Here is a 56,706-nt window from a genome sequence, read left to right on the forward strand (position 1 = left end):
CCGTATGCCTATCTCAAGGACGTGCTGACACGCCTGCCGACGCAACGGGCGAGTGAGGTCGGCCAACTGCTGCCGCATCAGTGGGCGCCTGCCTGAGTCGCGCAAGGTGAGTTCGGCGTACGCTTACTTTCAAGGGTGGTGTAGCTGTCCCTGAAAAAGAGTGCAAGCATAACGAAGCGAGACTCTTCGCTAAGGTGCGATCGGTAAGGGGTTTCCCATAGCGCGGATGGGTTGTCAAGAACATTTAGCACAACGTCCTGAATGGGGATGTTTTGCAGTGTCAAATAGTCTGCCGAAGTAAGTAAATCGATTAGTCGCGGGCTAAAATTTGGGTGGTCTATCATTTTTAGATAGAAACTCTCTCTCAGTAATGCTTTTTTTTCATCGGTGCTTAGCGTGGAAAAATATATGTGGTTGAAGACAATTTGGGCTTTGATCGTTCGGGTGTATGCGCCGACATTTAATACTAATTCGCTGGCGGAAACCTTTTCTGAGGCTAGGCGTTCGGATTGGAGTTGAGCCTGCGTCAGCAGGTAGCTACGTGTTGTTAGGATAAAACGTAGGTCTTTATTGGTGCGGATACGATCCAGAAAAATTGGTAGTCGCTGATCGATATTTCGAATTGCATCGTTGGTTAAGCTGATCTGCCCTAGGAAATCGTCGAGAAAAATAAGGCGTTTTTCGCCGGGAGTACATACCTCCATTGCTTCTTTGAGGTCATCAACCACAAAGACACGCCAATCTTGTGCAAGGTGCATCCATGTTAAAACTCGCGCAAGGGTTGTTTTACCTACGCCCGGCTCACCAGCAATTATTAATGTGCCGCGTCGTTCGAGTATCGCCTCCGCCGCTGCGATGCTTTCATTTTGAACTATGCGGGGTACTAAGCCCTTTATTAGCTCTAGCTCGGCATCTGTTCTATTGTAGATGCCGCTATGAATGATTCGCTCCAAAGTGTCGACGTGAGTTAACCAAAGCTTAAAGTGCTGTCTAAGAACTTTTGGTTGGCGCTCCAGCAAATTATTTATATCTTCTCTGCCTAGGACGTCCTCGCGTGAAAGGGCGGCGTCAGGCATAGCATCGATGATTTTATCCTTCAAGGCCGGGTTTAGTCGGGCTGATGTCGCCAGAATATAACGATCGGGTTTGAGTTTGGCGACTTTCGCATTCTCTATGGCGACGGCACGCAACAGTCCTCTCGTTGGAGTGTCAAGATAGTGTTTCACCTGAATGACAGTAGTCTTGCCAGCTTTTGCAAAACGAAAATCTATTCCTCCGTCACTCCCAGGTCCAAAGCTTTCGATCCGAAGTTTAATTTCTTCCTGTAGCAAGTCGCGAACCAGGTTTTCGAAGTCAAGGGGCGATAGCTGTCTAAAGTCGTGCATGAATTTGGAGACCCCCGGCTGCTTGCGTGAGACATTAGAGTAAGCCTCATCGAACAAACCACGCACTACATATCTTAGGTCTCCGACGATGTTTTTTCACTTACCTTGGTGGGCTCCGGAAAAATACCCCGTCAACTGTCAATCCTGAATCTTACATGCGATGGTCAGCCTGGTTGGATCTGTCGTACTCATTCAACGGATCGCTTATGTCGTCAATTTTTCTGAATCATTAGCTGTCAACCGAATTAAGCTACTGATCCGTACTGAAGGTCGGCCGTGAACGTATCAATCTTCCCTGAACCTCGGTGATAAAAAGCTACTGGCCGGATGGTCCGTTGGTGGTCGAAGCAACCGAACGTTTCAACGCTTAATGTTGATCGTTTCGATCGCAAATAGGTACAGGGCGAACATCCGAATAAATTCGACACTACCGAGTATTTTCAGGTTAATAGGGTCGGAAAAACTCGACACGTACCAAAAGATAACGCACAGGCAGAACGCCAATATCACTCCCCCCAAATAAGGTCCCCAACTGAAGTGATCGTGGTCAGCAAGATGGCTGTTCAGGTAGTTAACGCAGAGCACCCAGGATAGTACCAACACAGATGCGATCATTAAAAAAAAAGGAAGCAGTAGGCTAGTAACGGAAAAAGGATCCTTGAGTGGCCCGCCGCCTTCCATGAATGTCGAAAAGGCCAAAGCGGAGAACACGTTCAACAATGGTCGAGATTTGATCTTGCCGAGGGCATCCAGAAGTTCTTTAAACACTGTTTTCTATCCTATTTCGTGCGAATTGACGCAGAGGCCCGTTTGCAAATCTTCAACCGATCATCAACGTTTTCGCGAACGGTTCTTATGCTGTCGACGAAGAGCGGCAGCATGCTGCGATTTGCGTTGTGCCATCTGCTGATTGAAAGGCTCCAGGACTTTGTCTAGATCTCGATACAGGTTCGACTTCGATTTCACAACCTCAGTGAAAAAGTAACGCTTGAAAGCAGAACTCTCGAAACGCCCCTGCTTCCACCCGTGCAGCATAAAGTTGCTGGTCAAAAAGAAGCAGAAGCCGCAGAACAAAATGGTCAACTGCAGGAACAATGCTTGATCAGTAGCCAATTCACCCGAAGCATTTTTTACTAGCAACCAATATGCGGTCGCAATCCCTCCTAGGACCACACAGAACATGAGCAACGGAGCTCGCTTGCGGATGGGTTTCCCAGCGAAACTCACTTGCGTGCCTTGGATTAGGGTGTACAGAGCGTTAACCAGGAAGGGGAAGCCAACGAATGCAATGTCTATTCCCGAAAAAACATAACTCACGGAGTCCAGCCAATAAATGCTGGTCAACGCCACTGCAGTGAGCCCGGCGACGATAAGGTCCTTTTGCAACGATCTGGAGTAATCAAGATACTGCCGGCCATTTTTGCCAAAGCGCGAATGCACATAGTCAACCAGCTCTATATACGCCAATGGCCAGAAAGATGCTGTGAAACCAACGATGTAAAGGGCCTTGAGCAACGCAAGAAATTCAAAATCGTAAAGCAGCGTGAAAGGGTTGACTCTCAAGGCGAGGAACCCCCAAAAGAAAGCCACCAATGAAAGCGGGTAGAAGACGAGGCGGTGCAAGTAGCGCATGAATTTGCCCAGATGTTGGATAGAACTCCAGCCTAATCAGCGAGGATAGGGGCTGCAACTATGACATCAGGCAGACCTAGGTTAAGCCACTCTGAATCTGAGCCTTTGGGATGGGGCAAATAGAGGCGTGATTAGCGATTGACGTGTCAATGTTTTTCCATCTGAACTCGTGTTGCTATTTGCAATGGTGTCAATCCTCTCGACAATGCCCTCTCAAAATGTCAATCCGTCATAGCGAGATTGACAGTCAACGGTGTTGCTAACGAAAACGCCAGAAGCCCACTAAGTCATGGGCTACAACGCTGTCAATGTCGAAGGTGCTAGCTGATATGCATCATTACTGGCCGGATGACCCGCTGGTGGCAGAGGCGACTGCGCGGATCAAGCCGCGCAAATAATCATGCTTAATATCCAAATGTAGGAGCTGGCTTGCCTGCGATAGCGGTGGGTCAGCTGGTCAGGTTCTGGCTGACAGACCGCTATCGCAGGCAAGCCAGCTCCTACACAAACCCTATTCCACATCCGGTTGTGTGCTGTGGGCTATTGCGCAGCGGGCAGCAGGAACCGCGCAATCACCGGCAGGTGATTGGAAATACGCAACGTATCGTCCTGCCTCACCCGCGCTTCAACCTTCTTCAGCCTAGGGCTATAGAACAGATAATCCACCGTGCGATCCGGCCCATCGAGGCCCGGGTCGTTGGGGAAGTGGGTCAGCCACTGCGCCCGGTCAATCCCGCTGGATTGGCTGTTGCTGGGGACCATCGGATATTTGTCCCACAGCAGATGCAGTTCACTGTCCGGCGAATACTGCCCGCGTCTGCCGGCGTCCAGGCGTAGGAATTGCCCCAGCGGCAGCAGGTTGAAATCCCCGCCAATCAGCCACGGCGTGCCCCGGCTTTCGAATTTATCCAGCAGCTTGATGGTCGCCTGCACCTGCTCGCGCACTGCGCTGTGGCCGGGTGCGGCGTTGTCCAGGCGAGTGTTGAGCACCGCCAGTTGGCCGCCGTCGCTCAACGGCAGGTAGCTGAGCAGCAACGCAGGCTTGGGCTGGAACTGACGGCTGATCAGGTTGGCCGGGGCCACCGGCAGTTGCAGGCGCTCGGCATGTTCGATCTGGTAGCGGCTCAGGGTCACCAGCTTGCGGCCAACACTGCCGAAGATATGCCAGTCGGGCACAAAGTCGGCTTTCCAGTCGAAGGCCTGGACGCTGCACGGATAGAGGTCCACCAGGCGCTCCTGGAGCAGCGCCAGTTGATCCTGGTAATGGGACGGCTTGGCGCCTTCGTCCAGTTCCTGCAGCAACAGCACGTCTGGCTGTTCGTCACGGATCACCCGCGCCACTTCGTCCAGGCTGGAGGCCATGTCTTCGATAGTGGGGCGCTCGTCCGGGCCGCTGCCGTCGGGGGTGTCGTACCAGAACACGTAGTTTTTGCCGGCCAGGTATTGCACGTTCCAGGTCATCACCTTGAGCGCCTGGCCGGGCAGCAGCGTCGGCGCACGCGGGGCGACACAGCTTACGGGCAAGGTCTCTTTTTCGGCGGGGCGCCAGGTCAGGCTGTAGACCAGGGCGGTCAGCAAGCCTGCGAGGATCAGCAGGCCTACCAGGGTGGTACGCAGTAAACGGGTCATCGGCTCGCCTTATGGCGCTGCTGGACAGGCCCCGAGCATACCCGACCGGTGGCCGGGAGCCCAAGGACCATGTTAGCGGGCGTCGGCATCACCGGCGATCAGCATGAACAGGCGGAACAGCACCACGCTGGTAAACAGCTGCAGGAAGCTGTGGGCACTGTCGATCAGCACCGCCAGCAACGGGTTCTGCGGGTCGGGCCAGGCCGCGACGCTGGCGCCCTTGAGCAGCCACAGCGGGGTCATCACGCACAACAGGCAGACCAGGATGCGCAGGAAATGCCCTCGGGTCAGGCGAAAACTTTCCTTCATCGCCGCCAGCGCCGTCATACCACGCAGTACCAGCAGGTATTCGGCGAAGGCCAGGGTGACCATCAGCCACAGCCCCGGCAGGAAATACAGCGACAGCCCGAGCAGGATCAGCAGGGTGCTCATGGCGGTCAGCAGCGCATAGCGGGGCCACAGGGTCAGCGCCATGGCCAGCACGTCGGCGGTGCGCGGCGACTCGCCACGGCTGCGGGCGTCGAGGAACAGGATCAGGGCGGCGGTGTACAGCGGGTACACCAGCAGGCCGACGATCATGCTGTAGCCGGTAAACGCGTGCGGGCCCAGGGTGCGATCGAGCACTTGTTGCAACACGGCTTCCAGGATCACCAAAGGCAGGCACAACTGTACGATGGCGCCCAGGTTGCGCTGGAAAAAGTAGAAAGAGTCGCGCAGAACGGTCAACGGATTCATCAAAGTCATCACAGGCCAAAAAAGCAGCGGACACTTTAACCGATCACCGACAAACGTAAACCTTGGGTAAAGATCATTGAAACGCCGCAGGCCAGCCCCATTACTGGTGGCGTACCTTGCCCAATGCGGGCGGGACGCAGATTTTTACCGGCAATCTAACGAGGTCGCCATGAACAGCGAAGAGCAAACCCTGATCGATGGACTGTTTTCACGGTTGCAGCAAGCCGAAACGGACTCAGCCCCCCGCGACGCCCAGGCAGAAGCGCGGATCAAGGAGCACATCACTCGCCAACCGGCCGCCGGGTATTTCATGACCCAGGCGATTCTGGTGCAGGAAGCCGCGATCAAGAGCCTGGATGCGCAGAACAAGCAGCAGGCGCAGCAGATCCAGCAATTGCAGGATGAACTACAACGGGCCAGGACAACGCCGCCGGCCACCAGCGGTGGTGGGTTCCTGTCGAGCATCTTTGGCACCAGCTCCCGCGAGCCGCAACCTGCGACCAGCGCGCCGGCATCGAACGCGGGTGGTTGGCGCGAGCCGACCCGGCCGGGTTTCAACAGCGCGCCTGCGCCGCAACAGAACTATCAGCAACCCCAGCAGGCGGCCCCCGCAGGTGGTGGCTTTCTTGGCGGCGCCCTGAAAACCGCAGCCGGCGTGGCCGGTGGTGTGATGCTGGCCCAAGGCATCAGCAGCCTGTTCAGCCACAACCAGCAACCGCAGGTAGTGGAAGAGATCATCCGCGAAGAGCCGGCGCCTGCCAGTGACAACAGCGGCTGGGGCAATGACAGCGCGGACACCTACGCCGACAGTGGTTATGCCGACGATTCCTCTTTCCTTGGCGACGACGACTCCTTCGTCTGACACAGACTGAACCGGGGCGCGCGGTCGCCCCGGTCTGATTTTTCTCGGAAACCTCCTCTTGACTGGCATACTGACGGCCTTTGCGGGCCATCACGTCCCCGTGCCATGAGGATATGCGGTGAAAAAAATAGCAGTGTTCGCCGATGTCCAGAACCTCTACTACACCGTGCGCCAGGCCTACGGCTGCCACTTCAACTACGCCGCCCTGTGGGCTGATATCAGCCAGCGCGGGCAGATCGTCGAGGCGTATGCCTATGCCATCGACCGTGGCGACAGCAAGCAGCAGCAATTCCAGCAGATCCTGCGCAACCTGGGCTTTACCGTGAAGCTCAAGCCGTACATCCAGCGCAGCGACGGCTCGGCCAAGGGCGACTGGGACGTGGGCATCACCATCGACATCATGGACGCCGCCGCCCATGTCGACGAAGTGGTGCTGGCCTCGGGGGATGGCGACTTCGACATGTTGCTCGATCGCATCATCCACAAGCATGGCGTCGAAGCCGTGGCCTACGGCGTGCCTGGGCTGACGGCCAACTCGTTGATTCGCGCGGCCAGCCGCTACGTGCCTATCGAAGGCGCGTTGTTGCTCAAATAGATTTTCAGATGGGGTTGGAACAGGTTTGGAACGTATAGCGGTCATCGACTTTGAAACCACCGGCATCTCGCCGAGCAGCAGTTGCCGGGCCACGGAAATCGCCGTGGTCATCCTGGAGCAGGGCCAGATCGTGGACCGCTACCAAAGCCTGATGAACGCCGGTGTACGCGTGCCGGGGTTTATCGAGCAACTGACCGGCATCAGCAACGCCATGCTGCGCAGCGCACCGCCGGCCGAGCGGGTGATGAACGAGGTCAATGAATTCGTCGGCACTACACCGCTGCTGGCGCACAACGCCGCGTTCGACCAGAAGTTCTGGGACTTCGAACTGGGCCTGATCCGCCGCACCCGCCTGCAAAAATTCGCCTGCTCGTTGCTCCTGGCCCGCCGGCTGATGCCCACGGCGCCCAACCACAAACTCGGCACCCTGACGTCCTACGCGCAACTGCCCCACACCGGCAAGGCTCACCGGGCGATGGCGGATGCGGAAATGGCGGCCAACCTCACCGCCCACCTGGCCCAGGAACTACGCCGCACCCACGGCTTGCGCGAGCTGTCCCATGATCTGCTGTGCAGCTTGCAGAAAGTACCGGCGGCGAAGATCACTGATCATCTGAAGAAACATCGCGGGTTCTGATCCCAATCCTGAGAACAACCAAGACCAAACTGTGGGAGCCGGGCTTGCCCGCGATGGCGCCCGCTCAGGCACCGCCATTCTTCCCCTCCAAATGCCCCAGCGGCACCCGCCGCGCTATGGCGCTCGACAAGATGATCGAGGTCTTGCTGAAGCCGAACTTCGCCACCCGGTTGATCAGGTTTTCCAGTTCCGGCATCGAGCCCACCGCCGCCTGCATGATCACGCATGGGTCCCCGGTGACTCGGTGGCATTCGGTCAGCTCGGGGATTTCTGCCAGTGCGTCGTACACCTTCTGGCTGCCGTTGTTGGTCAAGCGCAGTTCGATCGTGCACTGGATCGGCAAGCCGATCTTGGACAGGTCCACTTTGGCCTGGTAGCCGGTGATCACGCCGCTGGCTTCCAGCTTGGCCACGCGCTCGGCCACGGCGGGGGCGGAGAGGTTTACGGTGCGGGCCAATTGCGCGTAGGTAGCGCGGCCATCCTCCAGCAGGGCGCTGAGGAGCATGCGGTCGTATTTGTCCATGATAAGGCTCTGTCAATAGGGGGCTTTCGAATACAAGGCTTATAGCCCTGATAACCATGATTTGAAAAGTGTATGGGCGCTTTAAACAGGTTTTGTAACTTATGTTTACGGGCGTGGATTCCTAAAATAGCGATCCCTTGTCCTGCCGCAGAGCTGCCCATGCCTGGCCCACGTCGTTTTCCCTTACCGTTGATCGCCGCTTTTTTTGCGTTGTACGTGATCTGGGGTTCCACCTACCTGGTGATCCGCATTGGCGTGGAGTACTGGCCGCCGCTGATGCTGGCGGGGATTCGCTTTTGTACGGCGGGGGCGCTGATGTATGGCTACTTGCGCTGGCGCGGGGTGCCGGCGCCGACCTGGGCGCAGTGGAAAGCCGCGGGCATGATCGGCATCTTGCTGCTGACCTTCGGTAACGGCGCGGTGAGTGTGGCTGAACACACTGGCGTGACCTCCGGTGTCGCCGCGCTGGCGGTGGCGACGGTGCCGTTGTTTACCTTGCTCTGTGGATATTTCTGGGGCGCGCGTAATACCCGTCTGGAGTGGGCCGGGGTGATTCTGGGGATGATCGGCATCGCCATGCTCAATATGGGCTCCAACCTGCAATCGAGCCCGCTGGGCGCTGGTTTGCTGTTGTTCGCCGCCGCTTCCTGGGCTTTTGGTTCGGTATGGAGCCGGCACTTGCCGTTGCCGCAGGGCGCCATGGCCAGCGCCGCAGAAATGCTGATCGCGGGCGTGGTGCTGTTGATCGGCAGCGCGCTCAAGGGTGAGCACCTTGACGCGATGCCCCCGGTGGAAGGCTGGCTGGCCCTGGCTTACCTGACCGTATTTGGCTCGATCATCGCCTTCAACGCTTATATGTACTTGCTCAAGCACGTGCGTCCGGCAGCGGCCACCAGCTATGCCTACGTCAACCCGGCAGTGGCGGTGTTGCTGGGGATTGTGTTCGTGGGCGAGACCATCGGCCTGGAAGAAGCCCTGGCGATGCTGGTGATTATCAGCGCCGTGTTGCTGATCAGCCTACCCCAGTGGCGCAAGCCGAAGCCGGAAATAAGGTAAACTGCCGCGCATTACGCCCTTGCGCTGAATTTTTCCTACGGTAAACACATGACTTTCGCCACACTTGGCCTGATCGAACCCTTGCTGCGCGCCCTCGAGGCGCTTGGCTACCAGACCCCGACGCCGGTGCAGGCGCAAGCCATTCCGGCGGTGCTGGCCGGTCGCGACCTGATGGCTGCGGCCCAGACCGGCACCGGCAAGACCGCCGGTTTCGCCGTGCCGCTCCTGCAACTGCTGACCCTGGAAGGGCCAAAAGTCACCGCCAACTCGGTGCGCGCGCTGATCCTGTGCCCAACCCGCGAGCTGGCCGAGCAGGTTCACGCCAGTGTTGCCCAGTACGCTGAACACCTGCCCCTGACCACTTACGCGGTGTATGGCGGTGTCAGCATCAACCCGCAGATGATGAAGCTGCGCAAGGGGGTCGACGTGCTGGTGGCCACCCCTGGCCGGCTGATCGACCTGTTCCGCCAGAACGCGCTGAAACTCAATCAGCTGCAAACCCTGGTGCTGGATGAAGCCGACCGCATGCTCGACCTGGGCTTCTCCGAAGAGCTGGCGAATATTTATCGCATGCTGCCGAAAAAGCGTCAGACCCTGCTGTTTTCCGCGACCTTTTCCGATGATATCCGCCTGCTGGCCGGGCAGATGCTCAATGACCCGTTGAGCATCGAAGTCAGCCCGCGCAACGTCGCCGCCAACACTGTCAAGCAGTGGGTGGTGCCGGTGGACAAGAAGCGCAAGGCCGAGTTGTTTGTGCACCTGATGCGCAAAGGCAAGTGGAAGCAGGTGCTGGTGTTTGCCAAGACCCGTAATGGGGTGGATGCGCTGGTAGATAAGCTACAAGGCTTGGGGATCAATGCCGACGGCATTCACGGCGACAAGCCACAAGCCACGCGCCAACGTGCGCTGGATCGCTTCAAGGCCAGCGATGTGCAGATCCTGGTGGCCACCGATGTGGCAGCCCGTGGCCTGGATATCGAAGATTTGCCGATGGTGGTCAACTTTGACCTGCCGATCGTTGCCGAGGATTACATCCACCGTATCGGCCGCACTGGCCGGGCCGGCAACACCGGCGAGGCGATTTCCCTGGTATGTGCCGATGAAGTGAACATGCTCTCGGCCATCGAGATGCTGACCCGCCAGACCCTGACCCGCAAAATGGAGCAGGACTTCGAACCGGAACACCGAGTGCCGGACACCGACGCCAGCGGCCAGGTGGTGAAGAAGCCGAAAAAACCGAAGAAGCCCAAGACCTCCGGTGGTGGCGGCAAGCGCAACCTGGGCAAGTGGGTGGAGAGCGGTGACGTTGCGGCAGAGCCATCGATCAAGCCGGTGCGCAAGGTGCCTGTGTTTAATACCGGGCCGCGTAAGAAGAAGTAACTTCTTTGGCGCCTGTCAGGGCCTCATCGCAGGCAAGCCAGCTCCTACATTTTGATCTGTGAATACGTTCAAATATGGGCGCTGGCTTGCCTGCGATGGCGGACTGGGACTCACCGCAACTATCGGCGCTGGAGCCACTCCAGCATGCCCCGCCCCGCCGCCCGCCCGCTGGCAAAACACCCCGTCAGCAGATACCCGCCTGTCGGCGCCTCCCAGTCCAGCATCTCGCCGGCACAAAACACCCCCGGCAATTGCTTGAGCATCAAACGCTCATCCAAAGCTTCAAACGGCACGCCGCCTGCGGTGCTGATGGCTTCGTCCATTGGCCGGGTTTTCACCAGGGTCAACGGCAGAGCCTTGATATCGACGGCCAATTGCTGCGGGTCGTTGAAGTGTTCGGCGGGCGCCAACTCGCGCAACAGCGCGGCCTTTACCCCATCCAGGCCCAACTGGCTGTGCAAATGCTTGCTCATCGAACGTGAGCCGCGGGGCTTGGCCAGTGCCGCCTGCACCTTATCCAGCGGCTTGCCCGGCAGCAGGTCGATATGCACGGTGGCTGAGCCTTCGCGGTTGATCCCTTCGCGAATCGGTGCCGACAGGGCGTAGATCAAACTGCCTTCGATACCCGTGGCGGTGATCACGCATTCACCCAACCGAGGTTTGTCATCCGCAAGGCCAATGGCGACGTTTTTCAACGGCGCGCCGGCGAATTTGCTCACCATCAATTCGCTCCAGGCTGACACCTCGAAGCCGCAATTACTCGGCTGCAGCGGGGCGTAGGGCACGCCTTGGTCTTCCAGCAACTTGAGCCAGGCCCCGTCCGAACCCAGGCGCGACCAGCTGCCGCCGCCGAGGGCCAGTAGCACGGCATCGCTGTGGACAGTTTTTTCGCCCTCCGGGCTGTGGATAATTAAGCCGCCGTCGGCACTCCAGCCCAGCCAGCGATGGCGGGTGTGGATAACTACCCCCTGGTCGCGCAGGCGCTTGAGCCAGGCCCGTAGCAGCGGTGCGGCTTTCATATCGGTAGGGAATACCCGGCCAGAGCTGCCGACAAAGGTTTCAATGCCCAAGCCATGGATCCATTCGCACAACGCCTCGGCACCGAATTGGCGCAGCAAGGGGGCAATGTCCGACGCACGTTCAGCGTAGCGTGAGAGAAATGCCGGGTAGGCTTCAGAGTGGGTGATGTTCATGCCACCCACGCCTGCCAGCAGGAACTTGCGCCCCACTGATGGCATGCCGTCATACAGCTGCACCCCAACCCCGGCCTGGCTCAGGACTTCGGCGGCCATCAGCCCGGCGGGGCCGCCGCCGATGATCGTGACGTGAAAAGGCTGGGCTGGGATCTGGGGCATGGGGGTGACTGCGGTTCGGCGAAGTAGGGCGAGCATTCTACCCGAGGACCGTCAAACTGCCTGATCAAAAAACGTACACCTTCCTACAAGCTATGCGACGCCTGGCTTACAGGCGGTTACGCTCAAGTTATCCACAGGCCGTTCCACAGGCATTGTGGGTAACGCCCACGTTTCAATGACAACCTGATGACGTCCACACCCGCTGGGCACTGTGGTGCAGGATGCCGTGGCGGCGGGCCAGGGCGTGGCGGTCCTTGCTGTAGCCGCCACCGATCACGCCCACCACTGGGATGTCGCGGCCCAGGCAATGGCGCATCACGCTTTCGTCACGGGCGGCGACGCCGGCGTCTGTCAGCTTGAGGTAGCCGAGGGCGTCGTCCTTGTGCACATCCACGCCCGCGTCATACAGCACCAGGTCGGGCTGATACAAAGGCAGCAGGTAGTTGAGGGCATCGTCCACCACCGTGAGGTAGTCGGCGTCGCCCATGCCCATGGGCAGTGGGATGTCCCAGTCGCTGGTGGCCTTGCGCGCCGGGAAGTTCTTTTCGCAGTGCAGGGACACGGTAATGGCATCCGGCGTGTCGTGGAGGATGCGCGCGGTGCCATCACCCTGATGCACGTCGCAGTCGAAGATCAGTACCCGGTTGACTCGGCCGCTGGCCAGTAGGAAATGGCTGATCACGGCCAGGTCATTGAAGATACAAAAGCCCGCCGGGTAATCGTAATGGGCGTGGTGGGTGCCCCCTGCCAAGTGGCAGGCCAAGCCGTGTTCCAGGGCCTGTTCGGCCGCCAGTAGCGAACCGCCGACCGCGCGCACGGTGCGCCGGGCCAGGGCTTCGCTCCAGGGCAGGCCCAGGCGCCGTTGGTCTTCGCGGGACAACTCACCGCTCATATAGCGTTCGATATAGCCGGGGTCATGGGCCAGGGCGAGCACTTCGGCCGGGCACAACTGGGGGCGCAGCAGTTGGCTGTCCTGGGTCAGGCCGCTGTCGACCAGGTGATCGCGCAGCAGTCGGAATTTGTCCATGGGGAAGCGATGATCCGCCGGGAACTCGGGGCTGTAGTCGTCGTGGTAGATCAGTGGCAAAGGCATGGCAATTTCTGACAGGAACCAGCGAAGGATCTTAACAGCGCTGTACACTCACGCACATGGCAAGGGAGGGGAACGATGGAGCCGATACTGGAGTTGGAAAGCGCGCGCCTGGTGCTGCGCCAATGGCGCGACAGCGATTTGCCGGCGTTTGCCCGGATGTGCGCCGACCCGCAGGTGATGCGCTATTTCCCGGCCCCCCTGGACCGCCTGGAAAGCGCGGCATTGATCGGGCGAATACGTGGTCATTTTGCCGAGTATGGGTTTGGCCTGTGGGCCCTGGAGCGCAAGGACAGCGGCGAGTTTATCGGCCTGACGGGCTTGATGAATGTCGGCTTTGAAGCCGGTTTTACCCCGGCGGTCGAGATTGGCTGGCGCCTGGCCCGTGAGCACTGGGGCCTGGGTTTTGCCAGTGAGGCGGCCTGGACTGCACTGCGTTGTGGGTTTGACCGTTTGCAGTTGGAGGAGATCGTGGCGTTCACCACCGAGGCCAACCTGGCGTCGCAGAAAGTCATGCAGGCCATCGGCATGCATTACGATCCGGCGGCAGATTTTCAGCACCCAAGGCTCGCGGCGGATGATCCGCTGCGCCATCATGTGCTGTACCGCATCACCCGCGCCCAATGGTTGGATACGCTGCACGGATAGGCAGGCCGCCCGATGTTATTACCCGCCGCAGCCAAGACTGCGCGGTTTTGCCCTGTGTGAGGAGAATTTGAATGAGCCAAGTGTTGGAAGATCTGGTCGACTTGCTGACCCTGGAACCGATTGAAGAAAACCTCTTTCGCGGCCGCAGCCAGGACTTGGGCTTTCGCCAACTGTTCGGCGGCCAGGTATTGGGCCAGTCGCTGTCGGCAGCCAGCCAGACCGTCGAAGAAGCGCGGCATGTGCATTCGTTGCACGGCTATTTCCTGCGCCCTGGGGATGCCGGGCTGCCGGTGGTCTATCAAGTGGACCGGGTACGCGACGGTGGCAGCTTCAGCACGCGCCGGGTGACGGCGATCCAGAAGGGCAACCCGATCTTCACCTGTAGCGCCTCGTTCCAGTACGACGAAGAAGGCTTTGAGCACCAGACCACCATGCCGGTGGTGGTGGGCCCCGAGAACCTGCCATCGGAGCTGGAGCTGACCCAGCAGCGGGCGCACCTGATCCCCGAGGCCATGCGCGAAAAACTGCTGTGCCCCAAGCCGATCGAAGTGCGCCCGGTGACCGAAAAAGACCCGTACAACCCGCAGCCGTCCGATCCGGTCAAGTATGTGTGGTTCCGCGCCGATGGCGCCCTGGCCGATGCGCCCGCGCTGCATAAATACCTGCTGGCCTACGCCTCGGACTTCGGCCTGCTGACCACCTCGCTGCTGCCCCATGGCAAGACCGTGTGGCAGAAGGACATGCAAGTGGCCAGCCTTGACCACGCCTTGTGGTTCCACGCCGACCTGCGGGCCGATGACTGGTTGCTGTACGCCATGGACAGCCCGTGGGCCGGCAATTCCCGTGGGTTCTCCCGTGGCAGCGTGTACAACCGCGCCGGCCAACTGGTGGCCTCGGTGACCCAGGAGGGCTTGATCCGCCATCGCAAGGATTGGGCATGAGCCTGGCGCACGTTAAGCACTGGGTGTTTGATATGGACGGCACCCTGACCGTGGCCGTGCATGACTTTGCGGCGATCCGCGTGGCCCTGGATATTGCGCCTGCCGATGACATCCTCACCCACCTGGCCGCGTTGCCAGCGGCTGAGGCGGCGGCCAAACATGCCTGGTTGCTGGAACATGAACGCGAGCTGGCGCTGGGCTCGGTAGCGGCCACAGGCGCGGTGGAGTTGGTGCGCGACCTGGCGGCACGGGGCTGTCGCCTGGGGATCCTGACGCGCAACGCCCAGGAACTGGCGCACATCACCTTGAAAGCCATCGGCCTGGCGGACTGTTTTGCCGTGGAAGATGTGTTGGGCCGCGACGACGCACCGCCCAAGCCGGATCCCGGTGGCCTTTTGAAGCTGGCCCAGGCCTGGGAGGTGGCGCCCGCCGAGATGGTGATGGTGGGGGACTATCGCTTTGACCTGGATTGCGGGCGGGCGGCGGGGGCGCAGACGGTGTTGGTCAACGTTCCCGAAAACCCATGGCCGGAATTGGCCGATTGGCATGCCAAGGACTGCGCGGCATTGCGCCAGATGATCTAGCCAAACCCCCACAAATCACCGGTAGGAGCTGGCTTGCCAGCGATAACGGTGGGTCAGCCAATACAGATGTTGACTGATCCGTCGCTATCGCAGGTAAGCCAGCTCTTACATTTTTGATTAGGGGGATCAGTGGAACACGGCCTTCTGCCCCTCGGGCGAGGTGAACATCTTGTCGCCGTCATGCCCAACCCCTGGCACTTCAACCAACCTCTGGCTCAATTGCGGATGCCGCAGCTTGAGGTAGTCAAAATAGTTGTGCCCACGAATCAGCCGATAAGCCCCCTGGGTCTCTGCTGCGCAGCTCTTGTCCAGGGCCGGGTGGTTGGGGTCGGTATCCTGCTGGCCCAGCAGGTAAGTGATATCGCGCGCGACGTAGGCTTTTTCCAGTTGCTGGGGGCTTTGGCCATTGGCGTAGGCCGGCAGCTTTTGCATGCCGTACTTCCAGTCATTGAAGTCCGGGCAACTGGCCGGGGCAAACTGCACCGGGCGTTGTGGGCTGAAGTAGGCGTAGGACGACGGGTTGGCGATCACATAGCGCAGGCTGATCCCCGCCGCTTGCAGCGCCGGGTGGTCATGGCCGGTCAGGGCAAAGCGCTGCACCACCTGGCCGCCACCGGAATGCCCGGCGATCACTATTTCCTTGAGGGCCGGGAACAGCTTGCGGTTGCCCAAGTGCTTGATGATCTGGTCCAGGGCGCCGTAGGAACTGATCTGGCCATGGCCGATTGACGCCTCGCCAGCCATCCACCCATTGCCATGCCAGCGCAGCACACTATCGCCCAGGTGATGGCGCTGGATATCGGCCGCGTTGAGAAACTGTGGCGCGATTACCAGGGTATTGGCACTTTGCCCGGCATGGGCCGCTGCGTCTTCGGCGCTTTTGAGGTAGGTCTGGGCGTTGCGCAGCCGGCCATGCACGATGATCAGCGCGCGGGTTACTTGCGGCAGCGGCTGGCCCCAGTCCTGGCTCAGGCCCAGGCTCAGGTCGCCGGCTTGCAGGGTGAAACGTTCGGGGCTGACCACCTTGACCGCCTGCCCGGCGGCGAAGGTGGTGGCAGAGCAGGTGACCATCAAGCCCAGCAGCCATGCGGATCGTCTGTTCATTTAAAGACTCTTGGCCGAAAACGTATCGCATTGGCTGATCTGGCCCTGGGCAAAGCCAGTCTTGAACCAGCGGACCCGCTGCTGCGAGGTGCCATGGGTGAACGAGTCGGGTACCACGCGGCCCTGGCCCTGTTGCTGCAGGCGGTCATCGCCGATGGCGTTGGCGGCGTTCAGTGCTTCTTCGATGTCGCCCGGTTCCAGCCAGTTCAGGCGCTTTTGCGCGCGGTTGGCCCAGACTCCGGCGAAGCAGTCGGCCTGTAGTTCCTGGCGCACCAGCAGGCCGCCATCGCCTTGCATCTGCCGGCCTTGCTGGCGCGCGACCTGGATCTTCGACGAAATCCCCAGCAGGGTCTGCACGTGGTGGCCGACTTCGTGGGCAATCACATAGGCCTGGGCAAAGTCGCCAGCCGCCTGGAAGCGTTGGGACATTTCCCGGAAGAAATCCAGGTCCAGGTAGACCTGCTGGTCGGCCGGGCAGTAGAACGGGCCGCTGGCGGAGGTCGCGCCACCGCAGGCGGAATTCACCCGGCCACGGAACAGGATCAACTTGGGATTCTTGTAGGCCAGGCCGTTTTCCTGGAACACCTGGCCCCAGGTGTCTTCGGTGTCGCCCAGCACGGCGCGTACGAAGTCTGCCTGCTCATCATTGGCGGGCGGTGCCTGGCGTGTTTGCGGGCTGACCGAAGGGGCCTGCTCGGTCATCTGGCCGCTCAGTTGCCCGAGGATCTGCATCGGGTCCTGGCCGGTGAGTAGGCCGATGCCGACGATCAGTACGATGGCGGTCAGGCTCAGGCCCTTACCGCCGCCAAAGCGCATGCCGCCGCCACCGCCGCCGTCATTGCGCGCGTCGACCACGTTGTCGCTGCGTCGACCCTTTTTCCATAGCATGGGGCAATCCTCTTGATGTACCTGTTTGCACCGCGTTTTTGTAGGAGCCGGCTTGCCGGCGATGGTCGTCAACGATGATGTTGGCTACCTGACGCCCCGCGCGCTAAATCGGCCGCTATCGCCGGCAAGCCGGCTCCTACAGTGGGGGTTGTGATTGAGTATGGCCGTTATTCGCGGCAATACCCTTCGCCCGTATTGACCACCAGGCAATCTTTTTTATCTGCCAGCCATTTCAAGCCAGTGGCTGCGCCGTCGCCGGCACGCAGCATCTGCGGGCCGTCCGGGCGGTTGAAGGTGATGCCGTCTTCGCTGGCCTCACCTTTAAACGTGCCGGAGGCGTCGGCATCCAGGCCGTATTGCATGCTCAGCAGGTAATGCCCGCGGCCGATGCTGTCGTCCTTGCTGACGGTCAGGTGCAGGCCTTCGACGCCGATCCACTTGCCGACCCATTTGTCGGTGGGCGGGGTTTGCGGCACCAGGGTCGCCTGGACCGATGGCGGTGCGGGCTTCGGGGCCTCGGGGGCTTTATCGCAGGCGCTGAGCAGGGCGAGGGTCGAAAGGAGCAACAGGGTTTTTTTCATCGGGGATTGGCCTTGGTTAAAAAGCCTGCAATGGCAGGCTGGCGTGCAGCGTTGGACTGGGTTTGGGCGAATTAGTGCGCTGATCGCCCGCTGTTTGGTTATGCTCTTGAGACCGATGCACCACCCGCTCTAGATTAGCGCGTTGAGTGCCACTGCTTGCGGCGGTCATTTCAGCCTGTCACGCACGAGAATTCAATGACCCTCAGCACCCCTCTTTCCGGCGTCAACCATCCCTTCAAGGGCATCGTGCTGATTGTGCTGGCGACGTTTTTGTTTTCCAGCCACGACGCCTTGTCCAAATACCTCGCCGGCTTCTATCCGATCGTGATGGTGGTGTGGGCCCGCTACATGGTGCATACGCTGCTGATGGCGGGGATTTTCCTGCCGCAATCGGGCCTGCGTGTGCTGCGCAGCAAGCGCCCATTGTTGCAGGTGGCCAGGGCCTTGTGCCTGTTGGGTACCAGCCTGTTTTTCACCGCAGCCCTGCATTACATCCCGCTGGCGGAGGCCACGGCGGTGAACTTCCTCGCGCCGATCCTGGTGACGGCCCTGTCGGTTCCGCTGCTGGGCGAGCATGTAACGCGTGGCCAGTGGCTGGCGGTGATCTGCGGGTTTGTCGGGGTGATCATCATCGTGCACCCGGGCGGTGAGTTGTTCACCCCGGCGGTGTTGTTGCCGTTGGTCTCGGCGTTGTTCTTCTGCTTCTACCAACTGCTGACCCGTATCCTCAGCCAGTACGACAGCCCGACCACCAGCAACTTCTTTGCCGGCCTGTGCAACACCCTGGTGATGAGCGCGCTGGTGCCGTTTTTCTGGGAGGTGCCGAGCCTGGGCCACGGCCTGTTGATGCTGGCGCTGGGCACCTGCGGGATGACCGCGCACTTGATGCTGACCCAGGCCTTCCGCTTTGCCGCGCCGGCCTTGCTGGCACCGTTTGGCTATTGCCAGATCGTGTTTGCGGGGTTGTTGGGCTGGCTGGTGTTCAATCACACCCCGGACCTGACAACGGTGGTCGGGATCGGGGTGATCTGCCTGAGTGGCTTGGCCGCTGCCTGGCAGCAGCGGCGGCGTTGAGTCACACCGCGACGGTGGGGATCTTGCGCGGCGCCATGAAGTACATCCAGGTCAGGGCGATGAAGTACATCGCCGGGATCAGGGTGAACAGCACGGTGTAGTTGTTATGGGTCACGGTCAGGATATGGCCGACGATCTGCGTCATGAACATCCCGCCGATGGCTGCGCACATCCCGCCAAAGCCAAACACCGTGCTCATCATGTGCTTGGGCGTGTAGTCCATCACCAGGCTCCAGATGTTGGCAGTCCAGGCCTGGTGCGCGCCGATGGCCAGGGAGATGGCAAACACCGCGACCCACAGCTGGCTGGAACCTGCGGCCATGATCACGCCGACGATGCAGCAGGCAAACAGCAGCATCGACAGCAAGCGCGCCTTGATCGGCTGCATGCCGCGCCCGATCAGGAACGAGGACAGAATCCCGCCGCCCACGCTGCCGAAGTCTGCCGTCAGGTAAATGATGATCAGCGGGATACCCATCTGCGTCACGTTGATCCCCAGGTTGTATTGCTGGTTGAGGAACGGCGGCAGCCAGTACAGGTAGAACCAGAACACCGGGGCGGTCAGGGCATAGGCAATGGCGAAGGCCCAGGTACCGCGCATGCGCAGGATGCGGCTGAAAGGCACGCGGGGCTGTTCCGGCTCGATTTCCTGTTGCACGTAGTCCAGTTCTGACTGTTTTACGCTCGGATGGTCTTCCGGGTTGTAGTACTTCAGGCCCCAGAACACCAGCCAGATCCCACCCAGTGCCGCCATGCACAAAAAGGCGGCCTGCCAGCCCCACACATGCAGCACCAGCGGCAGCAGCATTGGCGTGAGCATGGCGCCGACGTTGGTGCCGGCGTTGAAGATCCCGGTAGCCACTGCTCGCTCGCCGGCGGGGAACCACAGGCGGGTGGTCTTGACGCAAGCGGGGTAGTTGGCCGCTTCGGTCAGGCCGAGGATAAAGCGGCAGACCATAAAGCCTACCGCCGAGGTCGCCAGGCCGTGGGCGCCGGTGGCGATGCTCCACAACAGCACTGCGCAGAAGAACACGCGCTTGACGCCGACCCGGTCGATCAACCGGCCTTGCAACACGAAACCAATGGCGTAGCCGACCTGGAACCAGAAGTTGATGTTGGCGTAGTCCATCGCCGTCCAGTTCATCTCCTTGGCCAGGATCGGTTGCATCACGCCCAGGGCGGCGCGGTCGATGTAGTTCAGGGTGGTGGCGAAAAACACCAGGGCCAGCATGCCCCAGCGGGTTTTGCCAACGGCGAGGGCGCCGCGAATCTTGTCGCCAATGGCCGCTTGCGGGTTGCCGGGGCGCGGGGCCACGGCGGAATTTTGCGAAGGCATGAGAGGTACCCGTTTTTTGAAATTTTTATGGTGTGTTCTGGGTCTTGATCACAGGTAGGCGCCTTGAGAAAACGGCCCTGGATGCGCAATCGATGGTGCGCAGTGGCTAAAAAATCGTCAATTCGCCAATCGCCATTGTGTTCGATAATCGCCCATAAAACTAACCGGTTGGTACATTTTAAATTGCTGCTTTATCGCGCGCGGCCAATAATTTGCCGCAAACAAGACCAGCCTTCATTGCCGGGAGTCACCCCATGCAACGTTCCATCGCCACTGTTTCCTTGAGCGGCACCCTGCCGGAAAAGCTCGAAGCCATTGCTGCGGCCGGGTTTGATGGGGTGGAAATCTTCGAGAACGACTTGCTGTATTACGACGGCAGCCCCCGTGAAGTGCGGCAGATGTGTGCCGACCTGGGCATTGCCATCACCTTGTTCCAGCCGTTTCGCGACTTTGAAGGATGCCGCCGTGAACGCCTGGCGCGCAACCTGGAGCGGGCCGAGCGCAAGTTCGACCTGATGCAGGAGCTGGGCACCGACCTGGTGCTGGTGTGCAGCAATGCCTCGGCGGATTCCACGGGCGAGCATTCGATCCTGCGTGATGACCTCAGCCTGCTGGCCGAACACGCTGGGCGCCGTGGCTTGCGCATTGGCTATGAAGCCCTGGCCTGGGGCCGGCACGTCAATACCTGGCAACAGGTGTGGCAACTGGTGCGGGAGATCGATCACCCGAGCCTCGGGGTGCTGCTGGACAGTTTTCATACCTTGTCGCTCAAGGGCGATCCGGCGGCTATCGCCCAGATCCCTGGTGACAAAATCTTCTTCGTGCAAATGGCCGACGCGCCGATCCTGGCCATGGACGTGCTGGAGTGGAGCCGGCACTTTCGCTGCTTCCCTGGCCAGGGCGAGTTCGACCTGCCGGGTTTTCTCGCGCCGATCATCCAGAGTGGCTACACCGGGCCGCTGTCCCTGGAGATTTTCAACGATGGCTTTCGCGCCGCGCCCACCCGGGCCAACGCGGCGGATGGTTTGCGGTCGCTGCTGTACCTGGAAGAGAAGACCCGCCAACGCCTGGAGCAGCAGGCCACGCCGTTGGATATCCTGTTTGAGACCCCGGCCGCCAGCGAGTACGACGGTATCGAGTTCCTGGAGTTTGCGGTGGATGAAAACCTCGGCGCCCGGCTGACCCAATGGCTGCAACGCCTGGGCTTCGTCAAGGCCGGGCAGCACCGTTCCAAGAGTGTGAGCCTGCTGCGCCAGGGTGATATCAACCTGATCCTCAACTGCGAGCCGTACTCCTTTGCCCACAACTTTTTCGAGGCCCATGGCCCGTCGTTGTGCGCCACGGCGATTCGCGTCAAAGACAGCGCCAAGGCCCTGGAGCGGGCGGTGGCCTACAAGGGCCAGCCTTATCGCGGCCTGGTCGGGCCCAACGAGTTGGAGCTGGCGGCGGTGCGTGCGCCGGATGGCAGCCTGATCTACCTGGTGGACCAGCATGCCGGTGGGATCTACGACACCGATTTCAACCTGCAAGCGTCCAGCACCAGCGGCGGCGGCTTGCTGCGCATCGACCATATGGCCATGGCTTTGCCGGCCGACAGCCTCGACAGTTGGGTGCTGTTCTACAAAAGCCTGCTGGATTTCGAGGCCGACGATGAAGTGGTGCTGCCGGACCCTTATGGCCTGGTCAAGAGTCGGGCGCTGCGCAGCCGCTGCAGTTCGATCCGCCTGCCGCTGAATATTTCCGAGAACCGCAATACGGCAATTTCCCACGCGCTATCGAGCTACCGTGGCTCCGGCGTGCACCACATTGCCTTCGATTGCGCGGACATTTTCGCCGAAGTCAGCCGGGCCAAGGAGGCGGGCGTGCCACTGCTGGATATCCCCCTCAACTACTACGATGACCTGGCAGCGCGTTTTGATTTCGACGATCAGTTCCTCAGCGAACTGGCGTACTACAACGTGCTGTACGACCGTGACGCCCAGGGCGGTGAGCTGTTTCATGTGTACACCGAACCGTTCGAAGGGCGGTTTTTCTTCGAGATCATCCAGCGCAAGAACGGCTACGCCGGCTATGGCGCGGCCAATGTGGCGGTACGCCTGGCAGCCATGGCGAAGTCACGCAGCGGCGCGGTGCGCCAGGCCAAGTTGTAGGGCGTTGGCGCTTCCTTCGTGAGACGCGGCGGCCCATAATCACGGCCTGCATAAATGGCCGTGAGCGCACCATGACCCCGACGTCCGAACTGCCCGACGCCCCCCTGGCGCCGCGCAAGAGTCGCAAGAACAACCCGGAAAAAACCCGCGAGAACATTCTGCAAGAGGCCATTGTCGAGTTCGTGCAGCAGGGGCTTTCCGGGGCGCGGGTGGACGCCATCGCTGAGCGCATCCACACCTCCAAGCGCATGATCTATTACTACTTCGGCAGCAAGGAGCAGCTGTACGTCGAGGTCCTGGAAAAGCTCTACGGTGATATCCGCAACACCGAAACAAGGATGAACCTCACCGAGCTGGAACCCCGTGAAGCGATCCGGCGCCTGGTGGAATTCACCTTCGATCACCACGACCAGAACGTGGATTTTGTGCGGATTGTCAGCATCGAGAACATTCACAACGCCGAGTATGTGAAACAGTCGGATGCGATCAAGGCGATGAACAGCAATATCCTGGAGGCGTTGGGCGCGACCTTGCGCCGGGGCGCGGAGCTGGGGGTATTTCGCGAGGGGCTGGAGCCGCTGGATGTGCATTTGCTGATCAACTCGTTCAGCTTTTACCGGGTGTCCAACCGCCATACCTTCAGTGAGATTTTTCAGATCGAATTGTCGGATGAAGCGATCAAGCAACGGCATCGCGCGATGATTTGCGAGTCGGTGCTGCGTTACCTGCAGGCCTGATCCACCGCCGAATTCAATGTCGTGCGGGCTTGTGTGGGAGCTGGCAAGCCAGCTCCCACATTAGGATCCGGTTTCTACAGTGAGGTATTCATGTGTTGGAAATGATCGAGCATCCTTTGTGCATCTGCTTTCTCACCACTGAACAACTCAAAGGCCTTCACCGCCTGGAACACCGCCATATTCCCTCCATCCAGCGTGCGGCAGCCCAAGGCCCGGGCGCTGCGCAGCAGCTCGGTTTCCAGCGGGAAGTAGACGATTTCCGCGACCCACAAATCTGCGCGTAGCAACACGGCTGGCACTGGCATGCCCGGCAGCTTGGCCATGCCCATGGGCGTGGTATTGACCAGCCCGTCAGCCGCCGCCATCGCGCTGTCCAGATCACTGGCGGCATGCGCGCGGCCGGGGCCGAAATGCTGGTTGAGGTTATCCGCCAGGCTTTGCGCGCGCCCATGCTCCACATCGAAAATACTCAACTGCCCGACACCTTCGGCCAGCAGCGCATGGGCCACTGCCGCGCCCGCGCCACCAGCGCCCATCTGCACCACGCGCTGGCGCGCAGCCTCATGCAGGCCACGGCGAAACCCTTCGGCGAAACCCAGGCAGTCGGTGTTGTGACCGATGCGCTTGCCATCGCGCCAGACCACGGTGTTGACCGCGCCGATGCCCCGGGCTTCGGGCGACAGCTCATCGAGCAGCGGCAGGATCACCTGCTTGCACGGGTAGGTGATGTTCAACCCGGTGAAGTTCATCTGCTCGGCGGCCTTGAGCAGCTCGGGTAGGGCGCTGTTGTCCAGTTGCAGCGGGTCCAGGTCGATCAGTCGATACAAGTAGCGCAGACCCTGGGCATCGCCTTCCTGCTCATGCAGGGCCGGCGTGCGGGACGCCTGGATGCCGGCGCCGATCAGGCCGGCAAGAATGCGCGGTTTCATTTGAGCTCCCGACTGAAATGTTCGAGGGCCAGGTGATAACCGTGGCTGCCAAACCCGGCGAGCACGGCCTTGGCGATAGGGGAAACAAAGGAGTGATGGCGGAAGGGTTCACGGGCATGCACGTTGGACAGATGCACTTCGATCACTGGCAGTTCACTGGCCACCAGGGCGTCGCGGATGGCCACCGAGGTGTGGGTCCAGGCCGCCGGGTTGATCACAATCCCGGCGCACCGGGCGCGGGCGCCATGAATCCAGTCCAGCAACTCGCCTTCGTGGTTGGTCTGGCGAAATTCCAGTTTCAGCCCGAACTGTTCGGCACTGCGCCCACATAGCGCGGCGACGTCAGCCAGGGTCTCGTGGCCATAGGTGGCGGGTTCGCGGGTGCCGAGCAGGTTCAGGTTGGGGCCGTTGAGGACCAGTACGATAGGCGGCATGGGGATGTCTCCACTGTTGTTTTTATTGATGGAGACAAAATGTACTGAATGGTTAATTTGGTCAATTGGCCAGGCGCCATGCCGTGGATAACCGTTCGATTATCGAACGCTGAATACGGCCTGCCGGTACTGCCCAAGAGTTGATATCAATTGAAAATCATTCTCGACAACGCTTAAGATGCCCGCCTGTTTCCTTTACATCCCCAGGGAGTCGGTTTGTCGGACGTGGATCTCAAGGGCCTGTTTCTCAAGCATGCCGATACCCTGCGCCGGTATTTGCTGCGCAAGGTACGGGACCCTCAGTTGGCTGCGGACCTGGTGCAGGAGAGCTTCCTGCGCCTGGCGCAAAAGCCGTCCAGCGAGCGGATCGACAACTCCCAGGGTTATCTCTACCGCACGGCGAGCAATCTTTTGATCGACCATATCCGCCAGGAGGCCCGGCGCAAGACCGACTCCGTGCCCCATGAGGCGTTGGCCGAGATTGAAGATGAAGTGGCCGGGTTGGAGGCTCAGGCAATGGCGCAGCAACAGCGACAGGCATTGAAGCAGGCGTTGGCGGAACTGCCGGAGCGCACCCAGCAGATTTTCCGCCTCAACCGCGTCGAGGGCATGACCCACGCCCAGGTTGCGCGGCATCTTGAAATTTCCGACAGTTCAGTGCAAAAGCATCTGGCCAAGGCACTGGCGCATGTCATGCAGCGTTTGCGGGAGGGCGATGTGACGCCGTCCGACGAATGATTTACTGAAAAAACGCTGCTCAAACGTCACTGTTTCATACAACGAGAATTCGAGACTCACACGTGAATAGCCAGGAGTCGCAACAGCCCAGCATTACCGAGGTCGCCGCCGATTGGGCGGTGCGCCTGCATGCGGGCGGGCTGGGTGTGCAGGAACACGCCGAACTGCAACGCTGGATTGCCAGCGACAGCCGCCACGCCGCGGAACTGGATTTTGCCCGGCAGACCTGGGCGGCGCTGGGTGATTTGCCAACAGATACGCCCGTGCATCGCCAGCGCCCGCCGTCGGCAGGCATGCCACTGCGCCGCGCCCAGCGTCGGCGGCCATGGCGCGTGGCCGCAAGTGTCGCGCTGTTGCTGGTGGTCGCCGGTGTTGGCTGGGTGCAGGCGCCGCAAGCCTTGCTGCAGATGCAGGCCGACTACCTGACCGCCAAGGGCGAAGTGCGCATGGTGCGCCTGGCGGACGGCAGTACCGTGGAGCTGGATTCCTCCAGCGCCATCCGCCTGGATTTCGACGGCGAGCAGCGGCGGATCAGCCTGCTGGCCGGCTCGGCGATTTTTGACGTGGCGCCCATGGTCGGGCAGGAAACCCGGCCGTTCGTGGTGCAAAGTGCCGGCGGGCAAACCCGGGCCCTGGGCACGCGTTTTGTGGTCGGCCGCGAGGCAGACGACCAGGCGTGGGTGGGCGTGCTGCAACACAGCGTGGCCGTGACCCAGCAAGACCAGCCGCAAACCACGGTCCTCGAGGAGGGGCAGGCCGCCCGCTACAGTGCGCAGGACGGTGTGAAAGGCCTGCCCGGCTTCGACCTGGCGCGGGCCACCAGTTGGCGGCGCGGAGTGCTGGTGTTCGACCGCCAGCCGCTGGCCAAGGTGGTTGCAGAGCTCAATCGCTACCGCCCCGGGCGGGTGGTGCTGCGCAATGCCGAGCTGGGCAAGCGTGAAGTCAGTGCGGTGGTGCGCCTCGACATGCTGGACAAGGCGCTGGGCACCTTGACCGAAGAGCTGCAGGTGCGACGCTTTGATCTGGCGGGCGTCAGCCTGATCTACTGACATACGCAAACCTCCCTGTGAACGGGCGCTTTTGTGTGGGCGCTGGCTAGCCTGCGATAGCATCACCTCGGTCTACCTGGTAGACCGAGTTGCCTGCATCGCCGGCAAGCCAGCTCCTACACAAGCCCGCATTCCTGGCTGATCTTCAAACAATTTTCAGAAACACTTACTGAGTCTCTATCCCTGACGCGTCTTGCTAATCGAGAAGTATTCGCATAAACAAAAAACGCTCAGCGAAGGGATCACAACGATGTCTGCAATCACCAAAGGGCGCGTCACCGGCAGCCGGTTGGCCCTGGCCATTCACTTGGGTCTGTTTGCCAGCGCCGGGCAGGCCTACGCCGCCGCCCCGGTGGCCGGCGCTTCGCAGCCTGCGACGCTGATGTTCGATATTCCCGCCCAACCCCTGGGCGGCGCGGTCCTGGCGTTTGCCGACCAGGCTGGTTTGCAGGTGCTGTTCGATAGCCCGCGCCTGCAAGGCCTCAGCAGCACCGCGCTGAAGGGCCAATACAGTGTCCAGGAAGGCCTGGGGCGTTTGTTGGGCAGTGCGCCGGTGGAGTATCGCTTCACCGGCGAGCGCCAGGTCACCCTCAATCGCGTCAATGTCGAACAGGACAACGCGTTGACCGTCGGCACCACCACCATCAACGCCAACACCAACGGCAAGCCCAGTGACTGGGTGTATGAAACCCCGCGCTCGGTGGCGGTGATCACCCGCGAGCAGATCGACAAGCGCCCACCCCGGCACGCCGCCGACATGCTCGAGGAAACCGCCGGTATCTACACCGCCGTCAACCAGCGTGACCCTGGCTTGTCGGTGAATATCCGTGGGGTGCAGGACTATGGCCGGGTCAATATGAACATTGACGGCATGCGCCAGAACTTCAACGTCAACGGCCACCAGCAGCGCAACGGCACGATGGTGATCGACCCTGAATTTATCTCCAGCATCGAGATCGACAAAGGCAGCCAGTCGGGCATGGGCGGTGCGGCGGTGCTCGGTGGTATTGCGTCATTCAAGACCCTGGACGCCAGCGAGTTCCTGGCCGATGGCAAGGAGTACGGCGGGCGTCTGCGCGCGGGTAATGGCATCGGCAAACTGGGCAATGGCACCCACTTCAATGGCAGCGGTGTATTTGCCTTTGGCGATGAGCGTGGCGATGTGCTGCTGGGTTACAGCGAGCGGCATTTCGGCGACTACCACGCCGGCACCCACAACGACCAGAAGCTGGGCACCAACCTGCGCGCGCGCAAGTATCAGCCCGAGGCGTTTGATGATTGGTTGAACAGCGAGGTCGGCGATATGGGCAGCGTGACTCGCTCGCAGATCGTCAAACTGGGCCTGAACCTGCCCAATGACCAGCGTGTGCAACTGAGCTACCTGCAAAGCGACAGCGACAGCAACGACGCCTGGGCCTATACCGCCGACGATGCACAAAGCGTTTACTACCGGCGCGTGAGCAAGAACAACCTTGCGGCCAAGAACGTCGCGCTGGACTACAGCTACACGCCAGACAACCCGCTGATCGATTTCAAGGCCAAGGCGTATTACGTCAGCACCCAGTTGGAACGCACCAATGCGCCAAACCTGTCGTCACCTGGTACGGGCAACGAGGTCGGCGGCTACACCGATCACTTCCAGACCGATACCTGGGGCCTGCAAGCGGACAACACCTCGCGCTTCGATTTCGAGGCACTGGGCCGGGTCAAATGGAACTACGGCCTGGAGATGTACCAGGACCAATTCAAGCCGCGCACCAACAAGGTCGAGGCGGTCAACCTCCAGGGGCTGCTGCCGTATGTCGAAGGCGACACCCCGGGCGGTAAACGCACCATCGCCAGCTTGTTCAACAACCTGCAATACGAATATGGCAACTGGCTGACCCTGGATGCCGGCCTGCGTTACGACCGCTACCGGCTTGAAGGCAAAACCGGGATGACCCTGTACAAGCGCGACCGCTTCTACAACAGCCTGGTGGGCGCCAAGCGTGTGGCCGAGGTGTTTGATATCGATAATGAAGAGGGGCACTTCTCGCCCACCTTCGGCATCGGCGTCAAGCCGGGGCTTGAGTGGATGCAACTCTATGCGCGCTGGGGCAAGGGCTGGCGTCCGCCGGCGGTCACGGAAACCTTCATGACCGGTCGCCCCCATGGTGGCAGCTCGGCAGAGCGGGTGTTCCCCAACCCGTACCTTAAGGCTGAAGAGTCACGGGATTGGGAAATGGGCGTCAACGTGTTCAAGGAAGGGCTGTTTTTCAACGACGACCGCCTGGGCATGAAGGTCGCCTACTTCGATACCAAGATCGACAACTTCTCGTTCCTCAACCACAGCGTCAGCTTGCCAGATACCAGTGTCGGCGGTTTTCTCGGAACCATGGCCTACGTCAACAACACCGGCCCGACGCGCTTTCGCGGTATGGAGTACCAGCTCAACTACGACATGGGCCGGGCCTACGCGAACTTGAGCTACACACATATGATCGGCAGTAACGACTTCTGCTCGAAGAACTACTACATGGGCGGAGCCAAGACCAGCGGGCCGCGGACTACGCGGATCGAGTCCTACATCCGCCCGGACGGGCGCCCCGGCATCCGGCCGGTCACTACTTATGAAGTGCTGGATGATGAGGTTGCCAACAACAAGGAAAGTTGCGGGCGGATCATGGGCAACGCCACCTATATGCCGGCGGATCGCGGCTCGGTGACGTTGGGCGCGCGGTTCCTGGAAAAACGCCTGGATACCGGCGTGCGGGTGCGCTACAGCTCGGGCAACGGTGCCAACCTCAACCAGCAGGGTTATGACTTTATCGACCAGGCACTGTGGCCGCAGTACACCCTCTACGACCTGTATGCCAGTTACTGGATGACCGACCATTTGAACCTTGGCCTGGCCCTGGAAAACGCCACCGATGAAGCCTATTTCGTGGCCATGGGCGACGCCAACAACCTCAGCCTGGCGCGGGGCCGTACGTTGAGCGGGATGCTTGAGTACAAGTTCTGAGCAAGGTGTTCCAGCGTTCCGGCCCTGGCACTTAGAAGGCGCCGCCAAGTCGGCCGCCGCCCGCGCCAATGGCAAGCAGGGCGGCCGGCCACGCAAGGAGCAATGATGCACAGCCGGGGTAGCGGGCTTGTGTGGGAGCGGGCTTGCCCGCGATTACGGTGGGTCAGCCAGATAGATTTTGACTGATACACCGTAATCGCGGGCAAGCCCGCTCCTACATTTTTCCAGATCTGCCGGGACCGAGGGTTTAGCGCCGGGTCAGCAGCACGCCCGATTCCATATGGTGGGTCCACGGGAACTGGTCGAACATCGCACACCGGGTGATGCGGTGCGTGTCATGCAGTTGCGCAATGTTCGCCGCCAGCGTTTCCGGGTTGCAGGAGATGTACAGGATGTTCTCGAAGCGTCGGGTCAACTCGCAGGTGTCTGGGTCCATGCCTGCGCGGGGCGGGTCGACGAAGATGCTGGCGAACTCATAGCTCTTGAGGTCGATACCGTGCAGGCGTCGGAATGGCCGCACTTCGTTCAGGGCTTGGGTCAGTTCTTCGGCGGACAGGCGCACCAGGGTGACGTTATCCACCGCGTTTTCATCGAGGTTGCTCAGGGCGGCGTTGACCGAGGTCTTGCTGATCTCGGTGGCCAGCACTTTGCGCACGCGGGTAGCCAGGGGCAGGGTGAAGTTGCCGTTGCCGCAATACAGCTCCAGCAGGTCATCACTGCGATCGCCCAGGGCGTCATAGGCCCAGTTGAGCATCTTCTGGTTCACCGTGCCGTTGGGCTGGGTGAAGGCGCCTTCGGGCTGGCGATAGCTGAAGGTGCGACCGCCGACATCGAGTTTCTCCACCACATAGTCGTGGCCGATCACATCGCGCTTGCCCTTGGAACGGCCGATGATGCTGACGTTCAGGTCGGCCGCCAGCTTGTTGGCAGCGGTGTGCCAATGCTCATCCAGCGGGCGGTGATAGCACAGCGTGATCATCGCATCGCCGGCCAGGGTGGTGAGGAACTCCACCTGGAACAGCTTGTGGCTCAGGGCGGCGCTGGCTTGCCAGGCGGCCTTGAGTTGCGGCATCAGCTGGTTGATGCGCAGGCTGGCGATGGGAAACTCTTCGATCAGGATCGGCGTGCGCTTGTCGTCCTGGGAGAACATCGCGTAGTGGCGCTGACCGCCTTCGCGCCACAGGCGGAACTCGGCGCGCAGGCGGAAGTTCTGCAGGGGCGAATCGAATACCTGTGGCTCGGGCGCATCGAACGGCGCGAGCAGGTCACGCAAGCGCGTGACCTTTTCTTGCAGTTGCAGGGCGTAACTTGCTGCGTCAAAAGTCATGCGGGGAACCAGCCTAGCTTGATCACGAACAGGATCGACAGGATCACCAGCGCTGGGTTGAGTTCACGGTAGCGGCCTGTCAGCAGCTTGATACCGGTCCAGGCGATGAAGCCGAAGGCGATGCCGTTGGCGATGGAGTAAGTGAAGGGCATCGCCAGGGCGGTGATCACCACCGGCGCGGCAACAGTAATATCGTCCCAGTCGATTTCCGCCAGGCCCGAGGTCATCAACACTGCGACAAACAGCAGCGCGGGTGCGGTGGCAAATGCCGGGACGCTGGCCGCCAGCGGCGAGAAGAACAGCGCCAGCAGGAACATGATCGCGACCACGATGGCGGTCAGGCCAGTGCGGCCACCCGCACTCACGCCAGCCGCCGACTCGATGTAGCTGGTGGTGGTCGAGGTACCCAGCAACGAACCGGCCATGGCCGCAGTGCTGTCGGCAATCAGGGCGCGGCCCATTTTCGGCATGTGGCCGTCCTTGCCCATCAGGCCGGCGCGCTTGGCGACGCCGATCAGGGTGCCGGAGTTGTCGAACAGGTCAACGAACAGGAAGGCGAAGATCACGCTGATCAAGCCCACGTCCAGGGCGCCGGCGATGTCCAGTTGCAGGAAGGTCGGGGCCAGGGACGGAGGCATCGATACCACGCCGCCGAATGGGGTGACGCCGAGCGCAATGGCGGCGATGGTCACCGCGAGGATGCCGATCAACACCGCGCCGCGCACTTTCAAGGCTTCCAGGGCCACGATCAGGAAGAACCCCAGGGTGGCGAGGATGGGTGCGGGTTTGGCCAGGTCGCCCATGCCCAGCATGGTCGCCGGGTTGCTGACCACGATGCCGGCGTTATGCAGGGCGATCAGCGCCAGGAACAGGCCGATACCGGCGGCAATCGCCGAGCGCAGGGGCAGGGGGATGGCATTGATGATCCATTCGCGGATGCGGAAGATCGACAGCAGGAAAAACAGCACGGCGGAGATAAACACCGCACCCAGCGCCACTTGCCAGGTATGGCCCAGGTGCAGGACCACGGTGTAGGTAAAGAAGGCGTTCAGGCCCATGCCCGGCGCCAGGGCAATCGGGTAGTTGGCGATCAGGCCCATGATCGTCGAGCCGATGGCCGCCGCCAGGCAAGTGGCGACAAACAGCGCGCCCTTGTCCATGCCGGTCTCGCCGAGAATGCTCGGGTTGACGAACAGGATGTAGGCCATGGCCAGGAATGTCGTGATACCGGCGAGAATCTCGGTACGCACGTTGGTGTTGTGTGCCTTGAGTTGAAACAGCTTTTCCAGCATGCCTGCTCCCTGTGGCGCGCTCGGCGCCGTGATTTGTTGACCTCAAAGTCAAAGCACAAACTGCGCCAAGCGCCGCGTGTTTTCTACAGAGGATCGGAAAAAGCGGCGCATCATACCAGCAGGTCGACGGCCTGTGGCGCCCAGCCTCGGTTTTGTTGAGTGTGGCCTTGAGGCATACTCCGTCGACGTTCAGTCCAGGGTCATCCAAAGCATGAAAAAAGCCATCGCGTGGAGTCTAGCTCCGTTCGCCTGTATCGGCCTGTGGCTGGCGGCGGCACCGACGTGGGGCGCGCCTGCACCGGCCTTGAGCGAGGTGCGGGTATTCCAGGTGCAGTCCCAGGCGTGCAAAGAGTCCATCGCCGAGGGCGTCGACAGCACCCGGCAGTGCCAGCACCGTGGGCCGACACAGGTCTCGGTGATGGAAGTGGGGCTGGGCAATAATTCCATCGCCACCTTTGATGGGGCGCGGCTTGCGGGGCAAAAGACCGCGATCTGCCAGGTCGGCTCCGTCAGCCAGGCCTGCAATGGCGCTGGCACATTGATGGGCTACATCTATGTATTTGACGTGGATATCCGCGCCGCCGGTTGGTTCGAGTACAGCAACACATCGATCAATGCGCCGCGCAACACCCTGAAGACTCAGCTGCGCATCCAATGATGGCCCCCTGTAGGAGCCGGCTTGCCGGCGAAAATCGTCAACGATAACGCTGGGTGCCTGGTGGCCCGTGTTGCTCTCTGGTTTTTCGCCGGCAAGCCGGCTCCTACAGGTTCAGGGTGTTTCGGCCGGCGTATGCATGCGGTCCCGCTTGGCCAGCGTCGGGAACAGCTTGATCCATACCCCCGTCACCACCAGCGTCCCGACCCCGCCCAATACCACGGCTGGCACTGTGCCCAGCCAGTGGGCGGTGACGCCGGATTCAAATTCGCCCAACTGATTGGACGCCCCGATAAACAGCCCATTGACCGCACTGACCCGCCCGCGCATTTCATCGGGGGTTTCCAGTTGCACGAATGAGGCGCGGATCACCATGCTGATCATGTCTGCCGCCCCCAGCACCACCAGCACCGCCAGCGAAAACCAGAACGAGGTGGACAGGCCGAACGCGATGGTCGCTACGCCAAATACCCCGACAGCGGTAAACATCACGCGGCCCACGTGCCGGTCCACGGCAAACCGCGCTAGCCACAATGACATCAACAGCGCCCCAACCGCCGGCGCCGAGCGCAGCAGCCCAAGGCCCCAGGGGCCGGTCAGCAGGATGTCCTTGGCAAACACCGGCAGCAACGCCGTGGCACCGCCCAACAGCACGGCGAACAGGTCCAGGGAAATCGCCCCGAGGATGTCCGGCCGGCTGCGGATAAAACGAATCCCCGCGAGCAGCGAGTCGAGGGTGGCCTTGCCCTTGTTCAGTGGGGTCTGCCGCGCGGGCAGGTTGAGGGTGAGCATGCAGGCAATCAGGTACAGCAGCACCGTCGGGCCATACACCCAGGCGCTGCCGAAGGCATAGAGCAAGCCGCCCAGGGCCGGCGCGACGATGGTTGCCGATTGCTGGGCCGACTGCGCCGCCGCCACTGCCCGTGGAAACAGGGCGCTGGGCACGATGCTCGGCAACAGCGCCTGGGTGGTGGGCAGTTCGAAGGAGCGGGCTGCGCCCAGCAGGAAGGCGAGGATAAAAATCATCTCGCGGGTGACATTGTCCGTCAGGCTGCCGATGACCAGGGCCAGGGCGATCAACGCCTGCAACGTCTGGCAAATGGCGGCGACCCTGCGCCGTTCGTAACGGTCGGCCACATGCCCGGTGTGCAGCATGAACAGCACCCGTGGGACAAATTCCACCAGGCCCACCAAGCCCAGGTCCAGTACGTTGCCGGTCAGTTGGTAGAGGTTCCAGCCGATGGCCACGGTGAGCATCTGGAAGCCGCTGGCGGTAAAAATCCGGGCCAGCCAGAACGCGATAAAAGGGCGGTGATGACGTAACAGCTGCGGGGTTTCACTGGGCATCGGCAAGGACTGGACTGAACCTGGGAAGTGCCGAGGTTAGCATCAAGCTGTAACAAATAGTTGCTGCCAGGCAAATATCCTTAGCAAGGCATCTATTTGGCTGAGTCAACCTGTCACGCGGCAAAAGACCACACAGTCCAACCTGGAAAATGGGACTACTCTTTCAACGATGCTTGATCCAGATCAATGCCGATTGCAGCGTTGGTGTGGGGGTCAAGAAGCCAGAATCCCTACGTGGTTGGTAAAAAAAGAACGAATTGCAATTCGCCACACTCCATATCCGTGGGAGCAGTGGGTGCAGGCCTCCCTGCCTGTAGCCGGTATTACCTGACAGAGGAAGACTTATGTTCGGTTTGGAGGCGCTAGATCTCGCCCGAATTCAATTCGCATTCACCATCTCGTTCCATATCCTGTTCCCGGCCATCACCATCGGCCTGGCCAGTTACCTCGCGGTACTGGAGGGCCTGTGGCTCAAGACCCACAACGATACCTACCGTGACCTCTACCATTTCTGGTCGAAGATCTTTGCCGTCAACTTCGGCATGGGGGTGGTCTCGGGCCTGGTCATGGCCTATCAGTTCGGTACCAACTGGAGCCGCTTCTCGGACTTCGCCGGCTCTGTCACGGGGCCGTTGCTGACCTATGAAGTGCTCACCGCGTTCTTCCTCGAAGCGGGCTTCCTTGGGGTGATGCTGTTTGGCTGGAACAAGGTCGGGCGCAAGCTGCACTTCTTTGCCACGGTGATGGTGGCCGTCGGTACGCTGATCTCGACCTTCTGGATCCTCGCCTCCAACAGCTGGATGCAGACGCCACAAGGCTTTGAAATCATCGACGGCCGGGTGATCCCCACCGATTGGCTGGCCGTGATCTTCAACCCTTCGTTCCCCTATCGCCTGGCGCACATGGCCACGGCGGCGTTTGTCGCCACCGCGTTTTTTGTCGGCTCGTCGGCGGCCTGGCATCTGCTGCGGGGCAAGGACAACCCGGCGATCCGCACCATGCTGTCGATGGCGATGTGGATGGCCCTGATCGTCGCGCCGATCCAGGCGGTGATCGGTGACTTCCATGGCCTCAACACCCTCAAGCACCAGCCGGCGAAAATTGCGGCGATTGAAGGCCACTGGGAAAACATCGGCAACGAGCCGACCCCGCTGATCCTGTTCGGCTGGCCGGACATGAAGGAAGAGCGCACCAAGTACAAGGTAGAAATCCCCTACCTGGGCAGCCTGATCCTCACCCACTCCCTGGACAAGCAAGTGCCGGCCCTCAAGGAGTTCCCACCTGAGGATCGTGCCAACTCGACCATCGTGTTCTGGTCGTTCCGGGTCATGGTCGGCCTGGGCATGCTGATGATCTTCACCGGCCTGTTCAGCCTCTGGCTACGCAAGGGCGACAGGCTGTACACCAACAAACCGTTCCTGTACCTGGCGCTATGGATGGGCCCGTCGGGGTTGATTGCGATCCTGGCCGGCTGGTTCACCACCGAAATCGGGCGCCAGCCCTGGGTGGTCTACGGCTTGATGCGCACGGCGGACGCCTCTTCCAACCACAGCGTGGTGCAGATGAGCATCACCCTGGCGCTGTTTGTGGTGGTGTACTTCGCCCTGTTCGGCGCAGGCCTTGGCTACATGATGCGCCTGGTGCGCAAAGGCCCGGTCACCCACGACAGCACCGAACCGGCCCACGGTGGCCCCGGGCAGCAACGCACCCCGGCGCGTCCATTGTCGGCAGCCGATGACAGCGGCGACGCCGATCACGGCGACACTCTGAACAAGGGGAATTGAGTCATGGGTATTGATCTTCCGCTGATCTGGGCCGTGATCATCATCTTCGGCATCATGATGTACGTGGTCATGGATGGCTTTGACCTGGGGATCGGCATTCTCTTCCCGTTTATCCCGGGCAAGACTGACCGCGACGTGATGATGAACACCGTCGCCCCGGTGTGGGACGGCAACGAAACCTGGCTGGTGCTGGGGGGCGCGGCATTGTTTGGCGCCTTCCCATTGGCCTACTCGGTGGTGCTCTCGGCGCTGTACCTGCCGCTGATCCTGATGCTGATCGGCCTGATCTTCCGTGGCGTGGCCTTTGAGTTCCGCTTCAAGGCCAAGGATGACAAGCGCCACTTGTGGGACAAGGCGTTTATCGGCGGCTCGCTGGCGGCGACCTTCTTCCAGGGCGTGGCGCTTGGGGCATTCATTGAAGGCATTCCGGTGGTTGACCGCCAGTTCGCCGGCGGCTCATTGGACTGGTTCTCGCCGTTTGCCCTGTTTTGCGGCGTGGCCTTGATCGTGGCCTATGCCCTGCTGGGCTGCACCTGGCTGATCATGAAGACCGAAGGCAAGCTGCAAGAGCAGATGCACAACCTGGCGCGACCCCTGGCGTTCGTCGTGTTGGCGGTGATTGGCATCGTCAGCATCTGGACGCCCCTGGCCCACCCGGACATCGCCTCGCGCTGGTTCACCCTGCCGAACCTGTTCTGGTTCCTGCCGGTGCCGATCCTGGTGCTGGTGACCATGTATGCGCTGGTGCGTGCCGTGGCCCGCAATGCCCATTACGCGCCGTTCCTGCTGACGCTGGTGTTGATCTTCCTCGGCTACAGCGGCCTGGGCATCAGCCTGTGGCCGAACATCATCCCGCCGTCGGTGTCGATCTGGGATGCCGCCGCGCCGCCGCAAAGCCAGGGCTTCATGCTGGTGGGTACGCTGTTCATCATCCCGTTCATCCTGGGCTACACCTTCTGGAGCTACTACGTGTTCCGCGGCAAGGTGACCCATGAAGACGGCTATCACTAGGAGGCTTGGACCATGACCGGTAAACCTTCACTGGACGATATCGAACAGGCCGAGAAAAAGCCGCTGTGGCAACGCCTGGGCTGGTTGGCAATGATCTGGACCGGCAGCGTCCTGGCCCTGTTCGTGGTGGCCAGCCTGATGCGCATGTTCATGAACGCCGCGGGCCTGAGCACTCACTGACATCCCATGCAGTCTTGACCCTCCTTTAATGGAGGGTTTTTTTGCCTGTGTTATTTGCGGGCCTTGAGAATCACGAACTTTGGTGTCGCCGCCACCTGCTCCACACCACGGAACAGGCGCGCCAGCTTGCTGTGATAACCCAGGTGGCGGTTGCCGACGATGTACAACGCGCCGCCGACTACCAGCGCTTCGCGGGCCTGCTGGAACATGCGCCATGCAAGGAAATCCCCCACCACCTGCTGCTGGTGGAACGGCGGGTTGCATAGCACCACGTCCAACGATTGCGGCTCCTGGTCCGCCAGGCCGTCGCCGGGGCGAATCATCACGGGCCGCTCACCCAGGGCCGCGCGCCAGTTTTCGGCGGCCGACTGTACGGCCATATAGGACTCGTCCACCAAGGTGTACTGCGCCTCGGGGTTGTGCAGGGCGCTGGCAATCGCCAGCACGCCGTTGCCGCAACCCAGGTCAGCCACGCGGGCGTTCCCCAGGTTGTGCGGCAGATGAGGCAGGAAGGCACGGGTGCCGATATCCAGGCCTTCGCGGCAGAACACATTGGCGTGGTTGAGTAGCTCGATGGCCGGCGCGTCCAGGCGATAACGCGTGGGGTAGGGCGATACGATGCGAGGGCGATCAGCCAGGGTGGCGATCAGCAACCTAGCCTTTTTGACCGCCAGCGACGCGTGCATCGGCCCGATGTAACGCTCCAGCAGTTCACCGGCGGCGCGGGGCAGGTGCTTGACCATGGCCCCCGCGATCACTTCGGCACCTGGCGCCAATTGGTCCTGCAGACGGATCAATTGTTCTTCGAGCAGCGCCAGGGTTTTTGGCACCCGGATCAGTACGCGATCGAAGGGCCCGCTGGGCACCTGGCTGGCAGGCACGAACGAAAGGGCATCGAAGGCCTTGCCATTGCGCATCAGGTTTTTTTGCAGGGCCTGGGCGCCGAGGAATGAATCGCCGCTGCTGGTGACATGCACATGCCCCTCAAGGCTGGCCGCCAATGCCCCAAAGCTGTCATTGAGCACCAGTACGCGGGTGCTGCTGGCCGGTTGCTGCTCGGCCAGGTAGGCAAGCAGATACTCGTCGGCCGCATCGAAGGCTTGCAGCGGTTCGTTTTGCTGCTCGGGCTGGCGGATCAGGTCGAGTTGGGCGAAGGGGCTATCGAGCAGGGGCATGGCGGGGGGAACTCTGGATAATCGACGGGTGTTCCGGGCCTGGCGCGGAACCTTCTGAGTGGACTGCGACGCGGGCGTTGACGAGCGGCGTCATCACTCAGAACTGGCCGTAAATGTTACGTTTTTTTCCGGCGGATTACATTCGGTGTTTTCAACATGGGGGGGCGCGGGCTGTACTCAAAAAAGGCCGTGTTTGACTGCCGTGATCACCGCGGCAATCTTATTGCTCACCCCCAGCTTGCGCATCGCACTGCTGATATGAAAACCGACAGTGCGCTCGGACAGGCAGAGAATTGTCGCGATATCGGCAGCTGTCTTGCCCAGTGCCGACCATTGCAGGATTTCGGTCTCGCGACTGGTGAGCTTGGTGGGGCACTGGCAGGCCGGCTCCTTGGCATAGGCCTGGGCCGCGACGGTATGCAAGGCATGGCAGATCCACAAGACCTGGCCGGCTTTCTCATACAGTTCCTGGGCTTGCACCGGTTCCTGGCGTCGTCCCAGGTTGATCATGCTGAAAAAGCCACGGAAGTCATGCACCGACTGCGCCCAGCCAAAATTGAGACCCTGGGCTTGCAAGTGAACCCACATGTCCGGCACTGCAGAGTAGGTTTTTTCTTCCCAGACGATGGGCAATACATCGCGTTTGCAGTGGCTGACCAGCGGGTCCATATCGAAGTAATGTTCTGTTTTGTAGAGAGTGTTCCATTCACTTGGATAATTATTGAGGTGGATGTTCTTGAATGGCTGATAAACCGCATTGGAGCCCATCATAAAACCGCAATATTCAAAGCCCAGCTCATAGGTAATGTTCAGAGCAGCCTCGAACATAGTCGTCACCTCATCCTCACCTTCTAGTTTGGGTAGACGTGTGTTGCGCCAGTTGACCATTGGTAAATCTCCATGAGTCGCACACCGATTGTTCGCAACGCTGTCCCCTTAGCGTTACCGAATCGAGTGTAGGACAGCATGTAAAACCCAGATGGGAATTTTCGCACTTAGCGTTGCGTTTTTTAGCAGAACTGATCGATACCCATGGCCCTGGGCGCGCGGTCGGGGGGCTGATGATGTGAGTGAATTTCTTTGTCATTCATTTGCTTAGGGCAGGGTTGCGACACAGTTTATGAATTTTCATGTAGGGGTTATGGGTAGGACTTAATAGCCAAATGGTTTGAATTGAAGGCAGATGGCCATCTTTTCTGTATTGGTCAGTGGAGGCACGCAGGATGTCACTACAAACCAACGGTGTTTCCAGGCGTCGCTTTGGGGGACACTAGGGGTTACCTGTAGACCGGAGCCCCCCATGACGGCCAGTGCGGAAAAATTCACACGCCAGACCCTGATCGATGTGCAGTCGTTGACCCCCAGCCTGTTTACCCTGCGTACTACCCGGGACCCGGGGTTCCGTTTCACCGCCGGGCAGTTTGTGCGCCTGGGCGTGACCAAACCCGATGGCAGCCTGGTGTGGCGTGCCTATTCGGTGGTGTCGTCGCCCTTTGATGAGTTCCTGGAGTTTTTCTCTATTGTGGTGCCCGGTGGTGAGTTCACCAGTGAGCTGAGTCGCCTGCGGGTGGGCGACGAGTTGCTGGTGGAGCGCCAGGCCACCGGTTTCTTGACCCTGAATCGTTTTGTCGATGGTCGTGACCTTTGGCTGCTGGGCACCGGCACGGGGATCGCACCATTTCTGTCGATCCTGCAGGACTTTGAAGCCTGGGAAAAATTCGAGCGGATCATCCTGGTCTACAGCGCCAGGGAAGCTCGGGAGCTGGCCTACCAGACCCTGATCAAGGAATTGGGCGAGCGCGAGTACTTGAGCGAACACGCCCATAAACTCACCTACCTGCCTATCGTGACCCGTGAGCAGCGGCCGGGTGCATTGAATGGGCGGATCACGACCCTGATCGAAAATGGCGAGCTGGAGCGTGCGGCGGGCGTAGCGCTGACGCCTTTGCATTCGCGGGTGATGATTTGCGGCAATCCGCAGATGATCGATGACACCCGGCAACTGCTCAAGCAGCGTGATATGCAACTGAGCCTGGCGCGTCGGCCAGGGCAGGTGGCGGTAGAAAACTACTGGTAGAAAAAAGGCGCCCGGTCAGGGGCGCCTTTTTCTGTGGCCGACAGGTATTGCGGGTCGGCTACAGGGGCTTGTTGTTCTGGGCCTTGAGCAGATCGCGGATCTCCCCCAGCAGTTCCTCTTCCTTGGTGGGGACCGGTGGCAGGCTTGGCGCCACGGCTTCTTCACGCTTGAGACGGTTGATGGCCTTGACACCCATGAAGATCGCGAACGCGACGATCACAAAGTCAATGACGCTCTGGATGAATTTACCGTAGGCCAGGACCACCGCAGGTGCATCGCCCTGTGCTGCCTTGAGCGTTACCGCCAGGTCACCGAAGTCCACACCGCCGATCAGCAGGCCGATGGGCGGCATCACCACGTCGCCTACGAAGGACGAAACAATTTTGCCGAAGGCGGCGCCGATGATAATACCGACCGCCATGTCGACCACATTACCTTTGACCGCGAAGGCCTTGAACTCACTGATCACGCCCATAGGTTATTCCTTGTTACAGTTGAGAGGAGAGGAACTCAGTGTAAGTCAGTCTGCAGTGACTTGCTCGACACAACTGTTAACACTGTTCGTTGCAATCGACACATTAAAACGCAAATAGTTTGCAAAGTGCCACCAATCGCGCGCGAAATACCCGGCATTTCAGTGTCTTACCACACTATTTTTTTAATCGGGTTGGTGTGGCTTTTCTATTTATCTTCTGGCGCCAGGATCACTAGCCTCTGGCAAGCACCCGTAAAAGTGCATTTAAAAAAACCAGAGGATTGCTTGATGAAAAACCTTATTAGCCGCAGGTCTATTGCTGCGCGCAATCTGCTATTGATTGCCAGTACCAGTTTGTTGTCGTTGTCGGTCAGTGCCGCCAACCTCACTCGCGATAATGGCGCGGCCGTGGGTGACAACCAGAACTCGCAGACCGCCGGCGCCAACGGCCCGGTCCTGCTGCAAGATGTACAACTGATCCAGAAGCTGCAGCGCTTTGACCGTGAACGCATCCCGGAGCGTGTGGTGCACGCCCGTGGCACCGGCGCCCACGGTACCTTCACCGTCACCGACAACCTCAGCGACCTGACCAAGGCCAAAGTGTTTGCCGCCGGTGAGGCCACGCCGGTATTTGTGCGGTTCTCTGCTGTAGTGCACGGCAACCACTCCCCGGAAACCCTGCGCGACCCACGCGGCTTCGCCACCAAGTTCTATACCGCCGAAGGTAACTGGGACTTGGTCGGCAATAACTTCCCGACCTTCTTTATCCGCGACGCGATCAAGTTCCCGGACATGGTCCATGCCTTCAAGCCGGACCCGCGCACTAACCTGGATGATGACTCCCGGCGTTTTGACTTCTTCTCCCATGTTCCCGAGTCCACCCGCACCCTCACTGAGTTGTATTCGGACTCCGGCACCCCCGCCAGTTATCGGGAGATGGACGGCAATGGCGTACATGCCTACAAGTTGATCAACGCCAAGGGTGAAGTGCACTACGTCAAGTTTCACTGGAAGAGCCTGCAGGGCATCAAGAACCTGGACCCCAAACAAGTTGTCGAGGTCCAGGGCCGTGATTACAGCCATATGACTAACGACCTGGTTACTCATATCAACAAGGGCGACTTCCCCAAGTGGGACTTGTATGTGCAAGTGCTCAAGCCCGAAGAACTGGCCAAGTTTGATTTCGACCCACTGGACGCCACCAAGATCTGGCCCGATGTTCCCGAGCGCAAAGTCGGGCAAATGGTGCTGAACCGCAACCCCGGCAACGTGTTCCAGGAAACCGAGCAAGTGGCCATGGCCCCGGCGAACCTGGTACCGGGTATCGAGCCGTCGGAAGACCGCATGCTGCAAGGTCGGGTGTTCTCCTACGCCGATACGCAGATGTATCGCCTGGGCTCCAATGCCCTGCAACTGCCGATCAACGCTCCACGGGTCACCGTCAACAACGGTAACCAGGATGGCGCGATGAACGTCGGCAAGACCAGCACTGGCGTGAACTATCAGCCAAGCCGCCTGGTACCCCGGGAAGAGCCGCAAAGCGCGCGTTACAGCCAGATGCCCCTGGCCGGCAGCACCCAGCAAGCGAAGATCCAGCGTGAGCAGAACTTCAAGCAGGCGGGCGATTTGTATCGGTCCTACAGCAAGAAGGAACGCCAGGACTTGATCGACAACTTTGGCGGCTCCCTGGCGACCACCGATGACGTCAGCAAACACATCATCCTGTCGTTCCTCTACAAAGCTGACCCGGAGTACGGCACGGGCGTGGCCAAAGTAGCCAAGGGCGACCTGGCGCGAGTCAAGGCGCTGGCTGAAAAGCTGACGGACTAACGGCACATCTCCCTGTAGGAGCTGGCTTGCCGGCGATGAGATCGCTGAAGACGATGGTGATCTTTGCGGGGCCATCGCCGGCAAGCCGGCGCCTACAAGGGACCTGCAGAGGATGTTGATTATGCGTAGCTTTATAGGGGCCCTACTGGCCTGCTGGTCCTTGAGCGTATTCGCCGACCCACAGGCCCTCAAGGCGCAGTTGCAGGACTACTACTTCGACGCCGCCCGGCGTGGCGACGTGGAAATGCTCAAGACTTTTATCGAATCCGGTTATTCCCTCAATACCGTCGATGGCAAGGGCTACACTGCACTGATCCTCGCCGCCTACCACGGCCAGGCCCCTGCTGTGGAACAACTGTTGGCGGCCGGTGCCGATGCCTGTGTCCAGGACAATCGCGGCAATACAGCGCTGATGGGCGCGATCTTCAAGGGCGAGTTGAGCATTGCCCGGCGTTTGCTGGGTACCGCCTGCAACCCCGACCAACGCAACGGCGCCGGACAGACGGCAGCGATGTACGCCGGGCTGTTCAAGCGCGTCGAACTGCTCGATGTACTCAAGGCCCAGGGCGCCGACCTGAATGCCGAAGACCCGCTGGGCAACAGTGCTACACGATTGGCCAACGGTGAAATCCGTACCGCAGCGCCGCGCTAAGCTATCATCGCGGTTTTTCGGTTGGAGGTTCTCAGATGGCAAAGGCCAAGCGCATGTACGGCTGCACGGAGTGCGGCGCGACCTTTCCCAAATGGGCGGGCCAGTGTGGCGAATGCGGGGCGTGGAACACCCTCACTGAAACCATGATTGAAAGCGGCGGGGCTGCGGCGCCCAGCGGGCGCTCCGGCTGGACCGGGCAGCAAGCCCAGATCAAGACCCTGGCAGAAGTCAGCGTCGAGGAAATCCCGCGTTTCTCCACCGCGTCCGGCGAGCTCGACCGAGTGCTTGGCGGCGGCCTGGTGGACGGCTCGGTGGTGTTGATTGGCGGCGACCCGGGTATCGGCAAGTCGACCATCCTCCTGCAGACCCTGTGCAGCATCGCCAGCCGCATGCCGGCCCTGTACGTCACCGGCGAAGAATCCCAGCAACAAGTGGCCATGCGCGCCCGCCGCCTGGGCTTGCCCCAGGACCAACTGCGGGTCATGACCGAAACCTGCATTGAAAGCATCATCGCCACCGCCCGCGTGGAAAAACCCAAGGTGATGGTGATCGACTCGATCCAGACAATCTTCACCGAGCAACTGCAATCGGCGCCGGGTGGTGTGTCCCAGGTGCGGGAAAGTGCGGCGTTGCTGGTGCGCTACGCGAAGCAGAGCGGCACGGCGATTTTCCTGGTGGGCCATGTCACCAAGGAAGGCGCGTTGGCCGGCCCGCGCGTGCTGGAGCATATGGTGGATACGGTGCTGTATTTCGAGGGTGAGTCCGATGGACGCCTGCGCCTGTTGCGGGCGGTGAAAAACCGTTTCGGCGCGGTCAACGAGCTGGGTGTGTTCGCCATGACTGACCGGGGGCTGAAAGAAGTCTCCAACCCTTCGGCGATCTTTCTGACTCGCGCCCAGGAAGAAGTACCGGGCAGCGTGGTGATGGCGACGTGGGAAGGCACCCGGCCGATGCTGGTGGAAGTCCAGGCCCTGGTGGACGACAGCCACCTGGCCAACCCGCGCCGCGTGACCCTGGGCCTGGATCAGAACCGCCTGGCGATGTTGCTGGCGGTGTTGCATCGCCATGGCGGGATTCCGACCCATGACCAGGACGTGTTCCTCAACGTGGTGGGCGGCGTCAAGGTGCTGGAAACCGCATCGGACCTGGCATTGATGGCGGCGGTGATGTCCAGCCTGCGCAATCGACCGTTGCCCCATGACCTGCTGGTATTTGGCGAGGTGGGCCTGTCGGGCGAAGTGCGCCCGGTGCCCAGCGGCCAGGAACGGCTCAAGGAAGCTGCCAAGCATGGCTTCAAGCGCGCCATCGTACCCAAGGGCAATGCGCCGAAGGAGGCGCCGCCGGGGTTGCAGATTATTGGTGTGACCCGACTGGAACAGGCACTGGATGCTTTGTTCGAATAACCCGCAACACCACAACCCCCTGTGGGAGCGGGCAAGCCTGCTCCCACATTGATGTGTGCACATCGTCAGATGTTGAGCAGCTCGCCCAGCTCCCGATGCAGCTCCTCCTCATCCCCCAGATTGAGCTCGATCAACCTGCGCAAATGGCTGATCGAGTCCAGATCGATATGCTCGCAGACAAACCCCAGTTGCCCCTGGTCGTCATGGCTCAGCCGCACTTGCATGCGCACGTCCGTGTCGGCGTCCAGGTGAATGTCCACATCAAAGGGCTCGTCACCCTTGCCCAGCCACGGCGCAGGCTTTTGCACCAGCAAGCCCTTGAGCGATAAATCCACCAGTTGCACCGGCCATTGCTGGCCGTCCTGCATGAGTTCGGTCTTGGCATCGAAGGCAATCCGCCGAAAACGGCGGCGATCTGACGGCTGGTCGCTCATGGTGAAACCCTCTGTAGATACAGGGATTGTAGCCTTGCGCCATTATTGGGCGTTTATTTCGCTTTTTTTTCGCCCCGGCAAGGCTCTAGACCAACGTAGGGGGCTGGTCTTTAGGGCACAGCGCGCTAAACTCGGACTGGCTGTCTTTCTGTCCAACCTGGCTGGAATATAAAAATGAAAAATAATAATAGCCTGCTACGCCATCTACCCTGGCTGTTGCTGGCAATCGTAGGAGCGTGCGCCCTGGGCGTAGTGGCTTTGCGTCGCGGCGAGGCGATCAACGCCTTGTGGATTGTAGTCGCGGCAGTCGCCATTTATCTGGTGGCTTATCGTTACTACAGCCTGTTCATCGCAAATAATGTGATGCAACTCGATCCACGGCGGGCCACCCCCGCGGTGATCAACAACGACGGTCTGGACTATGTGCCGACCAACAAACACATTCTGTTCGGTCACCACTTCGCGGCCATCGCGGGTGCGGGACCTCTGGTCGGCCCGGTATTGGCGGCGCAGATGGGCTACCTGCCGGGTACGCTATGGCTGATTGCCGGCGTGGTGCTGGCGGGGGCCGTGCAGGATTTCATGATCCTGTTCCTGTCCACCCGTCGCAACGGCCGTTCCCTGGGGGACATGGTCCGCGAAGAGATGGGCCGCATTCCCGGGACCATCGCGCTGTTTGGCTGCTTTTTGATCATGATCATCATCCTCGCGGTGTTGTCGCTGATCGTGGTCAAGGCCCTGGCCGAAAGCCCGTGGGGCATCTTCACGGTGATGGCGACCATCCCGATCGCGATGTTCATGGGCGTCTACATGCGTTACATCCGCCCGGGCCGCATCGGCGAGATTTCGATCATTGGCGTGCTGTTGCTGCTGGGCTCGATCTGGCTGGGCGGGCAGATTGCTGCTGATCCGGTATGGGCCAAGGCCTTCACCTTTACCGGGATCCAGATCACCTGGATGCTGGTCGGCTACGGATTCGTGGCTGCGGTATTGCCGGTGTGGCTGATCCTGGCCCCGCGTGACTACCTGTCTACATTCCTGAAAATCGGCACCATCATTGCCCTGGCAATCGGCATCCTGATCACCATGCCCGACTTGAAAATGCCGGCGCTGACCCAGTTTGTCGATGGCACCGGTCCGGTCTGGAAGGGCGGCCTGTTCCCGTTCCTGTTCATCACCATCGCCTGTGGCGCGGTATCGGGTTTCCACGCACTGATTTCCTCGGGCACCACGCCCAAGCTGTTGGCCAATGAAGCCCACTCGCGCTACATCGGTTATGGCGGCATGTTGATGGAGTCGTTCGTCGCCATCATGGCCATGGTTGCCGCGTCGGTGATCGAGCCAGGCGTGTACTTCGCCATGAACAGCCCTGCGGCGATTGTCGGCACCGATGTGGTGACTGTTGCGCAAACCGTCAGCAGTTGGGGCTTTGCGATTACCCCGGAAGCGCTGCAAGCGGTGGCCAATGACATCGGTGAAACCACCATCCTGGCCCGTGCCGGCGGTGCGCCGACCCTGGCGGTCGGCATCGCGCAGATCCTGCACAGCGTGCTGCCGGGTGAAAACACCATGGCGTTTTGGTACCACTTTGCGATCTTGTTCGAAGCGCTGTTCATCCTGACCGCCGTTGACGCCGGGACCCGTGCCGGGCGCTTCATGCTCCAGGATCTGCTCGGCTCCTTCGTCCCGGCGCTCAAGCGTACCGAGTCGTGGACTGCCAACCTGATCGCCACCGCCGGCTGCGTGGCGATGTGGGGCTACTTGCTGTACCAGGGCGTGATCGACCCGCTGGGTGGCATCAATACCTTGTGGCCACTGTTCGGCATCTCCAACCAGATGCTGGCCGGTATCGCGCTGATGCTCGCGACCGTTGTGCTGATCAAAATGAAGCGCCAGCGCTACATTTGGGTAACCATGCTGCCGGCTGTCTGGCTGCTGATCTGCACCGTGACCGCCGGCCTGATCAAGTTGTTCGACGCTAACCCGGCGATCGGCTTCCTGTCGTTGGCAAAAAAATACAGCGATGCGTTGGCCAACGGGCAGATCCTGGCCCCGGCGAAGAGCATCGACCAGATGCAGCACGTGATCTGGAATGCCTACACCAACGCGACGCTGACGGTATTGTTCCTGTTCGTGGTCTTCAGCATCCTGTTCTATGCGATCAAAGTCGGCGTGGCCGCCTGGGGTACCAAGGAACGTACGGATAAAGAAGCACCATTCCAAGCCATGCCGGACGCATGATAGAGGGTTGCAAACATGTTCAATGACATTGGTCGCCTCGGTAAATACCTCGGTCAGGCAGCCCGCCTGATGGTCGGCATGCCCGACTACGACACCTACGTCGAGCATATGCAAACCAAGCACCCGGACAAGCCGATGATGGACTACAAGGCGTTCTTCCGGGAACGCCAGGAAGCCCGTTACGGCGGCAAGGGCGGGCCCAAGTGCTGTTGAACCCATAGGCTTGGGCCTATGTGATCCCCTGTGGGAGCGGGCTTGTGTGGGAGCGGGCTTGCTCGCGATAGCATCACCTCGGTATACCAGGTAGACCGAGTTGCCTGCATCGCGAGCAAGCCCGCTCCCACACAGGCCCGCTCCCACATTTGTTTTGTGTTTCCTCAAGGAGAATATTTTGTCCTCTCCCATCCCCGTCACCGTCCTCAGCGGCTTCCTCGGCGCTGGCAAGACCACCTTGCTGCGCCACCTGCTCAAGGCCGAGCACGGCTTGAAAATCGCCGTGATCGAAAACGAATTCAGTGACGCCGGCATCGACACCCAGCTGTTGGGTGATGAACCGGTCCAAGTCATGACCCTGTCCAACGGTTGCGTGTGCTGCACCATCCACACCGACCTGACCAAGGCCCTGTACCTGCTGCTCGAACGCCTGGACAGCGGCGAAATCGCCTTCGACCGCCTGGTGATCGAATGCACCGGCCTGGCCGACCCGGCGCCGGTGGCCCAGACCTTTTTTATCGATGAAGAACTGCGCGAGCGCTATCTTCTCGACGGCATCATCACCCTGGTGGACGCGGCCCACGCCGAGCACCATCTGACCCAGACCATCGCCCAGGCGCAGATCGGCTTTGCCGACCGCCTGCTGGTGAGCAAGCGCGACCTGGTCGACGACGCCAGCTTCGAGGCCCTCAGCCAGCGCCTGAGCCGAATCAACCGTCGCGCGCCGATCCGTGTGGTGGAACATGGCAAGATCGACTTGGCTGAACTGCTGGATGTGCGCGGCTTCAACCTCAACGCAGGCATGACCTTGCGCCCGATCAGCCAGGCGCCGTCCATCGACCGCATTTCCAGCCTGGTACTGCGCACCGACCAGCCGCTGGATATCGACCGCCTCAGCGAGTTCATGAACGAGTTGCTGGAAGAGCACGGCAAACAACTGCTGCGCTACAAGGGCGTGCTGAACATCGCCGGTGAAGATCGACGCATGGTGTTCCAGGGCGTGCTCAAGCTCTACGGGTTCGATTGGGACACCGAATGGGCCGAAGGCGAGCCGCGGGAAAGCGTGATTGTGTTTATTGCCGATGAGTTACCGCAAGAGAAGATTCGCGCGGGTTTCCAGCGGGTCTACCAACCCTGACTTGAAACGCGACCAGTGTAGGAGCGGGCTTGCCTGCGATAGCGGTAGACCAGTCAATGATGAGTTGGCAGACCCACTGCTATCGCAGGCAAGCCCGCTCCCACATGTTGACCGCGTTCCAACAGGCATAAAAAAGCCCGGCTCAAGAGCCGGGCTTTTTATTCAAGCGCCTGCAATCAAGCGCCGTATACCGGCAGCTTCTTGCAGATGGCCTTGACCTTCTCACGTACCGCGTCAATCACGGCTTCGTTGGAAAGATCAGCCAGGATGTCGCAGATCCAGCCAGCCAGTTCCTTGCACTCTGCTTCCTTGAAGCCACGAGTGGTCACGGCCGGGGTGCCGAAGCGCAGGCCCGAGGTGACAAACGGCGAACGTGGATCGTTCGGTACCGAGTTCTTGTTCACGGTGATGAAGGCTTTGCCCAGGGCAGCGTCAGCATCTTTACCGGAGATGTCCTGCTTGATCAGCGACAGCAGGAACAGGTGGTTCTCAGTACCGCCGGACACCACGTCAAAACCGCGCTCGATGAACACACTGGCCATGGCCTGGGCATTCTTCACCACTTGTTGCTGGTAAGTCTTGAACTCAGGCTGCAACGCTTCCTTGAAGCAGATCGCTTTAGCAGCGATCACGTGCTCCAGCGGGCCACCTTGGGCGCCCGGGAAGACGGCGGAGTTGAGCTTCTTCTCGATATCGGCGTTGGCACGAGCCAGGATCAGGCCGCCACGTGGACCGCGCAGGGTCTTGTGGGTGGTGGTGGTCACCACGTCAGCGTAAGGCACCGGGTTCGGGTAGACGCCAGCGGCGACCAGGCCGGCCACGTGGGCCATGTCGACGAACAGGTAGGCGCCAACTTTGTCAGCGATCTCACGGAAGCGTGGGAAGTCGAGGATCTGCGAGTAGGCAGAGAACCCGGCCACGATCATTTTTGGCTTGTGCTCGACCGCCAGGCGCTCGACTTCGTCGTAGTCGATCAGGCCGTTGCCGTCGATGCCGTACTGCACAGCGTTGTACAGCTTGCCGGAGGAGGAAACGCTGGCACCGTGGGTCAGGTGACCGCCGTGGGCCAGGCTCATGCCCAGGATGGTGTCGCCGCCTTGCAGCAGGGCCAGGTAAACGGCCGCGTTGGCTTGGGAGCCGGCGTGTGGCTGGACGTTGGCGTAATCGGCGCCGAACAGTTCCTTGGCACGGTCGATGGCCAGTTGCTCGACGATATCGACGAATTCGCAACCGCCGTAGTAACGCTTGCCCGGATAACCTTCGGCGTACTTGTTGGTCAGAACCGAACCTTGAGCCTCCATCACCGCAGGGCTGGTGTAGTTTTCCGAAGCGATCAGCTCAATGTGCTCTTCCTGGCGCACAGCTTCTTGCTCCATGGCGGCAAAGAGATCGGCGTCGTACTTGGCAATAGTCAAATCACGGCTGAACATGGCGGTCCTCAAGGATCGGGGGCAGAAAAGAGGGGCATTCTAACCCAATGGGTTTTAGATGGCATATGAAAGGACATCATGTCGCGGACAAGTGGCGTTCATCCAGAGATGGATGGCGTATTTGAGGGCCCTTCGCGGGCAAGCCCGCTCCCACATGGGAGCGCATTTCAACTGTGGGAGCGGGCTTGCCCGCGATGAGGCCATCTGCACCGCCACATGATTTTCAGTCGAACATGAACAGGGCGTCGTTACAGAACTGCGCCTCAAACCGATTGGCCGGCATCGGTCGCCCAAACAGATAACCCTGCACCTCGTCACAGCCGTGCTCGCGCAGGAAGTCCAGTTGCTCATGGGTTTCCACGCCTTCGGCGATCACCGCCAGGTTCAGGCTGTGGGCCATGGCAATGATTGCCCGGGCGATTTGCGCGTCCTGCTCGCCGGAGGGCAGGCCGTCGACGAACGTGCGGTCGATCTTCAGCACGTCGATGGGGAATTGCTTGAGGTAGTTGAGCGATGAGTAGCCGGTGCCGAAGTCGTCCACGGCGATGCTCAGGCCGAGGTTTTTCAGGCTGGCAAGGATCTGCAGGGCCTCGTTGACTTCGCGCATCAGGATACTTTCGGTCAGCTCCAGCTCCAGGCACGCCGGCGGCAGGCCGGTTTCCTTGAGGATGGTGGCGATCCGCGTGCCCAACTGCCCGTCGGAGAACTGCCGCGCCGAGATGTTCACCGAGACTTTGGGCACCCGCACCTTGTTCTGGTGCCAGGTCTTGAGTTGGCGGCATGCCTCGTCGATCACCCAGTCGCCCACGTCCACCACCAGGCCCAATTCTTCCAGCACCGGGATGAAATCCCCCGGCGGCACCAGGCCACGGCGCGGGTGACGCCAGCGCAGCAGGGCTTCGGCGCCGGTCAAACGTTTGCCATCGCCACTGAACTGCGGCTGGTAATAGAGCACGAATTCGTTCTGGTCCAGGGCATGACGCAGGTCGCTCTCCAACTCCAGGCGCTCCAGGGCGCTGGCGTTCATGTCGGCCTGGTAGAACTGGAAGTTGTTCTTGCCGCGCTCCTTGGCGTGGTACATCGCGGTGTCGGCGTTTTTCATCAGTTGGCTCAGTTCGTTGCCGTCCTGAGGGCTCAGGGCGATGCCGATACTGGCGGTGACAAAAAACTCGCGGCCCTCCAGCACAAACGGCTTCACCAGGCTGGCGAGGATCTGCTCGGCCACGTGGATCGCGCGGTTCAACGCCATCTCGCGACTGACCCGGGGTTGCAGGAGCAAGGTGAACTCGTCACCGCCCATGCGCGCCACGGTATCGTCCTCGGCCACACAGCCGAGCAGGCGGGTCGCCATTTCCTTGAGCATGCGATCGCCCGCGGCATGACCCAGGGAGTCGTTGATCGGTTTGAAGCGGTCGAGGTCGAGGAACATCAGCACCACCCACGACTTCTGCCGCTCCGCCGATTGCAACGCGGTGTGCAGGCGGTCCTGGAACAGCGTGCGGTTGGGCAGGTGGGTCAGGGCGTCGTAGTAGGCCAGGCGGTGGATGCGTTGTTCGCTGGCCTTGCGCTCGCTGATGTCGCTGAAAAAACACACGTAGCTGGCCAGGTCGCCCTCGTCATCGAGCACGGCGGTAATGCCGACCCAGGCCGGGTAATGCTCGCCGCTGCGGCGCTTGAGCCACACTTCACCTTCCCAGGTGCTGTGCTGGTGCAACTGCTTGAGCACATAGCGCAGGTGGGCTTCCTGCTGTTCGTCGACGGTGAGCATGTTCGGCAATTGGTCGAGCACATCGGCCACGGCATAGCCGCTGACCCGGCTGAAGGCTTCGTTGGCCTGCACGATATAGCCGGCGGGGTCGGTGATCAGGATCGCCGAGGTGGAGTGTTCGAATACCGTGGCCGCCATGCGCAGGTCTTTCTCGGCGCGGCGTTGCTGGCTGATATCGCGGCCCACGCCGAGGATGCCTTCGAACGCGCCGTGCTCGTCCCACACCAGCACCAGGCGCAGTTCGATCGGCACCTTGCGCCCATCGGCCCGCAGGCAATCGAACAGGAACAGTTGGGTCTGCACGTCATCGCGCAACAAGGCCAGGGCTTCGGGCTGGTCCAGGGCGCGGCTGACCCGTTCCACAAGGGTGTAGATGCCGGTCAGTTGCTGTGGGTTGGCGATGGTCGATTGCCAGCCGTTCTTGAAGATCCAGTCGACTTCATAGCCCAGCACCGCATTCACCGACGGGCTGACGTAGTTGAGGGCCAGTTTGCTGTCGGTGGAGAAAATCACGTCGCTGATGCTTTCGGCCAGCATGCGGTAGCGCTGTTCGCTGTCGCGCAGGGATTCGCTGGCTTCGATCTGGTCGGTAATGTCCTTGGCCACGCCAATGATCCGCGTGACCTGGTCGGTCTTGTCCCGGGCCAGGGCCTGTTCGCGGATCTCGAAGCGCCGCCACTGATTGTTGCGGTGCCGAAAGCGCAACTGGCATTGCAACTGCGCCAGGTACCCGGCGGCGCGTTGCTGCTGGCGCAGGTCGTGGTAGTGCTCGGCGTCTTCGGGGTGCAGCAGGATCTCCCAGAAATACTCGCCCATCTGCTGCAGTTCGTGTTTGTTGTAGCCCAGGGTGTGGCCCAGGTGGTGGTTGCTGAAGATCATGCGCTGGCTGATCACATCCTGCACATACAGGTGATCCGGCACGGTGCGCACCACGTCCGACCAGAACGCCTCGCGCTCCACCAGCGACAGCTCCACCAGTTTGCGGCTGGTGATATCGCTGATGCTGAGGATCACCGCCTTATAGTCGTGCTGTTCTTCCGGCAGGCGCATCACCAGCCACAGGTACTGGTCGTTGCCTTCGATGTCGCTGAGTTGAATCTCCAACTCCAGCTGTTTCTGCTGGGTCAGCACTGCCTCAAGCACTGCGTAGCCAATGGCGCTGGTGTCCAGCGGGCAACCGTCGATCAAACGTTCCCACGCCTGTTCGCAGGACGCCACATTCAGTAGGCGCACCGCGACCTGGTTGACCTCGGTGATGCGCAGCTCCTTGAGCAGTTGCTGGCGTTGCTCGGGGCTGTTTTGCAGCCAATCCTGCAGTTGTTCGCGGGTGTGCAACTGGGCCTTGTCGAAGAAGCCGCGCAGGCCCGACAGGTCGAGCACGCACAAGGCCACGCCGGTACCTTCGAAAATATCCTGGTAGCGGCGCCGGCCTTCATTGACCTGGCGCTGGCGGCGCCGCATGTTCAGCAGCACCAGCACCGGGATCAGCGAAAAGGCCAGGCCCAGCAGGCACTTGCCGATAAACGCCGGCAGCAGTTGCTCCAGCACGGCGGCGCGATCAAACAGCCCGCGCAGTTGCCAGTCGCTTTTGCTCAAGGGCGTGACCAGCACGGTCTTGTTCAGCTCTTCCGGGGTCAGCCCGGCCGACCACTGGCTGGGCATGCCGCTGTCACGACTGACCACCCGGTGGTTCAACTGGTTTTCAATCGCCCACATCGGCCGTGGCCCCTGGCCGTCCTGGCGCGTCAGGTTGGCCAGGTAATTGGGGGCCAGGCGCAACGCCCAGTACATTTTGGCGCCGCCGCTGGGTTGGTGCAGCAGCAGGTAGATGATGGAGCCGTCGCTGTTATTGCTCAGGTAATAGGACTGGGCGTGGCTGCGCTTGACCAGCTCTTCAAGCCAGGCGCTATCCTGGCTGTTGTCGGCGGTATCACTGATGATCGCGCCGCTGGGGGCGAGCAGGGCGACGCTGCGCAGTTCCGGCAACGAGCGCTGCAGGCTGCGCATCAGGGCCTGGTGCTGTTCTTCATTGCGTGGAGGTTCGACGATCGGCAGCAGGTTGAGGGCGATTTGCGCGCTCAGGGCCATGTTCAGGCTGATCTGTTCGGCCAGGTCGGCGCTGTAGTCGATGGTGTATTGCTGCTGGTTCTTCTGGTTCTGCTGCAATTGGTCCAGCAACTGCCAGAACAATAACGCGAGCAGCAACAGGACCAGCGTCGCCAGCGCGCCCTTGAGGGTTCCGTGCAGGGGGGCGCCGGGCGCAATATGCGCTGCGCGCAAGGGGCTTGGCTTTGTTACGTTGGTCAAGCTGTGATCCTGCGGTTTGGCTGTACTGGCGCGCGACGTGCACTATAAGCCGGACGCCCGGAGGGCGGCTAGCATGCCTTGAGTTGTGGCAAAGTGCCAGCCCCGCCTGGCGGGACTATCAGGCCGGGCCGGTACTGATCAGGGCATCCGCCAGTCTGAATAGAATCGCCAGTGCAAAGCAACTGATAACCACAGAAGATGTGCGGTTTATGTTCTGCGGGGTCAGCCAGGCATGTCCGCTGCGTTTGAGGCGTGCGCCGAACAGCACCCAGGCGCACCCTACGGGGATCACCACCGCCGTGAATTGCATGGCGAACTGCCCGTACAAGGCCATGTCGGCAAAGGTCTGCACCGGCACGATGAACGAAACCACCAGCAAACCCTTCGGGTTGATCAGCGTCAGTAAAAAGAAATGCCACCTCGACACCCGCTCTCCGGGCAATGGGGGCAGATCGGCGGCGGGCTCGCGCCACAGGCTGTACGAGGTCTTGACCAGGTAACAGATCGAGACGAACTGCATCACCTTCAAACACCACGGCGCATTGGCCCCCATATGGCTGAGGACGTAGCCCCAAAAAGCAATCTGCAGCAGGTAAGCCAGGCACTCCAACAGGCTCAGGGTCCAGGCCCGCCTGAAACCCGAGAGCACGCCTGCGCGCAGTAACAGGGTATTGGTCGGTCCCGGCATCAATAGCAACAACCCCAGCGCAGACATGACACTAAGCATGGAAGCTGTCTTGCGCGACTGTCCGAGGGTAAGGCGTGATCCTGCATGTATGTGCCATGTGTCTTCTTCTAGGGAGGGGTTGCCGGGTATTGTGTTACATCTGGCCCGCTGCAGGAAAAAGCGCGGCTCAAAAGCGCCTGTCAATCTGCCCGCCGCCGCCGACTTAGGTTAACCTTGATCATTCGATGTGCTACGTACAGCGCCATGACGCTACGCAGGCCCTGTTCTCATCTTTTTACGAGGTCCACATTTTGGCTCAATACGTTTTCACCATGCATCGGTTGGGCAAAGTTGTTCCACCGAAGCGGGAAATCCTGAAAAACATTTCGCTGTCCTTCTTCCCGGGCGCCAAGATTGGCGTACTCGGCCTCAACGGTTCGGGTAAGTCCACGCTGCTGAAAATCATGGCTGGCGTCGATACCGAGTTCGAAGGCGAAGCCCGCCCGATGCCTGAACTGAACATCGGCTACCTGCCGCAAGAGCCGATCCTGGACCCGTCCAAGACCGTGCGTGAAGTGGTCGAGGAAGCCGTCAGCGTGATCAAGGACGCCCAGGCCCGCCTGGACGAGGTCTACGCCGCCTACGCCGAGCCGGATGCCGACTTCGACAAACTGGCTGCCGAACAGGCCAAGCTCGAAGCCATCCTGCAGGCTGGCGACGGTCACAACCTGGAGCGCCAGCTGGAAGTCGCCGCCGATGCGCTGCGCCTGCCGGCCTGGGACGCCAAGGTCGAGCACCTGTCTGGTGGTGAAAAACGCCGCGTGGCCCTGTGCCGCCTGCTGCTGTCGGCCCCCGACATGCTACTGCTCGACGAACCGACCAACCACTTGGACGCCGATTCCGTGGCCTGGCTGGAGCACTTCCTCCATGACTTCCCGGGCACCGTGGTCGCGATCACGCACGACCGGTACTTCCTGGACAACGTCGCCGGCTGGATCCTGGAGCTCGACCGTGGCGCCGGTATCCCTTACGAGGGCAACTACTCCGGTTGGCTGGAAGCCAAGTCCGACCGTCTGGCCGCTGAATCCAAGCAGCAGTCGGCCCATGAAAAGGCCATGAAGGACGAACTGGAGTGGGTGCGCAAAGGCGCCAAGGCCCGTCAGTCGAAATCCAAGGCCCGTCTGCAACGCTTCGAGGAAATGCAGTCCCAGGAATTCCAGAAGCGCAGCGAGACCAACGAAATCTACATCCCGGCCGGCCCGCGCCTGGGTGACAAGGTCATCGAATTCAAGAACGTCTGCAAAGGCTATGGCGATCGCGTGCTGATCGACAACCTGTCCTTCTCCATGCCTAAAGGCGCCATCGTCGGCGTGATCGGCGGTAACGGTGCGGGTAAATCCACGCTGTTCCGTATGCTGATGGGCAAGGAACAACCGGATTCGGGCACCATCGAAGTCGGCGAAACCGTGCAGTTGGCTTGCGTGGACCAGAGCCGCGAAGACCTCGACGGCAGCAAGACCGTGTTCCAGCAGATCTCCGACGGTTCCGACCAGATCCGTATCGGCAACTATGAAATCCCGTCGCGCACCTACGTTGGCCGCTTCAACTTCAAGGGCGGCGACCAGCAGAAGTTCGTCAAGGACCTGTCCGGTGGTGAGCGCGGTCGCTTGCACCTGGCCCTGACCCTCAAAGAAGGCGGCAACGTGTTGCTGCTCGACGAACCGTCCAACGACCTCGACGTGGAAACCCTGCGTTCCCTGGAAGAAGCCCTGCTGGACTTCCCGGGCGCCGCGATTGTGATCTCTCACGATCGGTGGTTCCTTGACCGTGTGGCGACGCACATCCTGGCGTACGAAGACGATTCGCAAGCGGTGTTCTTTGAAGGCAACTACACCGAATACGAAGCCGATCGCAAGAAGCGCCTGGGCGAAGCGGCTGCCCAGCCGCATCGTGTACGGCACAAAAAACTCGCCTGATTCGGGTTGGTTTGAACAAAACGGAGCCTTCGGGCTCCGTTTTTTTTGGCGCAATTGAGAGGGACCGAGGTGACTTCATCGCAGGCAAGCCAGCTCCCACATTTGACCGTGTCGTAGCAGAGGTACTCGATCTAATGTGGGAGCTGGCTTGCCTGCGATCGCGGTCTATCTATTGGTGCGCCCCTTGAACTGAAATCCCTGTTTTGGGGCAAAAAAAGCGCGTGTATTTATATCTATCGCACCATTTAAAT

Annotated in this window: 51 protein-coding genes and 1 pseudogene; 28 read left to right on the forward strand and 24 right to left on the reverse strand. The window is 60.6% G+C overall.

Annotated elements, in window-relative coordinates; genetic code table 11:
* A partial coding sequence (locus HBO19_RS00005) for a transposase domain-containing protein (RefSeq protein ID WP_147392735.1) occupies positions 1 to 96 on the forward strand: 96 nt, incomplete at its 5' end.
* On the opposite strand, the gene HBO19_RS00010 is transcribed toward HBO19_RS00005, so the two are convergent.
* From HBO19_RS00010 to HBO19_RS00030, 5 genes are all read right to left on the reverse strand, one after another.
* Positions 78 to 1,451, reverse strand: a complete 1,374-nt coding sequence (locus HBO19_RS00010; protein WP_170056684.1) for a restriction endonuclease — start codon at positions 1,449 to 1,451, stop codon at positions 78 to 80. The two genes, HBO19_RS00005 and HBO19_RS00010, sit on opposite strands and share 19 nt — an antisense overlap.
* A gap of 294 nt (positions 1,452 to 1,745) precedes the next feature.
* Positions 1,746 to 2,153, reverse strand: a complete 408-nt coding sequence (locus HBO19_RS00015; protein WP_170056685.1) for a hypothetical protein — start codon at positions 2,151 to 2,153, stop codon at positions 1,746 to 1,748.
* 63 nt (positions 2,154 to 2,216) lie between these two features.
* Positions 2,217 to 3,017 (reverse strand): hypothetical protein, encoded by an 801-nt coding sequence (locus HBO19_RS00020; RefSeq protein WP_076563498.1) that lies wholly within the window; start codon positions 3,015 to 3,017, stop codon positions 2,217 to 2,219.
* A gap of 540 nt (positions 3,018 to 3,557) precedes the next feature.
* Entirely contained in the window at positions 3,558 to 4,646 is a 1,089-nt protein-coding gene (locus tag HBO19_RS00025) for an endonuclease/exonuclease/phosphatase family protein (protein WP_169951161.1), read from the reverse strand.
* Between the two features lie 72 nt (positions 4,647 to 4,718).
* Positions 4,719 to 5,381, reverse strand: coding sequence for a YciC family protein (locus HBO19_RS00030; protein ID WP_169951158.1), 663 nt, complete (start codon positions 5,379 to 5,381; stop codon positions 4,719 to 4,721).
* Between the two features lie 169 nt (positions 5,382 to 5,550).
* On the opposite strand from HBO19_RS00030, the gene HBO19_RS00035 reads away from it, so the two are divergent.
* The 3 genes from HBO19_RS00035 to HBO19_RS00045 all read left to right on the forward strand — a co-directional run bounded on the left by HBO19_RS00035 (position 5,551) and on the right by HBO19_RS00045 (position 7,475).
* Complete coding sequence (locus HBO19_RS00035; RefSeq protein ID WP_170056686.1) at positions 5,551 to 6,243, forward strand: DUF2076 domain-containing protein; 693 nt, start codon at positions 5,551 to 5,553, stop codon at positions 6,241 to 6,243.
* 118 nt (positions 6,244 to 6,361) lie between these two features.
* Complete coding sequence (locus tag HBO19_RS00040) at positions 6,362 to 6,838, forward strand: NYN domain-containing protein (protein ID WP_032861784.1); 477 nt, start codon at positions 6,362 to 6,364, stop codon at positions 6,836 to 6,838.
* Positions 6,839 to 6,863: 25 nt separating this feature from the next.
* Entirely contained in the window at positions 6,864 to 7,475 is a 612-nt protein-coding gene (locus HBO19_RS00045) for a 3'-5' exonuclease (protein ID WP_169951154.1), read from the forward strand.
* Between the two features lie 64 nt (positions 7,476 to 7,539).
* On the opposite strand, the gene HBO19_RS00050 is transcribed toward HBO19_RS00045, so the two are convergent.
* The gene (locus tag HBO19_RS00050; RefSeq protein WP_169951152.1) at positions 7,540 to 7,998 is read right to left on the reverse strand and encodes an Lrp/AsnC family transcriptional regulator; all 459 of its coding nucleotides are present in this window, start codon (positions 7,996 to 7,998) and stop codon (positions 7,540 to 7,542) included.
* A 159-nt stretch (positions 7,999 to 8,157) separates the two neighbouring features.
* Between HBO19_RS00050 and yedA the strand changes: the two genes are divergently transcribed.
* Together yedA and HBO19_RS00060 are read left to right on the forward strand one after the other, a co-directional pair.
* Positions 8,158 to 9,054: a drug/metabolite exporter YedA gene (gene yedA / locus HBO19_RS00055; protein WP_170041683.1), complete on the forward strand. Its 897-nt coding sequence runs from the start codon at positions 8,158 to 8,160 to the stop codon at positions 9,052 to 9,054.
* 48 nt (positions 9,055 to 9,102) lie between these two features.
* Entirely contained in the window at positions 9,103 to 10,434 is a 1,332-nt protein-coding gene (locus HBO19_RS00060) for a DEAD/DEAH box helicase (protein WP_169951146.1), read from the forward strand.
* A 119-nt stretch (positions 10,435 to 10,553) separates the two neighbouring features.
* On the opposite strand, the gene HBO19_RS00065 is transcribed toward HBO19_RS00060, so the two are convergent.
* The gene (locus HBO19_RS00065; RefSeq protein ID WP_170056687.1) at positions 10,554 to 11,789 is read right to left on the reverse strand and encodes a TIGR03862 family flavoprotein; all 1,236 of its coding nucleotides are present in this window, start codon (positions 11,787 to 11,789) and stop codon (positions 10,554 to 10,556) included.
* Positions 11,790 to 11,961: 172 nt separating this feature from the next.
* The gene (locus HBO19_RS00070; RefSeq protein ID WP_169951142.1) at positions 11,962 to 12,882 is read right to left on the reverse strand and encodes a histone deacetylase; all 921 of its coding nucleotides are present in this window, start codon (positions 12,880 to 12,882) and stop codon (positions 11,962 to 11,964) included.
* A gap of 75 nt (positions 12,883 to 12,957) precedes the next feature.
* On the opposite strand from HBO19_RS00070, the gene HBO19_RS00075 reads away from it, so the two are divergent.
* The 3 genes from HBO19_RS00075 to HBO19_RS00085 all read left to right on the forward strand — a co-directional run bounded on the left by HBO19_RS00075 (position 12,958) and on the right by HBO19_RS00085 (position 15,052).
* Entirely contained in the window at positions 12,958 to 13,527 is a 570-nt protein-coding gene (locus HBO19_RS00075; RefSeq protein WP_169951140.1) for a GNAT family N-acetyltransferase, read from the forward strand.
* A 71-nt stretch (positions 13,528 to 13,598) separates the two neighbouring features.
* A complete protein-coding gene (tesB, locus tag HBO19_RS00080; RefSeq protein WP_169951138.1) occupies positions 13,599 to 14,468 on the forward strand; it encodes an acyl-CoA thioesterase II in 870 nt (289 codons plus the stop codon).
* Positions 14,465 to 15,052: an HAD family hydrolase gene (locus tag HBO19_RS00085; protein ID WP_169951136.1), complete on the forward strand. Its 588-nt coding sequence runs from the start codon at positions 14,465 to 14,467 to the stop codon at positions 15,050 to 15,052. Before tesB ends, HBO19_RS00085 begins: the two co-directional genes overlap by 4 nt.
* A 126-nt stretch (positions 15,053 to 15,178) precedes the next feature.
* On the opposite strand, the gene HBO19_RS00090 is transcribed toward HBO19_RS00085, so the two are convergent.
* The 3 genes from HBO19_RS00090 to HBO19_RS00100 form a co-directional block, all read right to left on the reverse strand.
* A complete protein-coding gene (locus tag HBO19_RS00090) occupies positions 15,179 to 16,156 on the reverse strand; it encodes an alpha/beta hydrolase (RefSeq protein ID WP_170056688.1) in 978 nt (325 codons plus the stop codon).
* The gene (locus HBO19_RS00095) at positions 16,157 to 17,044 is read right to left on the reverse strand and encodes a neutral zinc metallopeptidase (protein ID WP_029292172.1); all 888 of its coding nucleotides are present in this window, start codon (positions 17,042 to 17,044) and stop codon (positions 16,157 to 16,159) included.
* A gap of 167 nt (positions 17,045 to 17,211) precedes the next feature.
* Positions 17,212 to 17,625: a hypothetical protein gene (locus HBO19_RS00100; RefSeq protein ID WP_169951132.1), complete on the reverse strand. Its 414-nt coding sequence runs from the start codon at positions 17,623 to 17,625 to the stop codon at positions 17,212 to 17,214.
* 195 nt (positions 17,626 to 17,820) lie between these two features.
* Between HBO19_RS00100 and HBO19_RS00105 the strand changes: the two genes are divergently transcribed.
* Positions 17,821 to 18,699, forward strand: coding sequence for a DMT family transporter (locus HBO19_RS00105; protein ID WP_169951130.1), 879 nt, complete (start codon positions 17,821 to 17,823; stop codon positions 18,697 to 18,699).
* 1 nt (position 18,700) lies between these two features.
* Here HBO19_RS00105 and HBO19_RS00110 read toward each other — a convergent pair whose 3' ends face one another.
* On the reverse strand, positions 18,701 to 20,035 hold the full coding sequence (locus HBO19_RS00110) for an MFS transporter (protein WP_169951127.1): 1,335 nt from the start codon (positions 20,033 to 20,035) through the stop codon (positions 18,701 to 18,703).
* 254 nt (positions 20,036 to 20,289) lie between these two features.
* Between HBO19_RS00110 and quiC the strand changes: the two genes are divergently transcribed.
* Both quiC and HBO19_RS00120 read left to right on the forward strand, forming a co-directional pair.
* Positions 20,290 to 22,185, forward strand: a complete 1,896-nt coding sequence (quiC, locus tag HBO19_RS00115) for a 3-dehydroshikimate dehydratase QuiC (protein WP_170041691.1) — start codon at positions 20,290 to 20,292, stop codon at positions 22,183 to 22,185.
* A gap of 71 nt (positions 22,186 to 22,256) precedes the next feature.
* On the forward strand, positions 22,257 to 22,922 hold the full coding sequence (locus tag HBO19_RS00120) for a TetR/AcrR family transcriptional regulator (RefSeq protein WP_170056689.1): 666 nt from the start codon (positions 22,257 to 22,259) through the stop codon (positions 22,920 to 22,922).
* A gap of 74 nt (positions 22,923 to 22,996) precedes the next feature.
* Here the strand turns inward: HBO19_RS00120 and HBO19_RS00125 are convergent, their stop codons facing one another.
* Positions 22,997 to 23,851 (reverse strand): shikimate dehydrogenase, encoded by an 855-nt coding sequence (locus HBO19_RS00125; RefSeq protein ID WP_170056690.1) that lies wholly within the window; start codon positions 23,849 to 23,851, stop codon positions 22,997 to 22,999.
* Positions 23,848 to 24,285: a type II 3-dehydroquinate dehydratase gene (gene aroQ / locus HBO19_RS00130; protein WP_032861827.1), complete on the reverse strand. Its 438-nt coding sequence runs from the start codon at positions 24,283 to 24,285 to the stop codon at positions 23,848 to 23,850. Before aroQ ends, HBO19_RS00125 begins: the two co-directional genes overlap by 4 nt.
* A 216-nt stretch (positions 24,286 to 24,501) precedes the next feature.
* On the opposite strand from aroQ, the gene HBO19_RS00135 reads away from it, so the two are divergent.
* The 3 genes from HBO19_RS00135 to HBO19_RS00145 all read left to right on the forward strand — a co-directional run bounded on the left by HBO19_RS00135 (position 24,502) and on the right by HBO19_RS00145 (position 29,073).
* Entirely contained in the window at positions 24,502 to 25,023 is a 522-nt protein-coding gene (locus HBO19_RS00135; protein ID WP_032861829.1) for an RNA polymerase sigma factor, read from the forward strand.
* A 62-nt stretch (positions 25,024 to 25,085) separates the two neighbouring features.
* Positions 25,086 to 26,072 carry a FecR family protein gene (locus tag HBO19_RS00140; RefSeq protein WP_170056691.1) on the forward strand — a complete coding sequence of 329 codons (987 nt, stop codon included), beginning with the start codon at positions 25,086 to 25,088 and terminating at the stop codon, positions 26,070 to 26,072.
* A 250-nt stretch (positions 26,073 to 26,322) separates the two neighbouring features.
* Positions 26,323 to 29,073, forward strand: a complete 2,751-nt coding sequence (locus tag HBO19_RS00145; RefSeq protein WP_170056692.1) for a TonB-dependent receptor — start codon at positions 26,323 to 26,325, stop codon at positions 29,071 to 29,073.
* A gap of 247 nt (positions 29,074 to 29,320) precedes the next feature.
* Here HBO19_RS00145 and trmA read toward each other — a convergent pair whose 3' ends face one another.
* A complete protein-coding gene (gene trmA, locus HBO19_RS00150; RefSeq protein WP_169951114.1) occupies positions 29,321 to 30,400 on the reverse strand; it encodes a tRNA (uridine(54)-C5)-methyltransferase TrmA in 1,080 nt (359 codons plus the stop codon).
* A complete protein-coding gene (locus tag HBO19_RS00155; protein WP_169951112.1) occupies positions 30,397 to 31,692 on the reverse strand; it encodes an NCS2 family permease in 1,296 nt (431 codons plus the stop codon). Before HBO19_RS00155 ends, trmA begins: the two co-directional genes overlap by 4 nt.
* A 211-nt stretch (positions 31,693 to 31,903) precedes the next feature.
* Here HBO19_RS00155 and HBO19_RS00160 point away from each other — a divergent pair, with 211 nt between their 5' ends.
* Positions 31,904 to 32,350: a DUF4879 domain-containing protein gene (locus HBO19_RS00160; protein ID WP_169951110.1), complete on the forward strand. Its 447-nt coding sequence runs from the start codon at positions 31,904 to 31,906 to the stop codon at positions 32,348 to 32,350.
* Positions 32,351 to 32,371: 21 nt separating this feature from the next.
* Positions 32,372 to 32,458, forward strand: a pseudogene (locus HBO19_RS28370) (outer membrane lipoprotein carrier protein LolA); the annotation flags it as partial.
* Positions 32,459 to 32,461: 3 nt separating this feature from the next.
* Here the strand turns inward: HBO19_RS28370 and HBO19_RS00165 are convergent.
* The gene (locus tag HBO19_RS00165; RefSeq protein ID WP_170056693.1) at positions 32,462 to 33,694 is read right to left on the reverse strand and encodes an MFS transporter; all 1,233 of its coding nucleotides are present in this window, start codon (positions 33,692 to 33,694) and stop codon (positions 32,462 to 32,464) included.
* Positions 33,695 to 34,038: 344 nt separating this feature from the next.
* Between HBO19_RS00165 and HBO19_RS00170 the strand changes: the two genes are divergently transcribed.
* From HBO19_RS00170 to HBO19_RS00180, 3 genes are read left to right on the forward strand one after another with little or no spacing between them, the layout of a single operon-like run.
* Positions 34,039 to 35,478 (forward strand): cytochrome ubiquinol oxidase subunit I, encoded by a 1,440-nt coding sequence (locus HBO19_RS00170; protein WP_169951106.1) that lies wholly within the window; start codon positions 34,039 to 34,041, stop codon positions 35,476 to 35,478.
* A gap of 3 nt (positions 35,479 to 35,481) precedes the next feature.
* Entirely contained in the window at positions 35,482 to 36,489 is a 1,008-nt protein-coding gene (cydB, locus tag HBO19_RS00175) for a cytochrome d ubiquinol oxidase subunit II (RefSeq protein ID WP_029292140.1), read from the forward strand.
* Between the two features lie 12 nt (positions 36,490 to 36,501).
* Positions 36,502 to 36,669 carry a DUF2474 domain-containing protein gene (locus tag HBO19_RS00180; RefSeq protein ID WP_169951104.1) on the forward strand — a complete coding sequence of 56 codons (168 nt, stop codon included), beginning with the start codon at positions 36,502 to 36,504 and terminating at the stop codon, positions 36,667 to 36,669.
* A 50-nt stretch (positions 36,670 to 36,719) separates the two neighbouring features.
* On the opposite strand, the gene HBO19_RS00185 is transcribed toward HBO19_RS00180, so the two are convergent.
* Complete coding sequence (locus HBO19_RS00185) at positions 36,720 to 37,844, reverse strand: methyltransferase (protein WP_169951101.1); 1,125 nt, start codon at positions 37,842 to 37,844, stop codon at positions 36,720 to 36,722.
* A gap of 177 nt (positions 37,845 to 38,021) precedes the next feature.
* Positions 38,022 to 38,732, reverse strand: coding sequence for a LuxR family transcriptional regulator (locus tag HBO19_RS00190; protein ID WP_169951099.1), 711 nt, complete (start codon positions 38,730 to 38,732; stop codon positions 38,022 to 38,024).
* A 412-nt stretch (positions 38,733 to 39,144) separates the two neighbouring features.
* Between HBO19_RS00190 and HBO19_RS00195 the strand changes: the two genes are divergently transcribed.
* Positions 39,145 to 39,921: a ferredoxin--NADP reductase gene (locus HBO19_RS00195; RefSeq protein WP_169951097.1), complete on the forward strand. Its 777-nt coding sequence runs from the start codon at positions 39,145 to 39,147 to the stop codon at positions 39,919 to 39,921.
* 58 nt (positions 39,922 to 39,979) lie between these two features.
* Here the strand turns inward: HBO19_RS00195 and mscL are convergent, their stop codons facing one another.
* A complete protein-coding gene (mscL, locus tag HBO19_RS00200; RefSeq protein WP_169951095.1) occupies positions 39,980 to 40,396 on the reverse strand; it encodes a large-conductance mechanosensitive channel protein MscL in 417 nt (138 codons plus the stop codon).
* A 288-nt stretch (positions 40,397 to 40,684) separates the two neighbouring features.
* On the opposite strand from mscL, the gene HBO19_RS00205 reads away from it, so the two are divergent.
* From HBO19_RS00205 to radA, 3 genes are all read left to right on the forward strand, one after another.
* Positions 40,685 to 42,226: a catalase gene (locus HBO19_RS00205; RefSeq protein ID WP_170056694.1), complete on the forward strand. Its 1,542-nt coding sequence runs from the start codon at positions 40,685 to 40,687 to the stop codon at positions 42,224 to 42,226.
* Between the two features lie 121 nt (positions 42,227 to 42,347).
* A complete protein-coding gene (locus HBO19_RS00210; RefSeq protein ID WP_170056695.1) occupies positions 42,348 to 42,878 on the forward strand; it encodes an ankyrin repeat domain-containing protein in 531 nt (176 codons plus the stop codon).
* A gap of 35 nt (positions 42,879 to 42,913) precedes the next feature.
* Entirely contained in the window at positions 42,914 to 44,281 is a 1,368-nt protein-coding gene (gene radA / locus HBO19_RS00215; protein ID WP_169951087.1) for a DNA repair protein RadA, read from the forward strand.
* Between the two features lie 65 nt (positions 44,282 to 44,346).
* Here the strand turns inward: radA and HBO19_RS00220 are convergent, their stop codons facing one another.
* Complete coding sequence (locus tag HBO19_RS00220) at positions 44,347 to 44,715, reverse strand: PilZ domain-containing protein (protein ID WP_170056696.1); 369 nt, start codon at positions 44,713 to 44,715, stop codon at positions 44,347 to 44,349.
* 174 nt (positions 44,716 to 44,889) lie between these two features.
* Here HBO19_RS00220 and HBO19_RS00225 point away from each other — a divergent pair, with 174 nt between their 5' ends.
* The 3 genes from HBO19_RS00225 to yjiA all read left to right on the forward strand — a co-directional run bounded on the left by HBO19_RS00225 (position 44,890) and on the right by yjiA (position 48,307).
* The gene (locus tag HBO19_RS00225) at positions 44,890 to 46,956 is read left to right on the forward strand and encodes a carbon starvation CstA family protein (RefSeq protein WP_170056697.1); all 2,067 of its coding nucleotides are present in this window, start codon (positions 44,890 to 44,892) and stop codon (positions 46,954 to 46,956) included.
* Between the two features lie 15 nt (positions 46,957 to 46,971).
* The gene (locus HBO19_RS00230) at positions 46,972 to 47,169 is read left to right on the forward strand and encodes a YbdD/YjiX family protein (RefSeq protein WP_029292120.1); all 198 of its coding nucleotides are present in this window, start codon (positions 46,972 to 46,974) and stop codon (positions 47,167 to 47,169) included.
* A 178-nt stretch (positions 47,170 to 47,347) separates the two neighbouring features.
* Positions 47,348 to 48,307 (forward strand): GTPase, encoded by a 960-nt coding sequence (yjiA, locus tag HBO19_RS00235; protein WP_170056698.1) that lies wholly within the window; start codon positions 47,348 to 47,350, stop codon positions 48,305 to 48,307.
* 176 nt (positions 48,308 to 48,483) lie between these two features.
* Here the strand turns inward: yjiA and glyA are convergent, their stop codons facing one another.
* The 3 genes from glyA to HBO19_RS00250 all read right to left on the reverse strand — a co-directional run bounded on the left by glyA (position 48,484) and on the right by HBO19_RS00250 (position 54,539).
* Complete coding sequence (gene glyA, locus HBO19_RS00240; protein ID WP_038443507.1) at positions 48,484 to 49,737, reverse strand: serine hydroxymethyltransferase; 1,254 nt, start codon at positions 49,735 to 49,737, stop codon at positions 48,484 to 48,486.
* 223 nt (positions 49,738 to 49,960) lie between these two features.
* The gene (locus tag HBO19_RS00245) at positions 49,961 to 53,812 is read right to left on the reverse strand and encodes a bifunctional diguanylate cyclase/phosphodiesterase (protein WP_170041701.1); all 3,852 of its coding nucleotides are present in this window, start codon (positions 53,810 to 53,812) and stop codon (positions 49,961 to 49,963) included.
* 118 nt (positions 53,813 to 53,930) lie between these two features.
* Positions 53,931 to 54,539 (reverse strand): LysE family transporter, encoded by a 609-nt coding sequence (locus HBO19_RS00250; protein ID WP_169951076.1) that lies wholly within the window; start codon positions 54,537 to 54,539, stop codon positions 53,931 to 53,933.
* Between the two features lie 251 nt (positions 54,540 to 54,790).
* Here HBO19_RS00250 and ettA point away from each other — a divergent pair, with 251 nt between their 5' ends.
* A complete protein-coding gene (gene ettA / locus HBO19_RS00255; RefSeq protein WP_029292090.1) occupies positions 54,791 to 56,455 on the forward strand; it encodes an energy-dependent translational throttle protein EttA in 1,665 nt (554 codons plus the stop codon).
* Positions 56,456 to 56,706 lie beyond the last annotated feature (251 nt).

The organism is Pseudomonas sp. WS 5021 (assembly GCF_012985535.1).
Taxonomy (GTDB): Bacteria; Pseudomonadota; Gammaproteobacteria; order Pseudomonadales; family Pseudomonadaceae; genus Aquipseudomonas.

Excerpts from the sequence above, each read along its gene's own strand:
- HBO19_RS00020 (WP_076563498.1), bottom strand. The coding sequence starts at position 3,017 with ATGCGCTACTTGCACCGCCTCGTCTTCTACCCGCTTTCATTGGTGGCT.
- HBO19_RS00025 (WP_169951161.1), bottom strand. The coding sequence starts at position 4,646 with ATGACCCGTTTACTGCGTACCACCCTGGTAGGCCTGCTGATCCTCGCA.
- HBO19_RS00030 (WP_169951158.1), bottom strand. The coding sequence starts at position 5,381 with ATGAATCCGTTGACCGTTCTGCGCGACTCTTTCTACTTTTTCCAGCGC.
- HBO19_RS00035 (WP_170056686.1), top strand. The coding sequence starts at position 5,551 with ATGAACAGCGAAGAGCAAACCCTGATCGATGGACTGTTTTCACGGTTG.
- HBO19_RS00050 (WP_169951152.1), bottom strand. The coding sequence starts at position 7,998 with ATGGACAAATACGACCGCATGCTCCTCAGCGCCCTGCTGGAGGATGGC.
- yedA (WP_170041683.1), top strand. The coding sequence starts at position 8,158 with ATGCCTGGCCCACGTCGTTTTCCCTTACCGTTGATCGCCGCTTTTTTT.
- HBO19_RS00060 (WP_169951146.1), top strand. The coding sequence starts at position 9,103 with ATGACTTTCGCCACACTTGGCCTGATCGAACCCTTGCTGCGCGCCCTC.
- HBO19_RS00065 (WP_170056687.1), bottom strand. The coding sequence starts at position 11,789 with ATGCCCCAGATCCCAGCCCAGCCTTTTCACGTCACGATCATCGGCGGC.
- HBO19_RS00070 (WP_169951142.1), bottom strand. The coding sequence starts at position 12,882 with ATGCCTTTGCCACTGATCTACCACGACGACTACAGCCCCGAGTTCCCG.
- HBO19_RS00075 (WP_169951140.1), top strand. The coding sequence starts at position 12,958 with ATGGAGCCGATACTGGAGTTGGAAAGCGCGCGCCTGGTGCTGCGCCAA.
- tesB (WP_169951138.1), top strand. The coding sequence starts at position 13,599 with ATGAGCCAAGTGTTGGAAGATCTGGTCGACTTGCTGACCCTGGAACCG.
- HBO19_RS00085 (WP_169951136.1), top strand. The coding sequence starts at position 14,465 with ATGAGCCTGGCGCACGTTAAGCACTGGGTGTTTGATATGGACGGCACC.
- HBO19_RS00090 (WP_170056688.1), bottom strand. The coding sequence starts at position 16,156 with ATGAACAGACGATCCGCATGGCTGCTGGGCTTGATGGTCACCTGCTCT.
- HBO19_RS00095 (WP_029292172.1), bottom strand. The coding sequence starts at position 17,044 with ATGCTATGGAAAAAGGGTCGACGCAGCGACAACGTGGTCGACGCGCGC.
- HBO19_RS00100 (WP_169951132.1), bottom strand. The coding sequence starts at position 17,625 with ATGAAAAAAACCCTGTTGCTCCTTTCGACCCTCGCCCTGCTCAGCGCC.
- HBO19_RS00105 (WP_169951130.1), top strand. The coding sequence starts at position 17,821 with ATGACCCTCAGCACCCCTCTTTCCGGCGTCAACCATCCCTTCAAGGGC.
- HBO19_RS00110 (WP_169951127.1), bottom strand. The coding sequence starts at position 20,035 with ATGCCTTCGCAAAATTCCGCCGTGGCCCCGCGCCCCGGCAACCCGCAA.
- quiC (WP_170041691.1), top strand. The coding sequence starts at position 20,290 with ATGCAACGTTCCATCGCCACTGTTTCCTTGAGCGGCACCCTGCCGGAA.
- HBO19_RS00120 (WP_170056689.1), top strand. The coding sequence starts at position 22,257 with ATGACCCCGACGTCCGAACTGCCCGACGCCCCCCTGGCGCCGCGCAAG.
- HBO19_RS00125 (WP_170056690.1), bottom strand. The coding sequence starts at position 23,851 with ATGAAACCGCGCATTCTTGCCGGCCTGATCGGCGCCGGCATCCAGGCG.
- aroQ (WP_032861827.1), bottom strand. The coding sequence starts at position 24,285 with ATGCCGCCTATCGTACTGGTCCTCAACGGCCCCAACCTGAACCTGCTC.
- HBO19_RS00145 (WP_170056692.1), top strand. The coding sequence starts at position 26,323 with ATGTCTGCAATCACCAAAGGGCGCGTCACCGGCAGCCGGTTGGCCCTG.
- trmA (WP_169951114.1), bottom strand. The coding sequence starts at position 30,400 with ATGACTTTTGACGCAGCAAGTTACGCCCTGCAACTGCAAGAAAAGGTC.
- HBO19_RS00155 (WP_169951112.1), bottom strand. The coding sequence starts at position 31,692 with ATGCTGGAAAAGCTGTTTCAACTCAAGGCACACAACACCAACGTGCGT.
- HBO19_RS00160 (WP_169951110.1), top strand. The coding sequence starts at position 31,904 with ATGAAAAAAGCCATCGCGTGGAGTCTAGCTCCGTTCGCCTGTATCGGC.
- HBO19_RS00165 (WP_170056693.1), bottom strand. The coding sequence starts at position 33,694 with ATGCCCAGTGAAACCCCGCAGCTGTTACGTCATCACCGCCCTTTTATC.
- HBO19_RS00170 (WP_169951106.1), top strand. The coding sequence starts at position 34,039 with ATGTTCGGTTTGGAGGCGCTAGATCTCGCCCGAATTCAATTCGCATTC.
- cydB (WP_029292140.1), top strand. The coding sequence starts at position 35,482 with ATGGGTATTGATCTTCCGCTGATCTGGGCCGTGATCATCATCTTCGGC.
- HBO19_RS00180 (WP_169951104.1), top strand. The coding sequence starts at position 36,502 with ATGACCGGTAAACCTTCACTGGACGATATCGAACAGGCCGAGAAAAAG.
- HBO19_RS00185 (WP_169951101.1), bottom strand. The coding sequence starts at position 37,844 with ATGCCCCTGCTCGATAGCCCCTTCGCCCAACTCGACCTGATCCGCCAG.
- HBO19_RS00190 (WP_169951099.1), bottom strand. The coding sequence starts at position 38,732 with ATGGTCAACTGGCGCAACACACGTCTACCCAAACTAGAAGGTGAGGAT.
- HBO19_RS00195 (WP_169951097.1), top strand. The coding sequence starts at position 39,145 with ATGACGGCCAGTGCGGAAAAATTCACACGCCAGACCCTGATCGATGTG.
- mscL (WP_169951095.1), bottom strand. The coding sequence starts at position 40,396 with ATGGGCGTGATCAGTGAGTTCAAGGCCTTCGCGGTCAAAGGTAATGTG.
- HBO19_RS00205 (WP_170056694.1), top strand. The coding sequence starts at position 40,685 with ATGAAAAACCTTATTAGCCGCAGGTCTATTGCTGCGCGCAATCTGCTA.
- HBO19_RS00210 (WP_170056695.1), top strand. The coding sequence starts at position 42,348 with ATGCGTAGCTTTATAGGGGCCCTACTGGCCTGCTGGTCCTTGAGCGTA.
- radA (WP_169951087.1), top strand. The coding sequence starts at position 42,914 with ATGGCAAAGGCCAAGCGCATGTACGGCTGCACGGAGTGCGGCGCGACC.
- HBO19_RS00220 (WP_170056696.1), bottom strand. The coding sequence starts at position 44,715 with ATGAGCGACCAGCCGTCAGATCGCCGCCGTTTTCGGCGGATTGCCTTC.
- HBO19_RS00225 (WP_170056697.1), top strand. The coding sequence starts at position 44,890 with ATGAAAAATAATAATAGCCTGCTACGCCATCTACCCTGGCTGTTGCTG.
- HBO19_RS00230 (WP_029292120.1), top strand. The coding sequence starts at position 46,972 with ATGTTCAATGACATTGGTCGCCTCGGTAAATACCTCGGTCAGGCAGCC.
- glyA (WP_038443507.1), bottom strand. The coding sequence starts at position 49,737 with ATGTTCAGCCGTGATTTGACTATTGCCAAGTACGACGCCGATCTCTTT.
- HBO19_RS00250 (WP_169951076.1), bottom strand. The coding sequence starts at position 54,539 with ATGCTTAGTGTCATGTCTGCGCTGGGGTTGTTGCTATTGATGCCGGGA.